Annotated in this window: 40 protein-coding genes and 1 tRNA gene (2 of these 41 cut by a window edge); 8 read left to right on the top strand and 33 right to left on the bottom strand. The window is 71.5% G+C overall.

Annotated elements, in window-relative coordinates; genetic code table 11:
- The 24 genes from AB0368_RS22145 to AB0368_RS22030 form a co-directional block, all read right to left on the bottom strand.
- Nucleotides 1-1,621, bottom strand: partial view of a family 43 glycosylhydrolase gene (locus AB0368_RS22145; RefSeq protein ID WP_366155803.1) — the 5' portion only. It extends 59 nt beyond the left edge of the window; only the first 1,621 of its 1,680 coding nucleotides appear in the window; its start codon is at nt 1,619-1,621; its stop codon lies off the left edge, out of view.
- 3 nt (nt 1,622-1,624) lie between these two features.
- The gene (locus AB0368_RS22140; protein ID WP_366155802.1) at nt 1,625-2,452 is read right to left on the bottom strand and encodes a carbohydrate ABC transporter permease; all 828 of its coding nucleotides are present in this window, start codon (nt 2,450-2,452) and stop codon (nt 1,625-1,627) included.
- 3 nt (nt 2,453-2,455) lie between these two features.
- A complete protein-coding gene (locus AB0368_RS22135) occupies nt 2,456-3,394 on the bottom strand; it encodes a sugar ABC transporter permease (protein WP_366155801.1) in 939 nt (312 codons plus the stop codon).
- A gap of 5 nt (nt 3,395-3,399) precedes the next feature.
- On the bottom strand, nt 3,400-4,731 hold the full coding sequence (locus tag AB0368_RS22130) for an ABC transporter substrate-binding protein (RefSeq protein WP_366155800.1): 1,332 nt from the start codon (nt 4,729-4,731) through the stop codon (nt 3,400-3,402).
- Nucleotides 4,728-6,236 carry an alpha-N-arabinofuranosidase gene (locus AB0368_RS22125; protein WP_366155799.1) on the bottom strand — a complete coding sequence of 503 codons (1,509 nt, stop codon included), beginning with the start codon at nt 6,234-6,236 and terminating at the stop codon, nt 4,728-4,730. The genes AB0368_RS22130 and AB0368_RS22125 overlap by 4 nt, the downstream gene beginning before the upstream one ends.
- Nucleotides 6,237-6,425: 189 nt before the next feature.
- On the bottom strand, nt 6,426-7,454 hold the full coding sequence (locus AB0368_RS22120; protein ID WP_366155798.1) for a LacI family DNA-binding transcriptional regulator: 1,029 nt from the start codon (nt 7,452-7,454) through the stop codon (nt 6,426-6,428).
- 73 nt (nt 7,455-7,527) lie between these two features.
- Nucleotides 7,528-8,826: a sulfate adenylyltransferase subunit CysN gene (gene cysN, locus AB0368_RS22115; RefSeq protein WP_366155797.1), complete on the bottom strand. Its 1,299-nt coding sequence runs from the start codon at nt 8,824-8,826 to the stop codon at nt 7,528-7,530.
- Nucleotides 8,826-9,737 (bottom strand): sulfate adenylyltransferase subunit CysD, encoded by a 912-nt coding sequence (gene cysD / locus AB0368_RS22110; protein ID WP_366155796.1) that lies wholly within the window; start codon nt 9,735-9,737, stop codon nt 8,826-8,828. Before cysD ends, cysN begins: the two co-directional genes overlap by 1 nt.
- A 38-nt stretch (nt 9,738-9,775) precedes the next feature.
- Complete coding sequence (locus tag AB0368_RS22105; protein WP_366155795.1) at nt 9,776-10,666, bottom strand: 3'(2'),5'-bisphosphate nucleotidase CysQ; 891 nt, start codon at nt 10,664-10,666, stop codon at nt 9,776-9,778.
- A 17-nt stretch (nt 10,667-10,683) separates the two neighbouring features.
- Complete coding sequence (locus tag AB0368_RS22100; RefSeq protein WP_366155794.1) at nt 10,684-12,516, bottom strand: exopolysaccharide biosynthesis polyprenyl glycosylphosphotransferase; 1,833 nt, start codon at nt 12,514-12,516, stop codon at nt 10,684-10,686.
- Nucleotides 12,517-12,653: 137 nt separating this feature from the next.
- Complete coding sequence (gene pth, locus AB0368_RS22095; protein ID WP_366155793.1) at nt 12,654-13,241, bottom strand: aminoacyl-tRNA hydrolase; 588 nt, start codon at nt 13,239-13,241, stop codon at nt 12,654-12,656.
- 66 nt (nt 13,242-13,307) lie between these two features.
- Nucleotides 13,308-13,940, bottom strand: coding sequence for a 50S ribosomal protein L25/general stress protein Ctc (locus AB0368_RS22090; RefSeq protein ID WP_366155792.1), 633 nt, complete (start codon nt 13,938-13,940; stop codon nt 13,308-13,310).
- 612 nt (nt 13,941-14,552) lie between these two features.
- Entirely contained in the window at nt 14,553-15,533 is a 981-nt protein-coding gene (locus AB0368_RS22085; protein WP_366155791.1) for a ribose-phosphate diphosphokinase, read from the bottom strand.
- Between the two features lie 168 nt (nt 15,534-15,701).
- The gene (gene glmU, locus AB0368_RS22080) at nt 15,702-17,147 is read right to left on the bottom strand and encodes a bifunctional UDP-N-acetylglucosamine diphosphorylase/glucosamine-1-phosphate N-acetyltransferase GlmU (protein WP_366155790.1); all 1,446 of its coding nucleotides are present in this window, start codon (nt 17,145-17,147) and stop codon (nt 15,702-15,704) included.
- Nucleotides 17,148-17,214: 67 nt separating this feature from the next.
- Nucleotides 17,215-17,285 (bottom strand) — tRNA-Gln (locus AB0368_RS22075).
- Between the two features lie 201 nt (nt 17,286-17,486).
- A complete protein-coding gene (locus AB0368_RS22070) occupies nt 17,487-18,500 on the bottom strand; it encodes a PHB depolymerase family esterase (RefSeq protein ID WP_366155789.1) in 1,014 nt (337 codons plus the stop codon).
- A gap of 94 nt (nt 18,501-18,594) precedes the next feature.
- Nucleotides 18,595-20,328: a hypothetical protein gene (locus tag AB0368_RS22065; RefSeq protein ID WP_366155788.1), complete on the bottom strand. Its 1,734-nt coding sequence runs from the start codon at nt 20,326-20,328 to the stop codon at nt 18,595-18,597.
- A gap of 115 nt (nt 20,329-20,443) precedes the next feature.
- Nucleotides 20,444-22,135: a hypothetical protein gene (locus AB0368_RS22060; protein WP_366155787.1), complete on the bottom strand. Its 1,692-nt coding sequence runs from the start codon at nt 22,133-22,135 to the stop codon at nt 20,444-20,446.
- 11 nt (nt 22,136-22,146) lie between these two features.
- A complete protein-coding gene (locus AB0368_RS22055) occupies nt 22,147-23,766 on the bottom strand; it encodes a hypothetical protein (protein WP_366155786.1) in 1,620 nt (539 codons plus the stop codon).
- Complete coding sequence (locus tag AB0368_RS22050; protein ID WP_366155785.1) at nt 23,763-24,704, bottom strand: hypothetical protein; 942 nt, start codon at nt 24,702-24,704, stop codon at nt 23,763-23,765. Before AB0368_RS22050 ends, AB0368_RS22055 begins: the two co-directional genes overlap by 4 nt.
- Before the next feature lie 8 nt (nt 24,705-24,712).
- Nucleotides 24,713-25,483 carry an alpha/beta hydrolase gene (locus AB0368_RS22045; protein ID WP_366155784.1) on the bottom strand — a complete coding sequence of 257 codons (771 nt, stop codon included), beginning with the start codon at nt 25,481-25,483 and terminating at the stop codon, nt 24,713-24,715.
- Complete coding sequence (locus tag AB0368_RS22040; RefSeq protein WP_366155783.1) at nt 25,480-25,776, bottom strand: acyl carrier protein; 297 nt, start codon at nt 25,774-25,776, stop codon at nt 25,480-25,482. Before AB0368_RS22040 ends, AB0368_RS22045 begins: the two co-directional genes overlap by 4 nt.
- An 11-nt stretch (nt 25,777-25,787) precedes the next feature.
- Complete coding sequence (locus AB0368_RS22035; RefSeq protein WP_366155782.1) at nt 25,788-30,359, bottom strand: beta-ketoacyl synthase N-terminal-like domain-containing protein; 4,572 nt, start codon at nt 30,357-30,359, stop codon at nt 25,788-25,790.
- Nucleotides 30,360-30,364: 5 nt separating this feature from the next.
- Nucleotides 30,365-37,513, bottom strand: a complete 7,149-nt coding sequence (locus tag AB0368_RS22030; RefSeq protein WP_366155781.1) for an SDR family NAD(P)-dependent oxidoreductase — start codon at nt 37,511-37,513, stop codon at nt 30,365-30,367.
- Between the two features lie 326 nt (nt 37,514-37,839).
- On the opposite strand from AB0368_RS22030, the gene AB0368_RS22025 reads away from it, so the two are divergent.
- On the top strand, nt 37,840-38,796 hold the full coding sequence (locus AB0368_RS22025) for an acyl-CoA desaturase (RefSeq protein WP_366155780.1): 957 nt from the start codon (nt 37,840-37,842) through the stop codon (nt 38,794-38,796).
- A gap of 166 nt (nt 38,797-38,962) precedes the next feature.
- On the top strand, nt 38,963-39,565 hold the full coding sequence (locus AB0368_RS22020; RefSeq protein WP_366155861.1) for a TetR/AcrR family transcriptional regulator: 603 nt from the start codon (nt 38,963-38,965) through the stop codon (nt 39,563-39,565).
- A gap of 8 nt (nt 39,566-39,573) precedes the next feature.
- Here AB0368_RS22020 and AB0368_RS22015 read toward each other — a convergent pair whose 3' ends face one another.
- The 5 genes from AB0368_RS22015 to rsmA all read right to left on the bottom strand — a co-directional run bounded on the left by AB0368_RS22015 (nt 39,574) and on the right by rsmA (nt 44,351).
- The gene (locus AB0368_RS22015) at nt 39,574-40,032 is read right to left on the bottom strand and encodes a DUF4383 domain-containing protein (protein WP_366155779.1); all 459 of its coding nucleotides are present in this window, start codon (nt 40,030-40,032) and stop codon (nt 39,574-39,576) included.
- Nucleotides 40,032-40,493, bottom strand: a complete 462-nt coding sequence (locus AB0368_RS22010; RefSeq protein ID WP_366155778.1) for a DUF4383 domain-containing protein — start codon at nt 40,491-40,493, stop codon at nt 40,032-40,034. The genes AB0368_RS22015 and AB0368_RS22010 overlap by 1 nt, the downstream gene beginning before the upstream one ends.
- Before the next feature lie 77 nt (nt 40,494-40,570).
- Nucleotides 40,571-42,385, bottom strand: a complete 1,815-nt coding sequence (locus AB0368_RS22005) for an ABC-F family ATP-binding cassette domain-containing protein (RefSeq protein ID WP_366155777.1) — start codon at nt 42,383-42,385, stop codon at nt 40,571-40,573.
- Between the two features lie 51 nt (nt 42,386-42,436).
- Complete coding sequence (locus AB0368_RS22000; RefSeq protein ID WP_366155776.1) at nt 42,437-43,384, bottom strand: 4-(cytidine 5'-diphospho)-2-C-methyl-D-erythritol kinase; 948 nt, start codon at nt 43,382-43,384, stop codon at nt 42,437-42,439.
- A 67-nt stretch (nt 43,385-43,451) separates the two neighbouring features.
- Nucleotides 43,452-44,351: a 16S rRNA (adenine(1518)-N(6)/adenine(1519)-N(6))-dimethyltransferase RsmA gene (gene rsmA / locus AB0368_RS21995; RefSeq protein ID WP_366155775.1), complete on the bottom strand. Its 900-nt coding sequence runs from the start codon at nt 44,349-44,351 to the stop codon at nt 43,452-43,454.
- A gap of 220 nt (nt 44,352-44,571) precedes the next feature.
- Here rsmA and AB0368_RS21990 point away from each other — a divergent pair, with 220 nt between their 5' ends.
- Nucleotides 44,572-44,994 carry a hypothetical protein gene (locus AB0368_RS21990; protein WP_366155774.1) on the top strand — a complete coding sequence of 141 codons (423 nt, stop codon included), beginning with the start codon at nt 44,572-44,574 and terminating at the stop codon, nt 44,992-44,994.
- Nucleotides 44,995-45,004: 10 nt separating this feature from the next.
- On the opposite strand, the gene AB0368_RS21985 is transcribed toward AB0368_RS21990, so the two are convergent.
- A complete protein-coding gene (locus AB0368_RS21985; RefSeq protein ID WP_366155773.1) occupies nt 45,005-45,895 on the bottom strand; it encodes a TatD family hydrolase in 891 nt (296 codons plus the stop codon).
- A gap of 76 nt (nt 45,896-45,971) precedes the next feature.
- Here AB0368_RS21985 and AB0368_RS21980 point away from each other — a divergent pair, with 76 nt between their 5' ends.
- A complete protein-coding gene (locus AB0368_RS21980) occupies nt 45,972-47,006 on the top strand; it encodes a hypothetical protein (protein ID WP_366155772.1) in 1,035 nt (344 codons plus the stop codon).
- A 57-nt stretch (nt 47,007-47,063) separates the two neighbouring features.
- Here AB0368_RS21980 and AB0368_RS21975 read toward each other — a convergent pair whose 3' ends face one another.
- Both AB0368_RS21975 and metG read right to left on the bottom strand, forming a co-directional pair.
- Complete coding sequence (locus tag AB0368_RS21975; protein ID WP_366155771.1) at nt 47,064-48,419, bottom strand: PKD domain-containing protein; 1,356 nt, start codon at nt 48,417-48,419, stop codon at nt 47,064-47,066.
- A gap of 218 nt (nt 48,420-48,637) precedes the next feature.
- Nucleotides 48,638-50,419, bottom strand: coding sequence for a methionine--tRNA ligase (gene metG / locus AB0368_RS21970; protein ID WP_366155770.1), 1,782 nt, complete (start codon nt 50,417-50,419; stop codon nt 48,638-48,640).
- A 120-nt stretch (nt 50,420-50,539) separates the two neighbouring features.
- On the opposite strand from metG, the gene AB0368_RS21965 reads away from it, so the two are divergent.
- The gene (locus AB0368_RS21965; RefSeq protein ID WP_366155769.1) at nt 50,540-51,757 is read left to right on the top strand and encodes a hypothetical protein; all 1,218 of its coding nucleotides are present in this window, start codon (nt 50,540-50,542) and stop codon (nt 51,755-51,757) included.
- Here AB0368_RS21965 and rsmI read toward each other — a convergent pair.
- Entirely contained in the window at nt 51,751-52,602 is an 852-nt protein-coding gene (gene rsmI / locus AB0368_RS21960; protein ID WP_366155768.1) for a 16S rRNA (cytidine(1402)-2'-O)-methyltransferase, read from the bottom strand. The two genes, AB0368_RS21965 and rsmI, sit on opposite strands and share 7 nt — an antisense overlap.
- A gap of 78 nt (nt 52,603-52,680) precedes the next feature.
- On the opposite strand from rsmI, the gene AB0368_RS21955 reads away from it, so the two are divergent.
- From AB0368_RS21955 to AB0368_RS21945, 3 genes are all read left to right on the top strand, one after another.
- Complete coding sequence (locus AB0368_RS21955; RefSeq protein ID WP_366155767.1) at nt 52,681-54,273, top strand: glycosyltransferase family 39 protein; 1,593 nt, start codon at nt 52,681-52,683, stop codon at nt 54,271-54,273.
- Nucleotides 54,274-55,154: 881 nt separating this feature from the next.
- On the top strand, nt 55,155-56,066 hold the full coding sequence (locus AB0368_RS21950; RefSeq protein WP_366155766.1) for a hypothetical protein: 912 nt from the start codon (nt 55,155-55,157) through the stop codon (nt 56,064-56,066).
- 62 nt (nt 56,067-56,128) lie between these two features.
- Nucleotides 56,129-57,671 carry the 5' portion of a bifunctional polysaccharide deacetylase/glycosyltransferase family 2 protein gene (locus tag AB0368_RS21945; RefSeq protein ID WP_366155860.1) on the top strand. Its footprint extends 848 nt past the window's final position, so 1,543 of the gene's 2,391 nt are visible here — the first part of the coding sequence; its start codon is at nt 56,129-56,131; its stop codon lies beyond the right edge, outside the window.

Raw genomic sequence — 57,671 nt, 5'->3', positions numbered from 1 at the left:
CGTGGGCCACGAGCCCGATCCGCGGCGTGGTGTCCGCCGGCAGCGTCCAGACGCCGCCCCAGGTCCAGGTCCGCCCGTCGCGGCTGACCCCGGCCCGGTACTCGTGCTCGCCGTTGCGCGGGTCGACGTGGTGCGCCAGCCGCAGCCAGGTGGTGGTCCGGCCCGGGGTGCCCGCGATGTTCCCGCCGTACGAGGTGGCGCCCGCGTACGGGATCTCGTGGCCGAACTCGACCTGCCGGGTGTTCCAGATGGCCACCGCCGACAGCCGGGCGAACTCGTCGTCGCCGGCGTACGCAATGAGCCCGGCCTGCTGGTAGTTGCGCACGGTGTCCTCGCCCAGGTCGAGGGTCAGCTTCGTCTCGGCGATCCAGCTGCCGGCAGGCGCGTCGCGCAGCAGCACACCCGCATTGTTCGACATGCCGGTCAGGTCCGCGTTCTGCACCGGCCATCGCAGCGCGCCTCGGGAGACGGAAGCCGCCGGATCGGGCCGGACGAAGGTCCAGGCCGCTCCCACAGCGCGCCCGCGGAACTCGTCGGAATAGGCCGGCAGCGCACGCCCGGGCCGCGGCTCAAAAACCGAGCCGGAGTCGCGCCCATCAGAGGCCCACGCCCCGGCGCGGACGGTGGGCCAGCCGCCGATCCAGTCCAGCCGGTCGATCAGCATGGGCCGCTCGTTGATGCCGAACGGCTCGTCGAGGTACGGATCCCCGCGGTCGATCGCGTGATAGACCAGCCAGTCCTGCCCACGCGCGTCCGTGACCAGGCCGTTGTGCCCGGTGCCGACCCAGCGGTTGCCGTTGGGCGCGATGACCGGGGTGCCACCGGCCCGCGAGACGTTCAGCGACTGCCCGGTCTTGTCGACGAACGGCCCGCGCGGATCCCGGGAGCGCCCGGCCGACACCGAATAGCCCGTGGTCGGCCCGGCGCAGCAGTTCGCCGACGACGCGAACAGGTAGTACCAGCCGTGGCGGCGGACCACGTACGCGCCCTCGAACTTGTTGTCGATCGCGACCCGCGTCGCCGTGCCGACGGTTCGCAGCCCGTCCCGGCTCAGCTCGCTGACCCAGATGCCGCCGAAGTAGCTGCCGTAGTAGAGGTACTTGCGCCCGTCCGGGGTGGTGAGCTGGGCGGGATCGAACGTCCACAGCCAGCCGCCGTTCCCGCTCGGGCGCGGCGCGACGACGGGCGTGTCCACGAAGGTCCACGGACCGGCCGGGGTGGGCGCGGTGGCCGCCCCGATCGCCGAGGCGCCCGGCGCGACCGTGGTCTCGGTGACCGTCACGTACATGATCCAGTGGTTTCCGGCCCGGCGGACGTCCGGCGCCCAGAAGGCCGTGTTCTCCGCGGCGAAGGCCGGACGCTGGCCGGCGGCGAACGCGTCGCCCACATACGTCCACGTCGAAAGGTCCCTCGAGCGCGCCATCGGGATCCGGTGCGGCACCTTCTCGCCCTCGCGCAGCGGATCCGTGGTGGCGTACGCGTACCAGAATCCGTCTTCGCCGTGAACGACCATCGGATCGGCGAACGTGTCCGCAAAGCTCGCCGAGACCACGTCGGCCTGCGCGGCAGCGGGGGTGAGCAGAACGAGCACCGCGGCGAGCGCGGCCGTCAACCGTCGCATGGGTCAGCCCTTCAGTCCCGACCGGGAAACGCCCTCGATGATGTAGCGCTGGCTGACCACGAAGAGGATCAGCACCGGGACGCTGGCCAGCGTGGCGCCGGCCATGATCACGGGATAGTTGATGTTGTACGCACCCTGCAGCGTGCCCAGCCCGGGCGGCAGCGTGAAGTTCTCCGGGCTGAAGAGCACGTAGACCGGCCAGATGAAGTCGTTCCAGTTGGTCAGGAAGCTGATCACGGCGAGGGTGGCCAGGGCCGGCTTGGACAGCGGCAGGATCACCTTGGTGAAGATCTGCCACGAGTTCGCGCCCTCCAGCACCGCGGCCTCCTCCAGCTCCCGGGGCAGCCCGAGGAAGAACTGCCGGAGGAAGAAGACGCCGAACGCGCTCGCGGCGCCGGGCACGATCAGCGCCCACAGGCTGTCGAGCCAGCCGAGGCGGTCGATGATGAGGAAGTTCGGGATGATCAACGTGAAGATCGGCACGAACAGCGTCGCGATGATCAGCGAGAAGACGATCCGCTTGCCCCGGAAGTCCATCCTGGCCAGCGCGTACGCGGCCATCGAGGCGACCGCGAGCACGAGCAGCGCCTGCCCGCTCGCCGCCAGCAGGCTGTTGAGGAACCAGCGCAGCACGGGCGTCTGCGAGCCGCCGGCGAACAGCGTGTCGTAGGCGCTGGTGGTGGGGTCCGCGGGCAGCAGGGTGGGCGGCACGCGGGTGGCCTCGTCCGCCGTCTTGAACGACGTGACGATCATCCAGACGACCGGCGCGATGAACAGCAGGCTCAGCCCGCCGAGCATGGTGTACCAGGCGATTCCTCTGACGCGGCCCATGGCTCAGTCCTTCGTCCGGAAGAGGCGGAACGTGATCATGCTGATCAGCAGCAGGGCGAGGGTGAGCAGGTAACTCATCGCCGCGGCGCTGCCCATCCGGTAGCTGCGCAGGCCCTCCTCGGCGATGTACATGATCGCCGTACGGGTCTCCACGCCCGGCGCGCCCTGGGTGATCAGGTACGCCTGGCCGAACATGTTGCTCGACGTCAGGATCGTGTTGATCACGACGAAGAGCAGCACCGGCCGCAGCCCCGGCAGGGTGACGTGGCGGAACTCGGCCCACCGGCCGGCGCCGTCCACCCGGGCCGCGTCGTACAGCTCGCGCGGGATGTCCTGAAGGCCCGCGAGGTAGATGACGGCGTTGAAGCCGAGCGTCCACCACACCGTCACCCCGACCAGCGAGACCCATGCCCACGGGAGGCCGGTCGTCCACGCCGTGGCGTCCGGCAGGCCGATCGCGCCGAGCAGCGCGTTGACCGCCCCGAGGTTGGGATCCAGCAGGAAGCGCCACAGCACGCCGATGACCGCGACGCCCAGCACGTACGGGGCGAAGTAGACCGCGCGGAAGAACGTCCGGCCGCGGAACGAGCGGTTGAGGATCAGCGCGATGCCGAGCGGGACGGCCACCAGCAGCGGCACGCTGCACACCGTGAAGATCGCGGTCGCCTGCATGCTCTGCCAGAAGAAGTCGAACACCGGCGAGCTGCTGCTGAACAGGGCCTGGTAGTTGTCCAGCCCCACGAACGGCTTGCCGGGCAGCAGGTAGTCCCAGTCGTGCAGGCTGATCCACAGCCCGTAGCCGGCCGGCACCAGCGTGAACGTCACGAACAGCAGCGCGTACGGCAACAGGAACAGGTACGGGGTGAGGCCCGCCCCCCGCCGCGGCGCCGCCTTCACGGGGGCCGCGGTCGAGGAGGCAGTCTCCTGCAGGACGTCGACCACGGGGATCAGCCGCCGTACTTCTTGCGGTTCTGCTCCAGAATCTGGGCCGCCTTGGCGGCCGCGTCCGCGAGGGCCTTGCCGGGCTCCTTGCGCAGCAGGATCGCCTCGTTGACCGCGGTGTCGATGGTGGCCATCGCGTCCGGGATGCCCGGCACCGAGGGCGGGAAGTGCAGGTTGTCGATCTGCGAGCCGATCGCCGCCTGCTCCTTGAGCCCCTGGAACTCCCCGCTCTCGCGGATCTCCTTGCGGGCCGGCACCTGACCGCCCTTGGCCCACTCGATGGAGTTCTTGCTGATGAAGTTGATGAAGACCTTGCCGGCCTGGAGCTTGTTCTGGTCGGCCGCCCGCTGCTTGAACTGCACGAAGTTGTGCGACCCGGCCCAGGCGGCGGGCTGGGAGCCGATCGTCGGCAGGGCGCTGACCCCCCAGTTCAGGCCCTTGACGGCCTTCAGCGTGTTGATCGTCCAGATGCCGTTCCAGTTGAAGGCGGCCTTGCCGTTCTGCAACGCGATCAGGTCGGCGTCCTGGGCCACGTTCTTCGGGCTGTAGCCGTTCTTCACCAGGTCGACGAGCCAGGTCAGTGCCTGCACGCCCGGTGCCTCGGCGTACAGCGGCTTGGTGGCCTGCTCGTCGAAGAGCTGCCCGCCGAACTGCCAGGTCAGCGACTCGAACTGGTGCGTACCGGTGAACGGGAACGGCGTCGCCCAATGCCCCTGGATGCCCTTGCTCTTCAACGCGTCCAGGGCCTTCATGTACTCGTCGTTGTTCTTCGGCGGGTTCTCCGGGTCGAGACCGGCCTTCTTCAGGACGTCCTTGTTGTAGAACATGCCCTGCGGGTGCACGTCGAGCGGGATCGCGTACCGCTTGTCGTTGTAGACCCCGGCACGCCACACCGGCGGGGAGAAGTCCTCCTCCTTGAGCTGCAGCGACGCGGCCAGGTCGTCGAGCGGCAGGACGACACCGCGCGCGGCGTTCGTGGCGACCTGCTCGACGTGCATGATGCCCAGGTCCGGGCCGTTGCCCGTGGAGACCGCGGCGGGGACCTTCTGGTAGTAGTCGGCCCACTCGTACACGTTCATCGTGACCTTGATGTTCGGGTTCTCGCTGTTGAACCGGTCCACCAGGGACTTCATCACCGGACCGTCGCCGCCGGTGAAGCCGTTCCAGAAGGTCAGCGCGACGTTCGGTCCGGTGTAGGCGGTCGAGGCGGGCTGGGCGTTCTTGCCGCCCCCGACGACTGGGTTGGGGCCGTCGTCGCCGCAGGCGCCGAGCAGCACGGCGCCGCCGGCGCCTACGCCGAGCCCGAGCAGGCCGCGGCGGGAAAGGTGTGGTTTCACGGTTTCTCCTCGGGGGTGAAGCGGAGGGCGTGCCAGGAGACGGGAGGGAGCAGGACGGTCGCTCGCCCGCCGTCGAGGGCGGGCAATTTTTCGGTACGGGTACAGACCCGATCAGGCGCAGCAGCGGAATTGACGATGGACGGGTCGGCGCCGGCGAGGACGAGGTGCTCGACGCTGCGCAGCCCGGGGAAGGCCCGCAGGTCCAGCTCCAACGGGACGTCCTCGGTGCCACGATTGACCGCGAAGATCGTCAGCTCGCCGGTACGCCCGTCACGGGTGGCGACGGCGTCGAGCACAGAAACGTCGCCGAAGGCCCCGGTGGGCATCGTGGGTGCGGTGACGGCCGCCCGCAGCACGGTCCCCCGGGCCAGGCGGGCGGTGTGGGCGAAGGGATGGAAGATCGTCTGCCGCCAGGCCGCGCCGCCGGGCTCGGTCCGGATCGGCGCGATGACGTTGACGAGCTGAGCCTGGCAGCCGACGGTCAGCCGGTCCGCGTGCCGCAGCATGCTGATCAGCAGGTTGCCGACCACCATCGCGTCGGTGACCGTGTAGTCGTCCTCGATGAGCGGCGGCAGGTCCTCGATCCCGCGGTCCTCCGGCTCGGTGAAGCGCGACTGGTACCAGACGTTCCACTCGTCGAGCGCCAGGTTGACCCGCTTGCGCCGGCGCAGCTTGGCCCGGACGTGGTCGGCGGTGGCGATCACGTCGTCCACGAACCCGTCGAGCCGTACGGCCGAAGCGCGGAAGCTCGCCTCGTCCTGGGTGCCGGGGTCGAAGTAGTGGTGCAGGGACAGGTAGTCGACCTGGTCGTACGCCTCCTCCAGCACCGTCGCCTCCCACGCCGCGAAGGTCGGCATGTCGGCGTTGGAGCTGCCGCAGGCGACCAGCTCGATCGAGGGATCGACGCGCTTCATGGCGTGCCCGGCGCGGGCGGCGAGGCGGCCGTACTCGCGGGCGGTGAGGGAGCCGATCTGCCACGGCCCGTCCATCTCGTTACCCAGGCACCAGAGCCGGATGTCGTGCGGCTGCCCCACGCCGTGCTTGCGCCGTAGGTCGGCGGCCGCGGTCCCGTCCGGCACGTTGCAGTACTCGACCAGCTCGGCGGCCTCGGCCACGCCCCGGGTGCCCAGGTTGACCGCCATCATCGGGGCGACCCCCGCCTGCTGCGCCCATCGCATGAACTCGTTGAGCCCGAACGCGTTGCTCTCCAGCGCGCGCCAGGCGAGGTCGAGCCGGCGCGGCCGGTCGCCGACCGGTCCGACGCCGTCCTCCCACCGGTAGTTGGAGACGAAGTTGCCGCCGGGATAGCGGACCAGGGTGACGCCCAGCTCCCGGACGAGCTCGAGCACGTCGGTCCGCAGGCCGTCGCCGTCGGCCCGCGGATGGCCGGGCTCGAAGATTCCGGTGTAGACGCAGCGGCCCATGTGCTCCACGAAGGAACCGAAGAGCCGTGGGTCCACGTCGCCGATGGCGAAGGCCGGGTCGAGCGTCAGTCGGGCGGTCACGTATCACTCCCGTCGCGCCGGTGGTGTGCCGTCTCACAGGTTTACAACGTTGGAACCATCGTTGTAAAGAGATCGACACAGCGCTGTCACGTGCGTCGCCTCCTGCTGGAGCGGGTTTCTCCCCGGGTGTCCGGCTTGGGCCTTCTTCGCTTCGGCTTCCGGCCTCAGCTTTCGCCTCAGCTTTTCGCCTCAGCGGCCCAGGGTGCTTTCCCGGGGGATCAGCCGGTAGTCCACCTTCAGTTCCCGCGGCGGGCCGGCCGGATCGTCGCCCGCGCCGGCCCGGGTCTCCCCCAGGCGCTCGGCCAGCAGATCCACGGCCAGGCGGGCGATACCCGCGGTGTCCGGCGCGATCGTGCTCAGGGTGGGGGTGCTGAACCGGCCGTCCTCGATGTCGTCGAAGCCGATGACCGCGACGTCCTCCGGCACCGACAGCCCCCGCTCCAGCAGCGCGCGGATGGCGCCGAGGGCGAGCACGTCGTTGAAGCAGAAGACCGCATCCGGCCGGATCGGGCCGTCGAGCAGCCGGCGCATCGCCGCGGCCCCGTCGGCCCGGTGGAAGCCGTCCACCTCGGCGATCAGCGCCGGGTCCTCCGGCAACCCGGCCTCCGCCAGGGCCGAGCGATAGCCCGCGAGCCGCTGATGGGCGGTGACGGCCGAGGCCGGGCTCTGCGCCCCGATGGCCGCGATCCACCGCCGGCCCAGCGCGGCGAGATGGGCGGTGGCGTCGGCGGCCGCAGCGGTGTTGTCGATCGCCACGTGGTCGGCGGGCCCGTGCCACACCCGCTCGCCGAGCAGCACCATCGGGGTGTCGCCGGAGCTGGCCAGCTCCTCGCCGGCCAGCGCCAGCGGGCTGAAGATGAGCCCGTCGATGGCATGCCGGCGCAGACCCGCGACGAGGTTGCGCTCGCGGTCCTCATGGCCGTCGGTCTGATCGATGAGCACCGTCCAGGAGCGGCGCTCCGCGGCCTGCACGATGAGCCCGGCGAGCTCGGCGAAGTACGGCGTCTGCAACTCGGGCACGGCCAGCGCGATCACCCCGGACCGCCCGCTGCGCAACTGCCGCGCGGCGACGTTGGGGATGTAGCCAAGGGCGTCGATCGCCTGCTGCACCCGGGCCCGGGTCTCGGGGGAGACGTGCACGTAGCCGTTGACCACGTTCGAGACCGTCTTGATGGACACGCCCGCGCGTGCGGCCACGTCCTTCAAGCCCGGTGGCACGGACCTCGCCCTCGTCCCTTCTCTTCCCGGTTGCCCGCCCGGGTTGCGCCGGGCGGGCGATGCCGGTGTGCGATCAGCCGGCCTCGATGATCATGCCGGCGCCGACCGTGCGGTTGGTCGTCTCGTCGATCAGGATGAAGCCACCGGTGGTGCGGTTGCGACGGTACTCGTCCGCGAGCAGCGGCACCGTGGTGCGCAGCTTGACCCGGCCGATCTCGTTGAGCGAGAGCCCCGGGGCGTCCTCGTCGCGGTGCAGGGTGTTCACGTCGAGCCGGTACTGCAGGCCGCGCACGACCGTACGGGCCGTCCGGGTGGTGTGCTTGATCGTGTACTTGGCGCCCACCCGCAGCGGCGCGGTCTCGTCCATCCAGCAGATCATGGCCTCGACGTCCTGGGCGACCGCCGGTGCGTTGTGCGGGCGGCAGATCATGTCGCCGCGCGAGATGTCGATCTCGTCGCGCAGCCGGACCGTCACCGACATCGGCGGGAACGCCTCGTCGACCGGGCCGTCCGCGGTGTCGATGGCCGAGATCGTGCTGGTCATGCCGGACGGGAGCACCATGACCTCGTCGCCGGGCTTGAGCACGCCCGAGGCGACCTGGCCCGCGTAGCCGCGGTAGTCGGTCACCGTGGTCGACTGCGGGCGGATCACATACTGCACCGGGAAGCGGACGTCGACCAGGTTGCGGTCGGACGCGATGTGCACGTGCTCCAGGTGGTGCAGCAGCGACGGGCCCTCGTACCAGGGGCTCTTCTCGGAGCGGGAGGCGATGTTGTCGCCCTCCAGCGCGGAGATCGGGATGATCGTGAGGTCCGTGATGTCCAGCTTCGCGGCGAACGAGGTGAACTCGTCGGCGATCCGGTCGTAGATGTCCTTGTCCCAGCCGACCAGGTCCATCTTGTTGATGCACAGGACCAGGTGCGGCACGCGCAGCAGCGAGGTGAGGAACGCGTGCCGGCGGGACTGCTCGACCAGGCCCTTGCGGGCGTCGACGAGGATCAGCGCCAGGTCGGCCGTCGAGGCGCCGGTGACCATGTTCCGGGTGTACTGGATGTGCCCCGGGGTGTCCGCGATGATGAACTTGCGCCGCGGCGTCGCGAAGTAGCGGTACGCCACGTCGATCGTGATGCCCTGCTCACGCTCGGCCCGCAGGCCGTCGGTCAGCAGCGCAAGGTTGGTGTACTCGTCGCCGCGCGCGGCGCTGACTGCCTCGACCGCCTCGAGCTGGTCCGAGAAGAGCGACTTGGTGTCGTAGAGCAGCCGACCGATGAGGGTCGACTTGCCGTCGTCGACGCTGCCCGCGGTGGCGAACCGCAGCAGGTCCATGTTGCGGGCGGCGGCCGCCTCGGTCTCCAGAACTGCCTGACTCATCAGAAGTAGCCTTCCCGCTTGCGGTCTTCCATCGCCGCCTCGCTGACCTTGTCGTCGCCCCGGGTGGCGCCGCGCTCGGTGATCCGGGTCGCGGCCACCTCGTCGATGACCTTCTCGACGGTGTCGGCGTCGGAGAGCACCGCGGCGGTCTGGGACGCATCGCCGACCGTGCGGTAGCGCACCTGGCGGGTCTCGACCGTCTCGCCGTCCCTCGGGACGATGAACTCGTTGACCGCGTAGAACATCCCGTCGCGCTCGACGACCTCACGGTCGTGGGCGTAGTAGATGCTCGGCAGCGCGATCTCTTCCTTGGCGATGTAGTGCCACACGTCCAGCTCGGTCCAGTTGGAGAGCGGGAAGACGCGGATCGACTCGCCCGGGTGGTGCCGGCCGTTGTACAGCGACCACAGCTCCGGGCGCTGGTTCTTCGGGTCCCACTGGCCGAACTCGTCCCGGAAGCTGAACATCCGCTCCTTGGCGCGCGCCTTCTCCTCGTCGCGGCGGGCGCCGCCGAAGAGGGCATCGAAGCGGTACTTCTCCACCGCGCCCAGCAGCACCGGGGTCTGGATGCGGTTGCGCGTGCCGTCAGGCAGCTCGCGGACCTGCCCGGAGTCGATCGCCTCCTGCACGCTGGCGACGACCAGGTTCAGGCCGAGCTCGGAGACGCGGTTGTCGCGATACTCGAGAACTTCGGGGAAGTTGTGGCCGGTGTCGACGTGCATGACCGGGAACGGGATGCGCGCGGGCGCGAAGGCCTTCTCGGCCAGCCGCAGCATCACGATCGAGTCCTTGCCGCCGGAGAAGAGCAGCACGGGCCGCTCGAACTCGGCCATGACCTCGCGCATGACGAAGATGCTCTCGGCTTCGAGAGCATCGAGATGCGATACGCGGTAGGGCTTCGCCTGACTCACAGGGTCCCAGCCTTTCGATTCCGTGCGTGTGCAGAGGGTCAGGTTAGCGGGAGATGACGCTGCAGCGCTGCAAGCAACCGAGGGGCGAGATCCTTGCGGCAGACGACCAGGTCGGGCAGTTTCGGATCGGCCTGGTTGTATTTCAACTCACTTCCGTCGATTCGGGAAGTGTGCAGTCCGGTGGCCGACGCCACAGCGACGGGCGCGGCGCTGTCCCACTCGTACTGACCGCCCGCATGGACGTAGGCGTCCGCCTCGCCGTTGATCACCGCGGCGATCTTCACGCCGGCCGAACCCATCGGCACCAGCTCGGCGCCGATGTCCTCGGCGAGCGCGGTGACGAAGGCCGGGGGGCGGGTGCGGCTCGCGGCGATCCGGATCGGCCCACCGGTGGTAGCGGCCAGGGGCAGCGGCGGGTACGCCGGGGGGTGGTCGGTGGCGAGCGTACGGTGCTGGGCCGGGATCGCCACGGCACCGGCGGAGAGGCAGCTGGGGCTGGAGCAGTCGGCGGTCCAGAGCGCGACGTGCACGGCCCAGTCGGTGCGCCCCTCCTCGGAGAACTCGCGGGTGCCGTCGAGCGGGTCGACGATCCAGACGCGCGAGGCGTCGAGCCGGTCCGGGCGCACGATGCCGTGCTCGCCGTCCTGCCAAGCGACGCGGGAGTGGTCGTCCTCCTCCGACAGCACCGCGTCGGCCGGGCGCCAGCGGGCGAGCTCCGTACGCAACAGATCGTGGGCGGCCTTGTCCCCCGCGGCCTTGAGGGCCTTGCCGTCGGAATAGCCCATGTCCTCGCGCACCTGGAGCAGCACCTGGCCGGCCCGGTCGGCCAGCCAGCGGGCGAAGGCCGAGTCGTTGACCGGCGGCGTGCCCGCGGACTCCGGCTCACGCTGCCCCGCTATGCGCGCCGACGTCCCTGTCTGCTCGCTCATCGCTCTCCTCATCAGGTTCAGTACGCTCCCGACGACCGCACCACCGCGGTCATGGTCCGCAAAAGGATCACCAAGTCCAAACTCAGGGACCAGTTCTCCACATAGCGCAGGTCCAGCCTGACGGCCTCCTCCCACGGCAGGTCCGAACGTCCGGAAACCTGCCACAGGCCCGTCATGCCCGGTTTGACCGCCAGCCGGCGACGCACGTCGTCAGCGTAGGCGGCCACCTCCGCGGGCAGCGGCGGCCGCGGCCCGACGAGTGACATCTGGCCCAGAAGGACGTTGAGAAGCTGAGGGAGCTCGTCCAGCGAGAGCCTGCGCAGCCACCGTCCGACCGGAGTGACGCGGGGGTCGTCGCGGATTTTGAAGAGCACACCGTCGTGCTCGTTGAGGTGCCGGAGCTCGGCCAGCCGGGCCTCGGCGTCGACGTACATGCTGCGGAACTTGAAGATCCGGAATTCGGACCCGTCGCGCCCGACCCGTACCTGACGAAAGAGTACCGGTCCCCGGGAGGTGAGCCGGACGCATAGTGCGACGGTTAACAGCAGCGGACCGAAGGCGATCAGCAGGGCCAGGGCGCCGAACCGGTCGAACAGGTCCTTGACGACCCGCGCGCCGCCGTGCAACCGGGGATGCTCGACGTGCAGCATCGGCAGGCCGTCGAAGGGCCGGATAGTGGTGCGCGCCCCCGCGACGTCGATCAGCGCGCTGGCCACGATCAGGTCCACCTCGTCGCGCTCCAGCCGCCAGGCGAGCCGGCGCAGCGCGGCACCGTCCAGCTCGGGGCAGCTGAGCACCACGACGGTGTCCGCGTCCGCGGCATCGACGGCGTTCGCCACGTCGTCGAAGGTGCCATACACCGGCAAATCCACCACACCGTCGTGGTGGGGTGGCAGGCAGGCGCCCACGACCTCCAGGCCGTGGTAGCGCTCGCGGCGCAACTGCCGGGCGATACCGATGACGGACAGCTCATGCCCGACCACCAGGACCCGGCGCAGATTCTCCCCGCGCGCCCGTTTCACGTGGAGCCGCTTGCGCAGGGCGAAGCGCAGCACCACGGCCGACACGATCGCCGTCGGCAGCGCGGCCAGGACGTACGACCGGGCCAGGTCCAGCTCCAGGGCGTACGACACGACGGCCGAGGTCGCGATCAGGCCGACGCCGCCACGGAACACCCTCAGGTACTCGTCCGTGCCGACGAACAGGAACCGGCGCTCGTACGCCCGGCTCACCACGAGCACGGCCAGCAGCGCCACGGGCAGCAGCGCCGACAGCAGCAGATACCAGCGGTTGTACATGGTCACGTCGTCGCCGAAGCGCAGCGCGAACGTCACCGCGCCGGCGGCCACCCCGGCGACGAGGTCGCAGAGGACGAGGGCGCGGACGTACTGGTGTTCCCAGCGCTGGCGGCGCGACATCGCGGCGTGCTTGCCGCGTACCCGGACGAAGGGCCGGGCGGCCGGACGGGCCGCCACCGACCGGTTCGGCCGCGGCGACCAGAGGCGGTCGGCCGCCTGGTTCTTGACCCGCTCGCCGGCGAGCAGCCCGCCGGCACTCGCCTGCGGCGGCGCGTTGTCCTCGTCACCGGCGGGCCGGGCGGGCGCCGGAATCTTGCTGTTGCGGCCCCGCTCCCGGTGCGGCGACGGGCGCGTCGGGCGCGGCCCGTGATTGTCCGGCGGGTGATTGGCGGGGCCGTGATTCTCCGGTACGTCGATCCGGCCGGCTGTGTCGATCCGAGCGGCCGTGTCGGCCCGAGCGGCCTCGGATCCTCCCCGCCGCTGGATCGTCGGCAGGACCACCGTCGGTTCATCCGTCAACGCCTTGTGGCTTCCGGACAGGTCCTGTGTCACCCGACCTCCCCCCGCGCCGTGATTCATTCGCACTATTTGGTGCGCTATGGGCACAACGCCGAAGGAGAGGGGCACGTCACGGGATCAATGGACGTACAAATGGGTCCAAAAGATTTCGGTGAAGTCGCCTCGCATGATCAACTTCCGTGGTATTTGTTCTGCGCCCATTCGACGCCCTCGAGCACCACGGCCTCGGTCACATCGGCCGCCCGGTCGACCAGGAACTCCAGCTCCTTACGCTCGACCGAGGAGAAGTCGGAGAGCACGTAGTCGGCCGGATCCTGCCGTCCCGGCGGGCGCCCGATGCCGAACCGCACCCGCGCGTACTCCTTGTCGCCCAGCGACTTCGACATCGAGCGGAGGCCGTTGTGGCCACCCTCACCGCCGCCGCGCTTCACCCGGATCTGCCCGTACGGCACGTCCAGCTCGTCATGGACGGCGATCACGTGCTCCACCGGCACCTTGAAGAACTGCGCCAGCCCGACAACGGGAGCACCGGACAGATTCATGTACGTCAGCGGCTTCACCAGCACCAGCTTCGGGCCGCCGTACCCCAGCCGCCCCTCGGCCACCTCGGCGACCGCGCGCTTGGCCCGCCCGAACCTGGCGCCCACCCGGGACGCCAGCAGGTCCGCGACCATGAAACCGACGTTGTGCCGGTTGCTCGCGTACTCCCGGCCGGGGTTGCCCAGGCCGACCACCAGCCAGGGTCCGTCCTCGGTCATGCAGGTCTCCTCGACGAAAACAGGGAAAGCGCCGACCGGCACTTTCCCTGTTCGGCGTTAGCTGGGTCAGCCGGCAGCTTCCTCGGAAGCCTCACCCTCGGCGGCCTCGGCGGAGGCACCCTCACCGGTGTCGCCCTCCATCTGCTGGGCGGTCTGCGCCTGCGACACGAGGGCGATCACGTGCTCCGGGTCCACGGCCAGCTCGGTGCCGGCCGGCAGCGTCACGTCGCCGGCGGTGACCTGCGAACCGGCCTCGAGGCCCTCGATCGAGACCTCCAGGGCGGCCGGCACGTGCAGCGCCTCGGCGGTCACCGCGAGCGTCATGCTCTCGGACACCACGAGCGTGTTCTTGGCGGCCTCGCCGACCAGCGTCACGGGGACGTCGACCTGGACCTTCTCGCCGCGCTTCACGATGATCAGGTCCACGTGCTCGTACGTGTCCTTGATCGGGTCGCGCTGGATCGCCTTCGGCAGGGCCAGGGTGGCCCCGGTGCCGCCGGTGACATCGATCGCGAAGACCTGGTTGAGCCCGCCGTGCCGGATGGCGGCGGCGAACTCACGCGCGGGCAGCGCGATGTGGACGGGGGCTTCGCCGTGGCCGTACAGCACGGCGGGCACGAGGCCGGCCCGGCGCGTGCGGCGGGCACCACCCTTGCCGAACTCGGTACGGGGCTCGGCGCTGATCTTTACCTCGGACACGGGGAAACTCCTGAAATTCTGGATCGGGCTGCGTCAAAGTCGGCGGGCTGCGGGCGGTGTTCGGCGGGGGCCGAGCTTGGGGTGGTGCTCAGTGCTCGGCTAGGGGCGCACTGGGCACAGGCCCGGAGCACCGCGTCGATCACGGTGCCTCAAGCGAACTCCGCAAACCTGCAGCAGACCGCGTGGCACCCTCGCCGTGGCAACCGCACCAGCTTACCTGCCGCGTACGGGTGCTGACCGGCGGGTCCCGTCACCTGACCCTCCTTGCCAAAAGTTCACCCGACCGATGCAACTTGCAGCACCCATGCCCCACCCCAGCCGACCCCCTTCAACCCGCCTTCGGGCAGCCCCGAGGACCGCCGCAGCCGGCGCCTCCGGCCGGCGCGGACAGCTCGGGGAGACGCCGCCGGAGCCGAGCCGGCCCGCTCGCCCGCCGAAACGTGCGGCCCGGCCGAGGTGGCCGCGTTGACCGCCAACGCCGACCACAACGGCTTCGGGGGATGGGATGGCCCACGCAGGGATCAAGCCTGACCGCCCGGAGTGGGTCATCCCATCCCCCGAAGCCCCAGCGTCAGCGCCAAGGGTCAAGGGTCAAGGGTCAAGGAAGGAGCGTCAGCTCAAGCCACCGAACAGAGTCGTGACCGAGCCGTCGTCGAAGACCTCACGGATCGCCCGGGCCAGCAACGGCGCGATGGACAGCACCGTGATCTTGTCCAGCCGCTTCTCCGGCGGCAGCGGCAGCGTGTTGGTCACCACCAGCTCGGAGATACGGCTGTTCTTCAGCCGCTCCGTCGCCGGGTCCGACAGCAGCGCATGCGTCGACGCCACGATCACGTCCGCCGCGCCGGAGTCGAAGAGGATGTCGGCAGCCTTGGCGATGGTGCCACCGGTGTCGATCATGTCGTCGACGATCAGGCAGACCCGGCCCTCGACCTCGCCAACCACCCGGTTGGCCACGACCTGGTTGGGCTTCAGCGGGTCACGCGTCTTGTGGATGAACGCCAGGGGGCAGCCACCCAGCCGGTCGGTCCAGCGCTCCGCCACCCGTACCCGGCCGGAGTCCGGCGCCACCACGGTCATCGGCCGGCCCGCGAACTTGCGCTGCACGTGCTCGGCGAGGATGTCCATCGCGAACAGGTGGTCGACCGGGCCGTCGAAGAACCCCTGGATCTGCGCGGTGTGCAGGTCGACGGTCAGGATCCGGTTGGCGCCCGCGGTCTTCAGCAGGTCGGCGACCAGGCGGGCCGAGATCGGCTCGCGGCCGCGGTGCTTCTTGTCCTGCCGGGAGTACGGGTAGAACGGCAGCACGACGGTGATCCGCTTCGCCGAGCCCCGCTTGAGGGCGTCGACCATGATCAGCGTCTCCATGACCCACCGGTTCACGCCCTCGGTCACCGACTGCACCACGAAGGCGTCGGAGCCGCGGACGGACTCCTTGAACCGGACGAAGATCTCACCGTTGGCGAACTCGTACGAGTCCGACGGCGTCGGCGCAACGCCCAGCACCTGGCCGATCTCCTGGGCCAGCTCCGGGAAGCCCTGCCCGGAGAAAAGCATCAAACTCTTACGGTTCTCCGCGACGATGCTGCCCATGGGCGCGTCCGCTCCCGAGACTCGAGGGGTTGGTCACCTGAAGTATTACCCGCGGCCGTCCTGACGCCACGTGCCGGATCCGCGTCGTGGGATGCCTCACCCCAGCTTGCGCCACGGCCGACTTGCTGTCCTCTTTCCGGGCCACGCGCCGGCGGCACCGGCAGACGGCTACTCCCCGGACCCAGCCGCTTCCCCGGCCGCCTTCGCCGCGGCCTCAGCGGACACCGTGCCCGGGCGCCTCCGCACCGTCCACTCCTCGATGTTGCGCTGCTGGGCCCGCGTCACACCGAGGTTCCCGGCCGGCACTTCCTTGCCGATCGCGCTGCCCGCCGCCACGTACGCGCCCGGACCGATCTCCACCGGCGCGATCAGCACGGTGTCGCTGCCGACGAACGCCGCCTCGCCGACCGTGGTGTGGTTCTTGTTGACGCCGTCGTAGTTGGCGAAGATCGTGCCCGCGCCGATGTTCGCCTTCGGCCCGATCGTCGCGTCGCCCACGTACGACAGGTGCGGCACCTTCGCGCCCGCCCCCAGTTCGGCGTTCTTGGTCTCGACGAAGCCGCCGACCTTGGACTTGCGGCCCAGCCGCGTGCCCGGCCGAAGGTACGAGTACGGCCCGACGGACGCGTCCGGCCCGATCTCGGCCCCGATCGAGTGCGAGCGGAGCACGGTCGCACACTCCTCGACGACCGTGTCGGCGAGCGTCGTGTCGGGGCCGATCACCGCGCCCGTCGCCACCTTGGTCGCCCCCTGGAGCTGGCAGTTCTGGTCGATCACCGCGTCCGGCTCGATGGTCACCGTCACGTCGATCCAGGTCGTCGCGGGATCGAGGATGGAGACGCCGGAGCGCATCCACGCCGTGTTGACCCGGTCGCGCAGCAGGGCCCGCAGCCGGGACAGCTCGGCCCGGTCGTTGCATCCCAGCGTCTCCTGCGCGTCCGCGGCGACGTGCACGCCGACCGGGTGCCCGACGGCCGCGAGGATGCCGAAGACGTCGGTCAGGTATTCCTCGCCCTGGTCGTTGTCGGTGGACAGCTTCCCGAGGGCCTCGCGCAGCAGCACGGCGTCGAAGACGTAGATGCCCGCGTTGATCTCCCGGAGGGCGCGGACCTCGGCGGACGCGTCCCGCTCCTCGACGATCCGCTCGAGGTTGCCGTCGGCGTCGCGCACGATCCGGCCGAGCCCGGTGGGGTCGGCCACCTCGGCCGCGAGCACGGTCGCGCCCTTGCCGGTCGCCTCGTGCGCGGCGACGAGCGCCTCGACGGTCTCCGGCCGTAGCAGGGGCACATCGGCGTTGAGCACCACGACGGTGCCGGCGGCCTCGGGGATGGCGTCGAGCGCGATGCGTACGGCGTGACCGGTGCCGTTCTGCTCGGCCTGCAGCACCGGGGTGGCGCCGGGGGCGATCTCCGCCAGATGCGCGCGTACCTGGTCGGCCCTGTGCCCGACGACCACGACGGTGCGGGACGCCCCCGCGGCCTCGGCGGCGCGCAGGACGTGGCCGAGCAGCGTCCGCCCGAGCAGCGGGTGCAGCATCTTGGGCGTGGCGGACTTCATGCGCTTGCCCTCACCGGCGGCGAGGACGACGACGGTACGGCTCGGGGCCTGGCTCACGCGGGACTCCATTGTTCGCAGTGTGGAGGTTGGAGGAGGCGGCGCCAAGTCAGCCGCGGGAAGAAAGCTCCCGGGAGAGGATTCGAACCCCTATAAATGGCACCAAAAGCCACGGTCCTACCATTAGACGACCCGGGAGGGCAAAGCGGACAAAGCGACCGAGGTCGCGTACGCGCGTCACATAGTAGCGTCTCCCCCGCCTCCGGTCGCGGACGCGATCCCCCGCAGCATGCCTTCGACCCGCCGGTACAGCCGATCAGGCAGCCCCGCTAAGGATCCCCGACGTTCCGGCGAACCGTGGACGGATTGTGCGTCTCCGAGGGGAGGCCCCCTCGAAAGTCAACGCTTCGGGTGATCGTTGAGGAACGTCCAGATGGTCGGCGTCGCGTTCAGGGCGGTCGATGGTGCGTCGAGGTGCAGGATGCGCTGCGCGACCGGGGCCGGCCGGGAGCCCGGCCACTGGTGACCCGCCCCCGCGACCGTGATCAGCTCCACCGCGCGCCCATCCGGGCAGGTGGCCACCGACGTGGTCACCGGACCCGACTTGGTCTCGGTCGGCGCGGCGCAGGAGTCCGTGCGGCGCCAGGTCTCGATCAGCGACGGTACGGACGGACCGTCGATCTTGATGGGCAGGCGGCCCTTGCCGTCGTTGCTGCGGCGGCCGGGACCTCCGGCGTACGGGATGGTCGGGTCCTTCTCGCCGTGGATATGGATGATCGAGATCGGCGCGGGGTGGTCGCACTTGTTGATCATCGTGCCGGCGACCGGGGCGATGGCGGCGAAGATGTCGGTGTCGCAGGCGAGGCGGTAGCTGAGCATGGCGCCGTTCGAGATGCCGGTGGCATAGACGCGGTGCGGGTCCACTCCCGGCACTGCCGACACGAGCTGGGTGATGAAGCCGACGTCGTCCACGTTGTCGCGGGCCGCGACGCCGCAGCAGTCGGAGCTCACGTTCCAGGTGCGGTTGACCCCGTCCGGGTACGCGACCACGAAGCCGCCCTTGTCGGCCTCGGCGTCCCAGCCGTACGACTGCTCGGCCTGCCGTCCGGTCCCCACAGCGCCGTGCAGGACCACGACGAGGGGCGCACCGGCTTTCGCCGAGGCGGGCCGGTACATCAGGTAGGTGCGCTTCAAGCCGCCGACGGTCAGCGAGGCGCTCGACTTGCCGACCGGCAGCGCTGAGGCCGGCGGCTGGGACGAGGTAGGCGGCGGCTGGGACGACGTGGGTCCGGCGGAAGCGGGCGAGGAAGTGGCCGGCTGGGAGGGAACGGGCCGGGGCGCGGGTCGGTCGCGGCCGGTGCAGCCCGCGAGCAGGAGCAGGAGCGCGGCGAGGGGAGCAAACAGGCGCTTCATAACACCACCGTCCATCAGAGATGTTCGGGGAAGGTAAGGGACAGGTCAGGAAAATGGGCGGGTCTCCCGCGAAGGAGACCCGCCCGGCGGCGAGCTATCGCCGCTTGTTCATCTCGATCAGTTCCCAGCCGCCCTCGGGCTTGCGGTCGGTCGTGTCGGTACGCAGGTTCATCGGGTTGGCCATGCCGACGTACAGCCCGCCCTTGCCGTTCGGGATCATGTTGCGGATGCCGTAGTTGAGGTAGTTCCCGAGGCCGCGGGTGTTGACGGCCTGGGCCGGCGAGTTCGAGTCCGGGAACATGTAGAGGTCACCGCCGAATTTACCGGGGCTGATCAGCGGCATGTGCCAGTTGTCCGGGTCGGCGAGGGCCTTGCGGGCCTTGGCGTTGACCGGCGCCTGCGGGGCGGCGTCGGCGAGCAGGTCCCGGACCAGGTAGCTCCAGTCCATGGTGCCCACGAAGAGCTTGTTGTCCACCACGGTCATGCGCCAGGTGTAGTTGTTGAACAGGTAGCCGAAGCCGGACTTGCCGTACAGGGGCGTGAAGTTCGTCGACTTGTCCGACCACGTGGAGGTCGCCGGGTCCCAGGCGGGCAGCGTCTTCTCGCCGTACACGAGCTCGATCTTCTGGGTCGGCAGGCCCAGGTCCTTGCCGCGCCAGATGCTGATCGCGCGCTGGGTCTTGACCGTCTGGTCCTTCGCGGCCTGGTCGGTGGCCGGCGGGTAGACGTTGGCGTGCACCATGCTGGACTTCATCGGGACGTGCATCGTGCCCCAGTAGACGTAGCCGTCGAACGCGGCGATGCCGCCGCCGCCATAGGTGGCCGAGACGACGCGGTCGGGCTCGTACTGGCGGGCGTTCCAGACCTGCTTCCAGCCGGCCTTGTCCTCGTCGTTGAGGCCGGGCTGGCCGTCGGCGAGCGGCGGGCTGATCCAGAGGCCGGCGAGCATCAGCGGGCTGGTGGGCTGCTCGGCGGGCCAGCTGGTGGCGGCGATCCGGCCGTCGTAGACGGTGAGGTCGGCGGCCTGCACGGGCAGGCTGGCGACGGTGGTGAAGTCGAAGGGCCGGGTGTCGTCGCCGGTCCAGCGCCAGACGGCGCCGCCCGCCGACCCGTTACGTCCGATGCCGACGCCGAGGTAGAGGGCATCGTCGGCGACGAGGAACGTCCGGATGTTGCCGTAGTCCGGGAAGTTGATCGAGCCGAGGTACTGCTGGGTGGTGGCGTCGAAGGCGAACATGTTGAGCGTGTTCTCGAGCGCCGGGCCGCCGAGCAGGACGACGTTGCCCATGTGACCGGCGGCGCGCAGGCCGATGGTGTGGGCCAGCCGCGTCGCGTCCTCCGGGGACTTCGCCCGGACCTCCGCGCTCTTGTTCACCGACTTCTTGGTGACGGTGTCGTACGTCCACACCTCGGGCGCGCGCATGTCGCCGATGTAGTCCGGGATGGCCTCGTCGTTCTTGGCCGCCTGGCTCTCGCCGTACTCGCAGGTCCAGTTGTCGTTCGCGGTGGGCTTGACGTAGTCGAGGGTGGCGCCGCTGACGAGGCAATGCACGTTGGCGCCGGTGCCGAACCAGACGGTCTTGTCGACCTGGGTGAGGCCCCAGACGTACGCCTGGTTGACCTTGGGCTTGCCGCTCGCGCACGGCGGGCCCACGGGGTACTCCTGGCCGACCGCGACGAAGCACTCGTCGGGCTTGGCCTTGGCGAGGAGCTGGAACTTGTACTCCGGGCGGGACGGGGCCGCCGCGGCGGCGGGCGAGACCGCGACGCCGGCGGCGACGAGGGCGACCGCCCCCACCGCGAGGAGTCTTCTTATATTGATCACCATGGATTCCTTTCGGAGATGCAGCGTGCGCCCGCCGCGGGGAATCCGCGGGGGCGCACGAGGGACGGGTGAAGCGGGCGAGCGGCGTCGTGGGATGCGCCGCCCGCCCACGCCTGGGTTACGGGCAGGGCGCGGTGAGCTTGATCAGCTCCCAGCCGCCCTCGGGTACGTCGTCGGTGGGGTCGGTCCTGAGGTTCATCGGGTTCGCCATGCCCAGGTAGAGGTCGGGACCGTCCGGGATCATGTTGCGGAAGCCGTAGTTCAGGTAGTTGCCGGCGCCGGTGGTGCTGATCGACTGCGCCCGCTCCGATGTGGAGGGAAACATCCAGAGGTCGCCACCATATACAGAGGGATCAATAGGTGGCGTGATGGCGGAGGCCCGGATGCTCGGGTTCTCCGCGGTGATGTCCTGGAAGATGTAGCTCCAGTCCATCGTGCCGACGTAGAGCCGACCACCGGCCACGGTCATCCGCCAGGTGTAGTTGTTGAACGGGTTGTCGAAGCCGGACTTGCCGTACAGCGGGGTCCAGCCGGTGGGCACGGACGACCAGGTCGCGGTCGCCGGGTCGTACGCGGGCAGCGCCGTGGCGCCGTACAGCAGCTCGATCTGCTGGGTCGGCAGGCCCAGGTCCTTACCGCGCCAGATGCTGATCGCCCGCTGGGTGTTCTTGATCTGGGCCTGCTTGGCCTCGTCCGTGCTCTGCGGGAAAGCCTGCTGGTGCACCTTGGTGGCCTTGAGCGGCACGTGCATGGTGCCCCAGTAGAGCCAGCCGCCGAAGGACGCGACGCCGCCGCCGCCGTAGGTCGCGGCGACGACCCGGTCGGTCTCGTACTGGCGGACGTGCCAGACCTGGGTCCACCCGGCGGCGTCCTCCGGGTTGAGCCCGGGCGCGCCGTCGGCCAACTTCGGGCTGATCCATACGCCGGCCAGCTGCGCCGGCGAGGTCGGCTGACTGGCCGGCCAGCTGGTCGCGGCGATCCGCCCGTCGTGGTACGTGAGGTCCGCGGCCTGCACGGGAAGGTTCGCGACGACCTCGAAGGCGAACGGGTCGCGCACGCTTCCGGTCCACCGCAGCACGCCGCCGCCCGAACTGCCGTTGGTGCCGATGCCCACGCCCAGGTACAGCTCCTTCTCGGCGACCAGGAAGGTGCGGATGTTGCCGTACTGGGGGAGGTTGATCGAGCCGAGGAACCGCTTGGTACGCGCGTCGAAAGCGAACAGGTTGAGGGAGTCGTTCAGCGCCGGACCGCCGAGCAGGACGACGCCGTCGAGGTTGCCGGCGGCGCGCAGCCCGATGGTGGTCCGCAGCCGTTCGGCGTCGTCGGGGCTCTTGGCCCTGATCTCCGCGCTCTTGTTCGTCTTCCGCTTGTTGTGCGCGTTGTAGAGCCACACTTCCGGGGCCCGCTGGTCGCCGAGGTACGCCGGCCAGTCGGGGTCGTCCCGGACGGTCTGGCTCTCGGCGTACTCGCAGACGTAGTCGTTGTTGACCACCGGGGTGTAGTTGTCCAGCGTGGCGCCGCTGACCAGGCAGTTGACGTTGGCCCCGGTGCCGAACCAGATGTCGCCGCCCACCTTGGTCAGGCCCCACACGTACGCCTGATCGACCTTCGCTTGCCCCTCGGCACACGGCGGCCCCGATGGGTAGGGCTTGCCGATGCCGTTGAAGCACTCGTCGGGCGCCGCCTTCGCGAGGAGTTTGAAGGAGTAGGAGTCACCGCTCGCCGCGGCGGCCGGGGAGGCCGGGGCGGAGGCGAGGCTGAGCAGCAGGACGGCGGCCGCCGTACCGAATCTGCGCAGGGTTGCGCTCACAGCATGTCCTCTCAAGACACGGATCTGTCGAGCCGGATGAGCTCCCAGCCGCCGTCGGGAACGGCGTCGGCCGGGTCGGTGCGGAGATTCATCGGATTGGCCATGCCGAGGTACAGGTCGTCGCCGTCGGCCACCATGTTGCGAATGCCGTAGTTGAGGTAGTTGCCGGCACCGCGGGTGTCCACGGCCTCGGCGGCCGCGCCGGCGGACGGGAACGTCCACAGGTCGGCACCCCAGCCGGCGGGATCGGTCGGCGGGGCCTCGTCGGAGACGTCGTGGACGATGTAGCTCCAGTCCATCGTCGCGACATAGAGCCGGTCCCCCGCGACGGTCATCCGCCACACGTAGTTGTTGAAGGGGTTGCCGAAGCCCGACTTGCCGTACCGCGGCGTCCAGCCGGTCGGCCGGGAGGTCCAGGTACGGGTGTCCGGCTGGTACACGGGCAGCGCCGACTCCCCGTACAGGAGCTCGATCCGCTGGTCGCGGGTGCCGAGGTCACGGCCCCGCCAGACCGTCGCCGCCCGCTGGGTGAGGCGGACCTGGGTGCGCTTGGCCTCGTCGGTGTCCTGCGGATACGTGGCCTGGTGCACCTTGGTGGCCTGCAGAGGCACGTGCATGCTGCCCCAGTAGAGCCAGCCGTCGTACGACGCGACGCCGCCGAGGCCGTACGTGGTCTTGGTGAGCGGGTCCTGCTCGTACATACCGGCGTGCCACACCTGGCTCCACGGATCGCCGTGGAGGGGCAGCGGCGGACTCCGCCACACCCCGGCGAGCTCGGCGTCGGTGTCGGGCCGTGCGGCCGACCACGTCGTCGCGTAGAGCCGCCCGTCGTGGAAGGAGAGGTCGGCGGCCTGCGCGGGCAGGGTCGCGACCCGGTCGAAGCGGAACGGCGCCAGCCGATTGCCCCGCCAGCGCAGCACGGCGCCGCCGAGCGCGCCGCTCGGTCCGACCCCTACCCCGAGGTAGAGGTCACCGTCCGCGGCGAGGAACGTCCGGGCGTTGGCGTACTGGGCGAGCGTGCGCGAGCCGAGGAACCGCCTGGTGACCGCGTCGAACGCGAAGACGTTGAGCGTGCTGTGCAATGTGGGGCCGGCGAACAGGACCACGCCGTCGAGGTTGCCGGCCGCGCGTAGTCCGAGGGTGCTGCGCAACCGGCGGGCGTCGGCGTCGGAGGCGGCCACGATGTCGGCGGACCGGTCGGTGAGACCGCCGGTGCCCGCGTCGTACACCCAGACCTGCGGCGGGCGCACGTCGCCGAGCGCGCCGGGCACCGCCGGGTGTTCCCGGGCGACCTGGCTCTCGGCGAACTCGCACACGTAGTCGGCGTTGACCACGGGGTTCGTGTCGCCGAGGTTGGCACCGCTGGTCAGGCAATGGGTGTTGGCGCCGGTGCCGAACCAGACCTGTCGGCCCACCCTGGTCAGGCCCCACACGTACGCCTGGTTCACCTTGGCCTGGCCCTGCGCGCACGGCGGCCCGGCCGGGTACGGCTGCCCGATGCCGGCGAAGCACTCGTCCGGCGCGGCCTTGCCGAGCAGGTGGAAGGTGTAGGTGTCGGCGGCCTGCACGGGCGTGACCGCCGCGCCCGCCCCCAGCACCAGCGCCGCCGCCAACCCGGCTAACGAACTCATGCCGGAACTGCCACGGGCTCGGGTCTGCGCACTCGGTCAGCGACGGATCCGGCCCAGGCCGCCGGGTCGGCGAAGCCGAGGAACGAGCCGAGGTCGGTCAGCCTGCCCACCGGATCCGCGACGATGTCCTCGTAGGCGATCCGGTGCAGCTGCGCCGGCGGGTGGTCCTCGAGAGCCTGCTCGGCCTGGCTGCTCATGAACGCGCACAGGGCCATGAACCGCTTGAGGTCCTGTCCGCGGTCGCGCAGGGCGTCCGCGGTGAGGTGCTCGGGCAGGTAGGCGTGCATGCCTTCGGGCAGGTCGTCGCCGGGCGACGCGGTGAACGGGTCGATGCCGAACCTGCCGAGCGCCTCCACGCGCAGCTGCACGAGCTGGAACGACGAGTGCTTGCTCATCGACTTCGCGGTGGCACCCCAGTCCCGGGTCAGGTAGACGATCTTCGCGCTGGGGTAGTTCGCCAGCAGCGAGGTGGTGACCTGGCTGGACCCGCCGGAGCGCTCCACCCAGCGCTTCTTCCCGGTGAGCTCGGCGAGGACGTCGAGGAAAGCCTGGTGGTGCGCGCCCACGCTCTGGGTGGGGAACGCCTGCACGCGCGGGGCGAGCCGGTCGAAGAGCGTGTCCGAATCGTCAGTCAGCTTGGCGAGCGTGATGGCCAGGATGCGCGGCAGGTTCAGGAGGTCGCCGGCGAAGCGGCCGGACTTCGGGTAGCGGATCTCCTTCGGTGGCAGCCCCAGCCGGAAGAGGATCGACAGCTCCGCCTTGGGGCCGCTGAGCACCTGCCAGTACGCCGGGCCGGTGATGACGTCGGTGCTCCGGTTCCACGGCGCGACCGACATGAAGAACTCCTGCGCCGAGCACGTCTCCGGTTCCTCGTGGATGAGGTCGGAGAGCAGGGTGGAACCACAACGGCCGTTGCTGATGATGATGGCGCGATCCATGGGATCTCCTAGTGCACGCGGGTGGCGAGCCAGGGCAGCACCTCGGCGCGGACCTGGTCGGGGGCCTTGATGAGCAGGGTGTGCTTCTGACCGGGCACGACCACGTGCCGCGACTGAGGCACGAGCCGGGCGGTCTCGACGGCGAGCTCCTGGACCGCCGACTCCGCGCCGTAGAGGCACAGGACCGGGCAGGTGATCGCGGTGAACGCCGCGGGGCAGGGCAGGTCGCTGGCGGGCAGCTGCTTGCCGATGTCGGTCTCGGTGAGCAGCGCCGACGCGTCGCGGACCCGGCGCGCGATCAGCGGACGGCTGTTCGCCACCGCCTCGGCGTCGGCGAGCGTCTCCGCCGCGCCGTCCAGCCGCCGGGCCATCCGGGCGAACCAGGCCGCGGTCGGCGGCGCGGACTCGATCGTCACGATGCCGGCGACCCGGTCCGGGTGGCGGGCCGCGTACGTGAACGCGACCGTGCCCCCGAACGAGTTGCCGAAGACGTACACCGGCTCGGCCACGGCCCAGTGCGCGAGCAGCGCGTCGAGGTCATCGACGAAGTCGTCCAGCCGGTAACCGGTGGCCGGCCGGGCGCTGCGGCCGTGGCCGCGCAGGTCGTACAGGAGAACCCGCATCCCGGCCTCGGCGAGCGGGTGGACCAGCGTGAGGAACCAGCTCGCCATGCTGTCCGATGTCATGCCGTGGACGAGCACGACGGTGCCGCGCTGCGTACCGATCGGCGCGACCTCCTCGACATGGAGGTCGACCCCGTTCGCCCTGACCATGCTCATGATCCGGCCGGCACCTTGTCCAGGGAGTCGGCGATGTAGTCGACGAGCTGGCCGACGCGCAGCTCACTCACCGACTCGACGTCGAGGCCGGAGACGAAGAGCGCGAAGTTCACCGCGTTGCCGTAGCGGGCCTGGAGACGGCCGGCGAGCGACACAACGTCGATGCTCTCCATGCCGAGGTCGTCGCGGAAGGTGGTGTCCATGGTGATCTCGGCGTCGTCGCCGAAGTCGCCCAGCACCGAGCGCAGCATCGAGGCGACGTCGGCGAGGACGGCGGTCTGGTCGGAGGGCATGGCGGTGCTCCTTAGTGTTCGGCGGGGGTGGTCCAGGCGACGACGTAGCGCCGCGGGGGAAGATCCGGTGGGTTCTCGATCTCCTCCCAGGCGACCCGGAGGACCCGGTCGCCGACGGTGACGGTGCCGTCGGCGAGGGAGACCACGAACCGGCGGGGCGCGCCGTCGAGGCCGGTGCCCAGCGCCTTGCCCGCCGCTTCCTTGGCCGCCCAGAGCCGGGCGAAGCTGCGGTCATCGGTGAGCTGGGCGCGTTCGCTGTCGGTGAGCGCGTACCGGAAGGTGGTCTCGTCGCGCGGCGCGATCTCGACCACGTCGATGCCGACCTCGGCGCCGGCCGGACCGGCGATGGCGACCCCGGCCTCGGCAGTGTGTGCGATCGACACTGCGCTTTCCACCAGGCCGCGGCCGGGGCGCAGCTCCACGTACGGCTTTCCGCTCGGCTCGTTGCGCACGGTCAGCTCGATCGGGTAGACGTCCGTGTGCCCGGCGTCCCACTGCCGGAACCGGACGGCGTCCTTCGCGGCGATCCGCCCGAGCATCCACGGGTTGCGCTTGGCGGCGGGCATCCGCTCGTACTCGGTAGCGGCCTCGCCGCCGAGGATCCCGCGCGCCGCCATGCCGCGGGTGACCAGGTCGGTCCAGGCGTCGAACGCGACCGTCCAGCCGCCGTCGCGTCGCTGCGACATCGGGTACTTCTCCGGGAACCGTTCGCAGGCCCGGGCGGCCGGGTGGCTGTCGAACCTCCGGTCGGTCGCGCCGTCGATCTGGGCCCACACCCGGCCGTTCACCGACAGCTGGGTGTCGGCGATCAGCTCGCCGTCGGTGATCGTCCGGACCCGGGCGACGCAGTCGAACGCGGTGCCGGGCGCGGGCGGCGGGCCGTAGAACTTGACGTGCCGCAGCCCCACCGGCAACGCCACGGTCCGGAACGGCTGGGTGGTGATGAGCCAGTTGCCGATCAGCTGCAGCGCGTTGTCGAGCAGGGCGCCCGGCGGTTTCGGCGCGGTGACCACGCCGCGGACATGCATGTCGCCGAGCGCGTGCACGGCGGTGACGCCCTGGAACAGCGGGCCGTGGAACATGAGGCGCTCGGCGTACATCTCCTCGGCGCTGGTCGTCGGCGGGAACTCGGTCGCCGGGTCCTGCGTCCATGGCCGTTCCGCCGGCTCGGGATAGGTCGCGGCCAGCTCGACCGTGGACCGCGCGTAGCCGCCGAAGATCACCGTGACCAGGCCCGGGCCGGCGCGCTTGACCGTGATCTCGACCTGCTGCGGCGGCGCGGCGATGAGCCAGCGGTTGAACTTCGCGTCGCGTACCGCCACGGCCTTGAGCCCCGGCGCGGCCTGCTCGGCGGCGTCCATCATGTGCTGCACCACGGTCGTCGCGGGCACCACCGGCCACCGGTCCTCGACCCGCGGCCAGTCGTCGGGCTGCACGAAGAAGCAGTGGTCCCGCAGGTAGGGCATCGTCTCCACAGAGACGTCGAGGGTCGTTCTGAGGAGTTCCCCTTCATCTTTTTTATGTACGACTACCGCCTCGCGTGACACCGTTGATCCGTGCCCAGCGGGTAGCCGCGGTGGTGTCGCTGCCGGGCGCGCCGCCGGCTCCGACGCGGGTCGCTGCCGAGGAATGACGGGCCGGGCGGCCGGTTTGGCCGCCGCCTGGAGGGCCGGCTTGGCCGCGGCGCTCATGACGGTCACCGCGTCGCTTGCGGTTTCCTGGAGCAGCGCCGCCAGCTCGGCGGCGGCCTTGGACGTGCCGGCCATCCGGCTCAGCGCCGACAACGCCGCGGTGTGCGCGTCGGCATTCGTCGCCCCCGCCGTGCCTTGCGCGGCGTGGGCCGCCGGCGCGTTCTGGGCGGGCGCCGGCGCAGGCTTTGTCGCTCCGAGCTTTGTCGTTCCGAGGCCGAGGAGCTGGTCGGCGCCCTCGCCGAGCTTGACCAGCGGGCCGCCGAGGTCCAGGCGGACCGCCGGTCCCTTGCGCTCGGACGGCTCCGCGACCGTGCGTACCTTCGGCGCGGGCGTGTGCGCCGGCGCCGGCTCCAGGACGGCCAGGTCCGGGTCGCCGCCGTCGACCCACAGGGCGGTCGCGACCCGGCGCAGCTGGGCCAGGCCGTCGCGGCGGGACACGTTCACCGGCATCGCCAGGTGCTCCCGGTCCCGCAGGTTGTCGTCGACGAGCGAGGCGAGCTGGCCCGCGCCCATCTGCAGGAAGACGCGGATGCCGTCGTCGTACATGGCGTTGACCGTCCGGCGGAACCAGACCGGCTCGATCATGTGCCGGATGAAGAGCTGGTTGACCTCGTCCGGGTCGGACGGGAACGGCGCGGAGATCGTGCCCGACCAGACGGGCACCTCCGTCGGCTGCACCTCCCAGCGGCCGAGCGCTGCGCCGATCGCCTGGAGCCCCTCGGCGAAGACCGGGGTGTGGAACGCCGAGCGGAACGGCAGCAGCTGGCACAGGATCGTCCGGGCGCGCAGGTCGTCGACGAGGCGCTGGACCTGCTCGCGCGGGCCGTTGACGACGCACTGGTTGGGGGCGTTGTCGTGGGACAGCACCACGCCCGGATAGCCGGCGAGCAGCGGGGTGACCGTCTCCATCGGAGCGCTCACGGCCGCGAACGCGTACCCGGACACCTCCACGCTGTCGGCGTCGAAGAGCCCGAGGAACGCGTCGACGCCCCGGGTGCTCATCTGGCCGGTGACCGCCGCCGCGGTCCACTCGCCGATGCTGTGGCCCGCGACCGCGTCGGGGCGTACGCCCATCCGCCGCAGCGCCGTGTCCAGCAGCCTGCCGACCTCGACCAGCCCGCTGCCGTGGTGGCCGAGGTCCTCGGCCGTCCACTCCCGGTGCGGGAGCCCGAAGTGGGCGGCGATGTCGGCGGTCCGCGGCGCGAACTCCGCCTCGACGCCGGGGAAGACGAACGCGAGCTTGCCGCCGCCGGGCCCGAGCAGGGGGCGCGGGGTGAACCAGACGTCCCGGCCGCCGCGCCACGGCTCGCCGCGGGCGACCATCTTGCGGGCGATGGCCAGCCGCTGGTCGGTGGGGTCGACGAGGCCCAGCCGCACCGGCCCGCCGTGGCGCGCGCGGGGCAGGTCGCGGACGTCGTCGCGCTCCAGCAGCCGGATCATCTCGTCGGTGGACGACGCGGCGAGCCAGACGATGCGCTCGGGTTCGGCGATCGTCACGGGTACGGCGTTCGCGTACTGCTCGACGATGACGTGGGCGTTGACACCGCCGAAGCCGAAGGCGTTGACCCCCGCCCGGCGCGGGCCGGCGCTCTCCCAGGGCTGGGCCGAGGAGATCGGCTTGAACCGCGTCTTCGCCATCTCCGCGCGTGGCTTGGTGACGTTGAGGGTGGGCGGCAGCACGCCGTGGTAGACGGCGAGCGTGGCCTTGATCAGCCCGGCGACCCCCGCGGCGGGCATCGCGTGACCGATCATCGACTTCACCGACCCGATCACCGGACGCTCCCCGCCGGCGTGCGGGCCGAAGACGTCGGCCAGCGTGGTCAGCTCGGCGGCGTCGCCGGTCGGGGTGGCCGTACCGTGCGCCTCGAGCAGGCCCAGCGCGTCCGGGGCGGTCGGGTCGAGGCCGGCCATCTCCCACGCGCGCCGGATCGCCAGGGCCTGGCCCGAGCTCGCCGGGTTGAACATGCTGGCCGAGCGGCCGTCGCTGGAGGTGCCGCTGCCGCGGAGGACCCCGTACACCCGGTCGCCGTCGCGCTCGGCGTCGGCCAGGCGCTTGAGCACCACCATGCCGGTGCCCTCGCCGATCAGCACCCCGTCGGCGTCGGCGTCGAACGGCCGGATGTCGCCCTTGCGGCTCAGCGCCTGGAGCTGGCTGAACACCGACCAGAAGCTGATGTCGTGCACGTGGTGGACCCCGCCGGCCAGCACCGCGTCGAGGCGGCCCTGCGCCAGCTCGGCCATGCCCTGGTCGACGGCGATCAGCGAGGACGCGCACGCCGCGTCGATCGTGTACGCCGGCCCGCGCAGGTTCAGCCGGTTCGCCACCCGGGAGGCGGCCAGGTTGGGCACCAGCCCGATCGTGCCCTCCGGCTGGTGCTTGCCGAGCCGCTCGTCGATGCGGTCCCGCAGCAGGTCGAGCCGATCCTCACCGAGGTCCGGCGCGAGTTCCCGCAGCAGGCTGATGACCTGGCTGGCCATCCGCACCCGGTTGGCGTAGCGGGAGGCGGCCGGGTTGAGCAGGCCGCCGCGGCCCAGGATCACGCCGATCCGGTCCGCGTCGGGCATCCGCGCCGCCCCGCCCGCGTCGGCGATCGCCGCGGCGGCGACCTCCAGCGCGATGAGCTGGTCCGGCTCGATGTCGCCCACCGAGTTCGGCATGATGCCGAACTTCAGCGGCTCGAACACCGCCTGGTCGTCGAGGAAACCGCCGCGGCGGGTGTAGAGCCGGTCGGGCCGGTGCGCGTTGTCCGGGTCGTAGAACAGCGTGTCGAAGCGGTCCTCCGGCACGTCGCTGATCATGTCCTTGCCGTTGACCAGGTTCTGCCAGTACTCGTCCAGGGTGGCGGCGCCCGGGAAGATCGCCGCCATCCCCACGATCGCGATCTGCTGCACGCCGCCTACCAGCCCGAGGCGGTGAGCACGACGGAGGTCTGCGCGGCGTCGCCCCAGGCCAGCTCGCGCAGGAGGCTCAGCGCCCCCTCCTCGGGGTCGATCAGGCCGATCCCGCGGCGGGCGTACTCGGCGGTCAGCTCGGGCGTCACCATGCCGCCGTGCGCGCCGACCGGGGCCCACGGTCCCCAGTGCACCGTCAGCCCCCGGTGCCCGGTGGCCTGCGACCAGCGGGTGGCCATCGCGTCGAGCGCGTCGTTGGCGGCCGCGTAGTCGCTCTGGCCGCGGTTGCCGTACGCAGCGGCGATGCTGCCGAACATCACCACGAACCGCGGCTCAGCCCCGCAGGCGTCCAGGGCGTCGAGCACCGACCGGGCGCCGTCGACCTTGGTGCGGAACACCCGCTCGAAGGAGGCCGGGTCCTTGTCGCCGATCAGCTTGTCCTCGATGATCCCGGCCGCGTAGACCAGGCCGTCGATGCGGCCGTGCTCGTCGTGGACCCGCTTGACGAACCGGCGGGTGGCCTCGTCGTCGCGGACGTCCAGCGAGTGGTAGCGCACCTGTGCCCCGAGCTCGGTCAGCTCCGCCACGGTGGCGTTGACCTCGCGGGCGGCGAGGAGTGCCGAGGCGGTGCGGTCGATCTCGGCCGGCGAGCGCATGCCACGCCGCGCCAGCGCCGCCCGCAGCGCCGCCTTGTCAGCGGCGGCAGCCAGCTCCGGGTCCTCGTCCGTCTGCGGCAGCGGGGTGCGGCCCACCAGCTCGATCCGGCACCGGGAGGCGGCGGCGACCGTACGCGCGAACCACGGCGTGATGCCCCGGGCCCCGCCGATCAGCACCACGACCGAGTCCTGGTCCAGCCCGATCGCCCGCGCCTCGGCCACCCCGTCGCCGGCCGGCCCGGCACCGCCGTCGGCCAGCATGCCCAGCCCGGCCTCGGTGAGCCGGCCCACCAGCCGCCCGTCCGCGCGGCGGTGCACGACCGGCGCCGTCGTCGTGTCGTGCAGCTCCTCGACCAGGCCGCGCGCGATCTCGTCGGCGGACGCCCCGGCGCTCACCTCGACGTAGCGGGCGACCGTCTCCGGGTACTCCCGGGCGATCGTGCGGAACAGGCCGGTCAGCCCGTCCGTCCGCGCGCCGCCCTGCTCCGGGCCGGCGGCGACGAGCCAGCGGGGGCCGGCGGCCAGCGCCTTCTTGAGGAATCCGAACGCGTCCGGCAGCAGCGGCCCGGCACCCTCGGCCAGTCCGTCGAGGAGCACGACGCCGTCCGCCCCGGCCGGCTCGTCGGCGGTCGACCCGGTCGTCGCCTGCGCGCCGGACTCGGCGAGCAGCTCGGCCAGGCGGTCGCCGCTCGCGCCGCCGCCGGTGACAAGGAAGCGGGTCCCGGCGAGCCCCGGTGCGGTCGCCTCCGCCGGCGCCGCCGCCTCCAGGCGTGTCACCAGCCGCTGCGGCGCGATACCGGCCCGGGGCGGCGGCTCGCTCGCCTCGACCCTGACCGGTGACTCGGCGACCGCCGGGGCGGCCGGTCCGGCCGGCTCGGCCGGTGCGTTGATCTTCGAGTCGAGCCAGCTCACCATCGCCCGTACCGTGCGGGCCTTGACCAGGTCCTCCAGCTCCGACTCGTCACCCTCGACGGCCAGACCCAGCTTGTTCGCCACCTCACCGGCCACCTCGGCCCGCTTGATCGAGTCCACGCTCAGGTCCGCCTCGAGGTCCAGGTCGAGCTCGATCAGCTCCTCCGGGTAACCCGTGCGCTCACTGATCACCGCCAGGACCGCGCTCTGCACGTCGATCGCCGGGGCGGCGGCCACCACCGGTGCGGCGGCGACCGGTGCCGTCGCGGGCGCGGACGCGTTGATGCGGGTGTCCAGCCAGCTCACCATCGCCCGTACCGTGCGGGCCTTGACCAGGTCCTCCAGCTCCGACTCGTCACCCTCGACGGCCAGACCCAGCTTGTTCGCCACCTCACCGGCCACCTCGGCCCGCTTGATCGAGTCCACGCTCAGGTCCGCCTCGAGGTCCAGGTCGAGCTCGATCAGCTCCTCCGGGTAACCCGTGCGCTCACTGATCACCGCGAGCACGGCGCTCTGCACGTCCAGGCCCGGGTGCGCGGCCGGCGCGGGCGCGAGCAGCGCCTCCGTCTCGGCGATCGTCGGATAGTGCACCGCCGCCGCGGGAGCGGCCGCGGGCGCCGGCGACACGGGAGCCGACATAGGCGCCGCGACAGGCACCAGCGCCTGCACCGGTGCGGCCTCCCCCGGCTGCCAGACCAGGCGACCGCCGCCCGAGCCCTCGCCCAGGTATGCGAGCAGCACGTCGCGCTGGGTCGCGATCAGGTCCCGGCTCGTCCGCAGGAACTCGCTGACGAGCTCGCTGCGGTTGTCACGGGCGCCCTCGGGCCCCGGCACTGCGGTCATCGTGAACTCCTCGATCTCGATGCGCCGGGCGGGTGTCATCCCGCCGGGCAGGCACTGTCCGTCGCGATCGCGCACGGCCTGGCCGTCGACGGTCCAGGTGGGACGGTGGGACGCAGGGACGGCCGGGCCGGCGGTGTCGCGCCCGGCGAAGAGCCAGCCGGTCTCCACGGGTACGCCCGCACAGGCCAGCTCGGCGGCGGCGGTGAGCAGGGCGCGCAGCCCCTGCCCCGGGCGGCCGTCGACGGTGACGACCAGGTGCGGGCGGGCGCCGAGCACGGCACCGACCAGGCCGGTGAGCACCTGTCCCGGACCCGCCTCGACGAAGACGCGGGCGCCGGCGGCGTACATGGCCTCGACCTGCTCGACGAAGCGGACCGGGGCACCGATCTGGGCGGCCAGCCCGGCGCGCACGGCGTCGGCCTCCGCCGGGTACGGCTCGGCGCTCCGGTTGGACCACACCGGCACCTCCGGCGCGCCGATGGCCCGGGTGGCGAGCACGTCGGCGAAGGCGGCGGCCCCGCCCGCCACCACCGGGCTGTGGAACGCGGCCGCGACCGGGATGCCACGGGCCCGCAGCCCGGCCTCCGTCAGCGCGTCCGTGGCCCGCCCGACGGCCTCGGTCGGACCGGAGATGACGACCTGCTTGGGCGCGTTGTGGTTCGCCAGCACCACCTCACCCGCGAGTCCTGCCGCGGCGAGCACGTCGCGCACCTGGTCGGCGGTGCCCCTGATGGCGGCCATGGTGCCCGGGTCGTCCCCGACGGCGGCGAGGATGGCGGCGGCCCGCTCCCGGCTCAGGTCGAGCAGCGTGGCGGGGTCGAAGGCGCCCGCGGTGCACAACGCCACCAGCTCGCCGTAGCTGTGCCCGCCGGCCATGTCCGGGCGTACGCCGAGGCGGCGCAGCACGTGGTCGGCGGCGAGACCGCCGATGCCGAGGACCGGCTGGGCGACGCGGGTGTCGCGTACCCGATCCTGCTGGGCCTTCTCCGTCTCCTCGTCGAACGCGGCCGGCGGGAAGAGCAGGTCGGCCCACTCCCTGCCGAGCTCCAGGTATTCCCGCAGCTCGGGGAAGGCGACGAACAGGTCGGCGAGGGCGCCCGGCTTCTGGCTGCCCTGGCCGGGGAACAGGAACGCGACCTTGCCGGTCTCGGTGGCGGCCGGCGGCTGGATCAGGCCCCTGCGCGGGTCGTGCTCGCCGCCGAGCGCGCGGCGCAGCAGGTCGGCCAGGTCGTCGACGTCGGACGCGACCACCGCGATGCGCACCGGACCGGTCCGCGGGTCCGACTCGCGGGCCGACGCGGCGGCCAGCTCCCGCACAGGCCCCGTGCCGGGCAGCTTGTCGAGCAGCTTGCTGACGCTGCGCCGGGCGGCCTCCACCGTGGTCCCGCGGAACATGAACAGCTCGGCCGGCCACTCCTGGCGGGTGTGCCGGGGGTCGGCGGTGGCCGCGTGGGCGCTGAGCACCACGTGGAAGTTGGTGCCGCCGAAGCCGAACGCGCTGACCCCGGCGATCCGCTCGGACGCGGGCGCGGCCCACGGGCGGGTCTCGGTGTGGAAGGCGAACGGGCTGGCCTCCGGGCTCCACGCCGGGTTCGGCCGGCTCAGCCCGATCGTCGGCGGCTTCACGCCGGTGTGCAGGGCGAGCGCCGCCTTGATGACGCCGGCCATGCCCGCCGCGCACTTGGTGTGGCCGATCTGCGACTTGACCGAGCCGAGCACCGTGCCGCCCGGGCGCGCCCCGGACTCGGTGAACAGCCGGGTCAGCGTCTCCAGCTCGGTACGGTCACCGACCACGGTCCCGGTGCCGTGCGCCTCGACCATCCCCACCTCACTCGGCGAGATGCCCGCGCCGCCGTACGCCCGATCCAGCGCCCGCCGCTGGCCCTCCGCGCGCGGAGCGGTCAGGCCGAGCGCCCGTCCGTCGCTGGCGCCGCCGAGGCCCTTGACTACGGCGTACACGCGGTCGCCGTCCCGCTCCGCGTCGGCGAGCCGCTTGAGGACCACCGCCGCGACGCCCTCGCCCAGCGCGATGCCGTCGCCGGTGCTGTCGAACGTGCGGCACCGGCCGGTCGGCGAGAGCGCATGCGCCGAGGTGAACATGAGGTAGTCGTTGATGCCGTTGTGCAGGTCCGCGCCGCCGCAGATCATCAGGTCGCTGTCGCCGGCGACCAGTTCCTTGCAGGCCGAGTCCATGGCGGCCAGCGAGGAGGCGCACGCGGCGTCCACCGTGTAGTTGGGGCCGCCGAGGTCGAGCCGGTTGGCGACCCGGCCGGCGATGACGTTCGCCAGCACCCCGGGGAAGGTGTCCTCGGTGACCGTCGGCAGCAGGTCCTCGAACTGCTCGGGGAGGTCGCCGAGGTAGCCGGGCAGCAGCGTCCGCAGCGTCTGGGTCTGGCTCATGTCGCTGCCCGCCTCGGCACCGAACACCACGCCGGTCCGGCCGTGGTCGTGACCCGAGTCGTACGCGTACCCCGCGTCGAGCAGGGCCCGGTGCGAGATCTCCAGGGCGAGCAGCTGGGTCGGGTCGATGCTGGCCAGCGCCGCCGGCGGGATGCCGTACTTGATGGCGTCGAACGGCACCGGGTCGATGAAGCCGCCCCACTTGGAGACGGTGATCCGGCCGGTTTGTCCGGGGCCGACCTCGGGCGCGTAGTACGTGTCGACGTCCCACCGGTCGGCGGGCACCTCGCCCACCCTGTTGGCGCCGCTGACGACGGTCTCCCAGAAGCTCGCCAGGTCGGGCGAGCCCGGGAAGACGCAGGCCATGCCGACGATCGCGATGTCCAGCGGGTCGACGACCTCCGGCTCGAGCACCGGGTCGAGCCCCAGGTCGGCCCGCAGGCCGGTGACGCGGTCGGCGTGGGTGGCCGCGGCCGCGGCGGTGACCTGCTCGTGCAGGCCGGCGATCGTGGTCGCGGAGTCGCGCAGGACCGCGACCTGGCCGGCCATGAACAGCCCCTCGGCCGCCTGAGTGGTTTCGTCGACGCCGACCAGCTGGTCGCCGTCGCGGGTCACGCCCTTGCTGGCGATCCGCAGCCGGCCCACGTTCAGCATCTCGAGCTGCTCCCAGACGACCCGGTTCTCCACGCCGGCGGCCTCGAGCTGGTCGCGCAGGCCGTGGAAGTCGTCGACGAACGCCGACTCCAGGCAGCGGGTCGCGTGGCCGGGGGCGGTCTCGAGCAGCGCGGTAGCCGTCGCCTCGATCGCCTGCTGCTGGAACAGTGGCTGGATCGCTCCGTGCGTGACGGCTTCCTCGGTGAACAGGTACGCCGTACCCATCAGCACGCCGACCTGGGCACCGCGGCGGGTGAGCGGACCCGCCATCGCGGCCACCATCGCCGCGGACCGCTCGTCGTGGATGCCGCCGGCGAAGAAGACCTGCAGCTCGGCGGCCGTGCCCTCCGGCCGCCCGGCGAGGAACTCCGCGAGCACGCCGAGCTGCGCCTCCCACAGCGGGAAGCTGGCGCGCGGGCCGACGTGGCCGCCGCACTCGGCGCCTTCGAAGATGAACTTGCGCGAGCCGGCCTGCAGGAACTGCCGCAGCAGCCCGGGCGACGGCACGTGCAGGAACGAGCTGATCCCGTCGGCCTCCAGCCCCTTGGCCTGCGCGGGGCGGCCGCCGGCGATGATCGCCACGGCGGGCCGGATCTCGCGGATGACCTCGATCTGCGCGGCCCGCATCTGCTCCGGCGCGAAGCCGAGGACGCCCACGCCCCACGGCCGGTCGCCGAGCGCGGCGGCGGCCTCGGTGAGCATCCGCCGGCTCTGCTCGGCGTTCGCGAGGGCGAGGGCGATGAACGGCAGGCCGCCGCCGTCCGCGACGGACTTCGCGAAGCCGGCGACGTCGCTCACCCGGGTCATCGGGCCCTGCGCGACGGGCATATCGACGCCGAGGGTACGGGCCAGCGGCGCTCCCGGGCTCAGCGCCTCGCCGGCCTCCGCGTGGCCGAGCGCGTCCAGAATGGCGTCGCGCACGCTGCGTACGGCGGTGGCGGTGTCGGCGTACCGCTTGGCGAAGTCGGCGGCGAGCCAGCCGTCCTGACCGATCGGGAGCAGGACGCCGCCGACATCGAGTCCGCGTACGCCGTCCCGCAGCACCGTCTCGGTGCCGTCCATGCGACGGATCGCCGATTGCGCGTGATCGGACACAGTGGACTCTTGGAGCAAAATGATCTGACTGTCGAGCACCACACCCGCCGCCCCGCCGACGACGCAGGCCGCCGCCGTGTACGGCCCGATGCCACCGGCGGCCCAGACCGGCAGGTGCAGCCCGGTCCGGTCGCCGGCGAGCTGCTGGAGGAGCACGAAGGAGCTGAGGTCGCCGACCCGGCCACCGGACTCCATCCCGCGGGCGACCAGCCCGTTCGCGCCGGCGGCGGCGGCCGCCCGAGCCTCGGCGAGGCTGGTCACCTCCACCAGGACCCGGTAGCGCTCGGCCAGCTCGGCGACGTCCCATCCGGCGTCCGCGGTGACGATCACGAGCTCGACCGCGGCGCCGGCGACCCGCTCCAGGTCGGCGGGGGTGGCGGCGCAGGCGGCAGTGACGCGGACCCCGAGTCCCGCACCCGTGCGGCGCGCCGCCTGGGCCAGCACGCGCAGGCTCCACGCGTCGCCGGAGCGGAGGTCGAGGACGCCCACGCCGCCGGCCCGCGCGGCCGCTGCGACCTGGTGCGGGCTCGATTCCAGCCCGGGGCCGCCGCTGACGGCCAGCACCAGGGAGCTCGTCTGTCGCGCTGTCTTCATCGGACTCCCGCTTCGTGATTCGGACACGGTCGAACAGGGGGCGCAGGGGGATGAGGGGAACGAGAGATCTCGATACATGAATGTAGTTCGCAGCGGAGATTATCGATCTCTGATTACAAAACTGTTACACCTTCTCGATGGAAAAAGTGCAGAATTTTTCGTAGGGCGTGCATCTTCCCGGAGATATATCAGCCCAGCTCAGTAGGACTTCTGGGGATCGTCGGAGTGGTCGGCGACGGTCGCCGGAACGGCACTTCCCGTGGCCTCCCTACGGTTACGTAGGTTACGGTGACGTAGCCGTAGCTTCTTGAACTCTGAGAGGTGCCATGACCTCCGTCCGCGCCGAAGCGGCCACCCCCGCCGGCCCCAAACCGCTCACCGAGGGACCCCAGCCGCGCGGCATCCTCGTCGCGCTTTACGGCTTCGTGGTCATCCCGTTCCTCGCCGTCTTCGCGGCCGTGCCGGTCGCCTGGGGCGGATGGCTGACATGGACAGACGTCGTCATCGGCGTGGTCTTCTACCTCGTCGGCGGCCTCGGCATCACCGTCGGCTTCCACCGCTACTTCACCCACGGCTCCTTCAAGGCCAAGCGCTGGCTGCGCATCACGCTCGCGGTGGCCGGCTCGCTGGCCATCGAGGGCGGCATCATCCAGTGGGTCGCCGACCACCGGCGCCACCACGCCTTCAGCGACCAGGAGGGCGACCCGCACTCCCCCTGGCGCTACGGCACCGGCTTCTGGGCGCTGACCAAGGGCCTGTGGCACGCCCACATGGGCTGGCTCTTCAGCCGCGAGCTGTCCAACCGTGCCCGCTTCGCGCCGGACCTGCTCGCCGACCGGGACATCCGGATCGTCGACCGGCTCTTCCCCACCATCGTGATCTTCACGGTCCTCGCCCCGGCCGCCGTCGGCGGCCTCGTCACCTGGTCCTGGCGGGGAGCGCTGACCGCGCTCTTCTGGGCGGGCTTCGTGCGCATCGGCCTGCTGCACCACGTCACCTGGTCGATCAACTCGGTCTGCCACGTGTACGGCGAGCGCCCGTTCGAGGTACGCGAAGGAGACAAGGCGTCCAACTTCTGGCCTCTGGCAATCATCAGCTTCGGGGAGAGCTGGCACAACCTGCACCACGCTGACCCGACCTGCGCCCGGCACGGTGTCCTCCGTGGCCAGATCGACAGCTCGGCGCGGCTGATCTGGCTGCTCGAGAAGGCGGGCGCGGCCTCGCACGTACGCTGGCCGAAGCCGGACCGCATCGCCGCCAAGATGGTCAAGTCCGAAGCGTGACCGGCCGCGGCGGCACGCACGCGGGACCGTGGGACGGCGGCCCTGCTGGCAGGATGGCCGGGTGACCGAGCAGAGCGAGACCAGCAACCAGCCTCGAGGCCGCCGCGCACGCACCGTCGCGGCGTCGAGCCGGGCCGCGGCGACCCCTGCCACGTCCCGCGTCCGCATGTCCGCCGCGCAACGGCGCGAGCAGCTCATCGTCATCGGCCGTCAGCTCTTCGCCGAACGCGGCTTCGACGCCACGTCCGTGGAGGAGGTCGCGTCCCGCGCCAAGGTCTCCAAACCCGTCGTGTACGAGCACTTCGGCGGCAAGGAGGGCCTCTACGCAGTCGTCGTCGACCGGGAGGTGCGCGCCATGCTCGACCGGATCGCGGCGGCCCTCACCGCCGGCCACCCCCGCGAACTCCTCGAACAGGCGGCGCTCGCCCTGCTGGACTACATCGAGGACGAACCGCACGGCTTCCGGGTGCTGGTCCGCGAGTCCCCGGCCCTCCAGCCGGCGGGCAACTTCTCCAGCGTGATGAACGACGTGGCGCACCAGGTCGAACACATCCTCGGCGCCGAGTTCAAGTCGCGCGGCCTGGACCCCAAGTTCGCCGAGCTCTACTCGCAGGCGCTGGTGGGCATGGTGGCGCTGGTCGGCCAGTGGTGGCCCGAGGCCCGCAAGCCGAAGAAGGAGATGGTGGCCGCCCACCTGGTGAACCTGGCCTGGAACGGCCTGTCCCACCTCGAGGCGAAGCCGTCCCTGCTCACCCGCAAGACCCGCTGACCCTCGGCTCAGACCGGGTTGTGGGCCTGGGCGCTCTCCGTGCGGCCGGCCTCCGCGCTGCCGACCTTGCCGTACAGCCCGGCGGTCAGCACCACGAGACCGATCAGGGTCAGCACGATGACGTTCACCATCGAGGCGTTGAGGATGTTCGCGCCGGTCTGCATGAGTGCGAGCAGCACCATGGCGACTCCGAGCAGTCCCCAGCCGAGCACCACGGTGAGGTGGTGGTGGACGTTGCCGCCGAGCAGGACGGCGGCCAGGATCCCCAGCCCGACCAGGGTCGCCAGCCAGGCGCCGGCCGGGTTGGCGCGCAGCCCGAGCACCCAGTCGTGGCCGCGGTGGAAGAACGGGTCACCCCAGGTCGCGGCGATGGCCAGGACGCCGAAGAGGATCAGGAACGCCCCGGCGGCACCGGCGAGCGCACGGTAGGCCGGCCGGAGATGGTGGTTGAGGGGGTAGTGAGCCATCAGGCGTTCTGCGCCTCGCGGACCTGCCGCGGCGCACCGGCCTGCGACGAAGGCGCGATCTTGCTGTACTGACCGGCCATGATGAGCACCAGGCCGACCAGGTACGTCACGACGACGGTGGCGATGCTGAAGTCCAGGAAGTTGGCGTCCGTCCGCAGCGCGGCGAGCTCATAGCTGCCGACGACCAGCAGGCCCCAGCCGAAGTACTTGTCGACCAGGACGTCGGAGTTGCGCCCGAGGACTGTGGCGATCAGCACGATCACGCCGATCAGCAGCGAGACGATCGACCAGAACAGATTGGCGTGCTGGCCGAGCACCCGGTCGCCGCCGTTGCCGAACATGCCGTCGCCCGCGGTGACGATGATCCCCACGATGCCGAAGAGGATCAGGTAGACGCCGGTCAGCGCGCCCAGGGCGCGGTAGATCGGCCGCAGCGGGTGATTGACCGGAGTGTGCGCCATGGTGTCCGTCTCCAACGTCGGTGTGTGTCACGAAGATTCTCGCGCATCGCGGTGACGCCCGCAGGAGCACCCCCGGATCAAGCGTCGGACACCCGCTCGGCCAGCTCCAGCCAGGCCTCCTCGACCTGCGCACGCTCCCCCTGGACCGCCTTCAGCTGGGCGTCCAGCTCCATGACCTTGTCGTAGTCGCTGCCGTGCTCGGCGAGGCCCTCGTTGATCTTCGCGATCCGGTCCTCGAGCTTGGCGAGCTGCCGCTCGAGCTTGCCGAGATCCTTCTTGGCCGTCCGCACCTCGGCCGCCGACATGCCCGCCGGCTCCTCCGGCGCAGCGATGCCGCTGCCGGCCCCGCCGGTCGCCGTCGGGCCGATGGAGACGGCGGAACTTCCCAGACGCGCCAGGTATTCGTCGACACCGCCCGGCAGGTGCACCAACCGGCCGTCGCCGAACATCCCGTACGCCGTGTCGGTCACGCGCTCGACCAGGTAGCGGTCGTGGCTCGCCACCACCATCGTCCCGGGCCAGGAGTCGAGCAGGTCCTCCAGTGAGGCCAGGGTGTCGGTGTCGAGGTCGTTGGTCGGCTCGTCGAGCAGCAGCACGTTCGGCTCCGCGGCGAGCAGGCGGAGCAGCTGCAACCGGCGCCGCTCACCGCCCGAGAGGTCGCTGACCGGGGTCCAGATGCGCTTGTCGGTGAAGCCGAAGACCTCGGCCAGCTGGCCCGCCGACAGCTCCCGGTCGCCGAGCTTGACCCGCTTGGCCACCTCCTCGACCGCTTCGAGCAGGCGCAGCTGCCCCGGCAGCTCCCGGAGCTCCTGGGAGAGGAACGCCGGCCGCACCGTCGAGCCGGTGACCAGGCGCCCGCCGTCCGGCTTCGTGATGCCCGCGAGCAGGCGTAGCAGCGTGGTCTTGCCCGCGCCGTTGGCACCCAGGATCGCGATGCGGTCGCCGGGCCCCACCTGCCAGGTCAGATCCGAGAAGATTGTCTTCGGGCCGGCCTGGAGGCGGACGTCCGCCAGGTCGTACACCTGTTTGCCCAGCCGGGTGGTGGCCAGCCGCTGGAGGCTGACCTTGTCGCGCACCGGCGGCACGTCCGCGATCAGCGCGTTGGCCGCGTCGATCCGGAACTGCGGCTTCGAGGTACGCGCCGGCGGGCCGCGTCGCAGCCACGCGATCTCCTTGCGGAGCAGGTTCTGCCGGCGGGCCTCGATGGAGGCGGCCACCCGCTGGCGTTCGGCGCGGGCCAGGGTCCAGGCCGCGTAGCCGCCCTCGTACGTGAGCACCTGCTCGTCCACGACCTCCCACGTCGCGGTGCACACAGCGTCGAGGAACCAGCGGTCGTGGGTGACGACCACCAGCGCGCCGCGGCGGCCGAGCAGGTAATGGGCGAGCCAGTCGACGCCGGCGACGTCGAGGTGGTTGGTCGGCTCGTCGAGGATCAGCAGGTCGGACTCGCGCACCAGCAGAGCGGCGAGGGCCACCCGGCGGCGCTCGCCACCGGACATGGGGCCGACCGGGGTGTCGAGCCCCAGGTAGCCCATGCCGAGCCCGTCGAGGATCGCGCGGACCCCGGCGTCGCCGGCCCACTCGTGCTCGGCGCCCATGTCCTCGGCGAGCCAGGCGGTACCGAGCACGACGTCGCGTACGGTCGCGTCGGCGGCGAGGGTGAGATTCTGCGGGAGTGCGGCGACACGCACGTCGCGCCGGTGGGTGACCCGGCCGGAGTCGGGGTCCTCCACCTTGGCGAGCATCCGCAGCAGGGTGGACTTCCCGGCGCCGTTCAAGCCGACGATGCCGACCCGGGCGTCGTCGTCGAGCCCGAGAGAGACGTCGGTGAGCAGCTGACCGGCGGCGCCGTAACCCTTGTTGACCCGGTCCAGATTGACGATGTTGGCCACGATGCCGTCAAGCCTACCTTGTCTCGCGACAAGTCCCGGACGCCGGGTTGCTCACACCGCCCGGGCGCCCGGCATCGGTCCGCGGGCCGCCACCGCCGTACGGCAGACACCCGCCTCCGACAGCCGCGACGCGACCTCCTCGGCGTGCGGGCCGTCGGTGGCCAGGAACACGCACGTCGGACCGGACCCGGAGACGATCCCCGCCACCGCGCCCGCCTCGTACCCCGCCTTGAGCACGTCCGCGAGCGCCGGACGCAGCGACAGCGCCGCCGGCTGGAGATCGTTGGCGAGCGCGGCCCCCAGCACCTCCGCCTTGCGCTGGCGCAGCGCGGTCATCAGTTCGTCGGGGCTCTCCAGCGGGGTGGGCGGCCACGGGCTGTCGCGCAGCCGATCGAGCTCGCCGTAGACCGCCGGGGTGGACAGGCCGCCGTCGGCGATCGCCACCACCCAGTGCCAGGTCGTCGGTCGCGCGAGGATCGGGCTGACCGTCTCGCCGTGGCCGGTGCCCAGTGCCGTGCCGCCGTGCAGCAGGAACGGCACGTCCGAGCCGAGCTCGGCGCCGATCTCGGCCAGCTCGTCCTTGCTGAAGCCGGTGCCCCAGAGCAGGTCGCAGGCGAGCAGGGTGGCCGCCGCGTCGGCGCTGCCTCCGGCGAGGCCGCCGGCCAGCGGGATGGTCTTGCGCAGGTGCAGGCGGGCATGGGCGGGCACGCGGGCCTTGTGCGCCAGGGCCCGGGCCGCCCGGATGATCAGGTTGCTCTCGTCCAGCTCGAGCTCGCCGGCGCCCTCGCCCTCCATGGTCAGTGCGAGGGTGTCGCCGCGGCGCGCGGTCAGCTCGTCGAACAGGCTGATCGCGTGGTAGACGGTGCTGAGCTCGTGGAAGCCGTCGGCACGCAACGGGCCCACGCCGAGGTGCAGATTGATCTTGGCCGGCACCCGTACCCGGACCGGCCCGGCGAACCGGCGCGGCTTGTCGTCGTCCGGCCCCCACGCCTCCGTCACGGAGCGATGCCCGGGGTCGCCGGCTCGGGTGTCCGCGGGCGCACGACACATCGCGAACTCGCCGTGGTCATGAGTCCACCTCCTCGTGCCGCCTGCTGGACGCGCTGAGCTTACCGCCGTACCCGAGGGAGATCGCGGCAGCCGCGACCGCGGCGAACTCGGCCACCGGGAGCGCCTCACCCCGGGCCTGGGGGTTGACCCCGGCCGCCACCAGGACCTGTTCGGCGCGGTCGGCGCCACCGGCCCACCCGGCCAGCGCCGCGCGCAACGTCTTGCGCCGCTGCGCGAACGCCGCGTCGACCACCTGGAAGACCGCCGCGCGCGGCACGTCGAAACCCCGTTCCCGGCGGGTGAAGGCGACGAGACCGGAGTCGACGTTGGGGACGGGCCAGAAGACCGCCGGGGGTACGCGACCAGCAGCGCGAGCGTCCGCATACCAGGCGAGCTTGACCGACGGCACGCCGTACACCTTCGATCCGGGGCCGGCGATCAGGCGGTCCGCCACCTCCTTCTGGACCATGACGAGCCCGCCCCGCAGCGTCGGCAGGACGGCGAGCAGGTGCAGCACGACGGGGACCGCGACGTTGTACGGGAGATTGGCGACGAGCATGGTCGGCGCGGGCGAGAAGGCGCCCGCGGTGACCTTGAGCGCGTCGGCGGGGTGCACCGTCAGCTTCGCGGCACCGCCCCGCTCGGCGACGGTCGAGGGCAGCGCGGCGGCGAGCACCGGGTCGATCTCCACCGCGTGGACGTGGGCCGCCGCGCCGAGCAGGCCCAGCGTGAGCGAACCGAGCCCGGGGCCGACCTCGAGGACGACGTCGTCGCCGGTCAGCCCGGCCGCCGCAACGATGCGCCGTACGGTGTTGGGATCGTGCACGAAGTTCTGGCCGAGCTTCTTCGTCGGCGCGACCCCGAGCCGCGCGGCGAGCTCCCGGATCTCTGCCGGGCCGAGCAGTGCATCAGCCATGACGCCACAGCCTACGGCGCGGCCCACCTGCCGCAGCGCCGCCACCGGTGACAACGCCCCGCCCTCCGCGCGCCGGCCCGAAATCCCCGGGCCGTGGGCAACCGACAGCCGGCGCGGACCGGCACCGCGGCCCCGCGACATGCGGGCGGGAGGGCGCCGTTCGCATGACCCTGGCTCACGGGGCAGCGGCGACGTGCGCGGAAGGGGTACAACGAGGGGCATGACGGAGCTGCTCGAGCTACGCGGCGTGGTGGAGGCGACACCGGACGAGGTCGCGGCGGTGCTGCTCGACGCCCGGCCCGGCGGGCGGTCGCCGATCGCGGCCACCGGCTCCGCCAAGCCGGCCAAGGGCGACGAGTTCACCGTCACCAAGGACGGCAGCATGATCACCGTGACGATCGACCGGGCCGCCCGCTCGGTCGTCCAGCAGGGTGAGTGGTGGTATCGCGGGGTCACCAGCGTCGAGCCGGACGAGCGGGGCTCGCTGGTCGTCTACCGCATCTTCAACGTCGCCCCGGGGCACCGCTGGGCGGTCCGCTTCGTCTCCCGCGGCCCGCTGCACGCCGCACCGACGGCCTTCGCCAAGCTCCTCGGCGGGCTCGGCGAACGCCTCGACTGCGCCGCCTACCCCTTGCCCGCCTGAGGCCGGTCGGTCAGCTCCAGGAGCCGAAGACCCGCTCACCGTTGGCGGAGATGGCCGCGCAGAGGTCGTCCAGGTCACGACCGGTCACCTCGGCCAGCGCCCGTACGGTCAGCGGAATCAGGTACGAGGCGTTGGGGCGCCCCCGGTACGGCACCGGCGTCAGGTACGGCGCATCCGTCTCGACCAGCATCTGCTCCGGCGGCGTCACGAGGGCGGCGGCGCGCAGATCAGCGGCGTTCGCGAAGGTCACCGTTCCCGCGAAGCTCAGCAGGTAGCCCCGGCGTACGCACTCGGCGGCGAAGTCCGCGTCGCCCGAGAAGCAGTGCAGGACCACGGTGTCCGGCGCGCCCTCCTCGTCGAGGACGCGCAGCACGTCCCCGTGGGCGTCGCGGTCGTGGATGACCAGCGCCTTGCCGTACCGCTTGGCGATCGCGATGTGGGCGCGGAAGCTGCGCTCCTGGGCGGGACGGCCGGCTTCGCCCGTACGGAAGGAGTCGAGGCCCGTCTCACCCAGCCCGCGCACCCGCGGCTCGGCCGCGAGGGTCTCGATCTCGCGCAACGCCTCGTCGAGGTCGGCCACGACCGGCGCCTCGTTGGGGTGCAATGCCACGGTCGCGAGCACCGAAGGGTGGCGTGCGGCCAGCTCCGCGCCCCACCGCGACGAGGCGACGTCGACGCCGACCTGCACGAGGCGGTCCACTCCGGACTTCGCGGCGGCGGTGATCAGTGCCTCGACCGGGTCGGCGGCGCCGCCGCCGGGCATCCCCGCCTCGTGGACCGTGATGTCCAGGTGGGTGTGGCTGTCGAAGACCGGTACGGCCAGCGGCTCGGGCGGGGGCGGGAACTCCCCGGCACGACGGGCGGAACGCTTCTTGCGGGACTCGGACGGTTGCGTGTTCATCGCGGTCCAGCATCACACAGGTCCGGGTAACCCCGCGTTCACCCAGCAGCAACGACCTTCCTCTATGTTGCGACGGGTGACCCTGACCGGTGAGGACTCCACCGTCGGCGCCGACCCTCTCGAGCCGCCGCTGATGGCGCCGCTGCGCCGTGACCTCACCTGGGCACAGGTGCAGTTCATGAGCCAGTCCGTGGGGCACCGGCAGGACCCGGTGCTGCAACGCATCCGGGCCACGGCCGCGGTCCGCCGCGGCACCCGAATGATCAAGGTGCTCTCGGCCGCCCAGCTGGCCGGGCATCTGGCCGGCTGGCTGCCGTACGGCTTCTGCTACCGCGCCTGCGACATCGCCCACCTGCGCACCCCGGCCGAGCTCTCGCTGCTGCGCACCGACGGCGCGGGCGAGGACTCGGTCGCGTACGCCCTGCGCTGGCGAGCCACCGACCCGATCGACTTCGAGATCCCGATGGGCGCGGCCCAGTCCGGGCTGCCCGCCCTGCCAGCACACTCCCGGGTCGGCGCGATGGTGCTCGGCACCGGCTTCACGCCCAGCACCGACGACCTGATCCCGGAGTTCGTCACCGCGGGCTTCGCCGACCTGCCGATGCCGGCCAACGCCCAGCTGCTGGCCTATCCGGGCACCGGCGACGAGGTCGTGCTCTACACCTACCAGCCGGAGCAGCACGGCTGGCTGCGGCTGGCCGGACCGCGATGGCGGCACCTGCTCGAGGGGGTGCCCGGGATCAGCCCGGACCGCGAGTACGTGCCCTGCACCGACGCGGGCTCGGCCACCCTGGTCGGCCGGATCAACGACAACGAGTACCAGGCCATCGCCGACCCGCCGGACGACTTCCGGGTACGCGCCCTGACCCGCGCGGCCCGCTACTCCGTGCAGACGCTGGCCCGCCGCGCCGAGCAGGCGCTGTGGCGCAACGTCCCGGTCTGGGTGCTGCAGCGCGACGAGAGCTGGGCACGCCTGCGCCTCGTCCGCCCGGACGCCGACTCGGTCGCGTCGGTCGGTGCGCGTTGCTACGAGCGAGGGGTGTACGAGGTGTGGGCACCCGTGCGCGAGCTCACCGACCACCACATCGCCGAGCTGCCGTACCAGCTCTGACACGGCGACGCGGGGCCCGGCGATGCGCCGGACCCCGCGTTACTCGTCAGTCTTGCTTCAGCTGCGGGTGATCTTCGCGTTGACGGAGGACCACTTGCTGGTGTTGTCGGCCCAGTCCCACGCCCTGGCGTCGACGTACAGCTTGCCCTTCTTGAGGCCGCTCAGCTTCAGCGACCACTTGCCCCCGGCGGCCTTCAGCGCGATCGGGACGCAGTCGTTGAACTCCTCGACGGAGTAGACGCGCTTCCACTTGCGCTGCGGGGTGAAGCAGTACGCCTTGGTGCCGCTGATGCGCGACGCCCAGACGTAGACGTACGGCACGCCGGCGCCCTTGTCGGTGACGGTGCCGCGGGCGTACTTCCAGGACTTGAGCCGGTTGGCGCTGCCCGGCTTCTTGACCTTGACGACCGGCTTCCAGCTGTCCTTCTTGAGGTTCACCTTGCCGACGGTGAGCGCGGACGACGCGCCGTTGCCGTTGGTGAAGGTGGCCCGCAGGGTGACCTCGCCGCGGACCAGGCCGCCGCTCTTGCGGTGGTAGTAGAAGCCGGTGAACGACTGGTTCCGGCCGCTCAGGTCGCTCGTGTAGCCGTCACCCCAGTCGAACCGGATCTTGGTGGTGCCGGCCGGGACGGCGCTGATCGTGACCTTGACCCTCTGCCCGGACCAGAGGTCGTGCTTGTCCAGCTTGAACTTGCCGGGCGTGGTCACCTTCACCGTGCTGGCGGACGCCGTCGCCGTGCTGGTGTTGCCGGCGGCGTCCGTCAGGGTGAGCGTGATCGTGAAGGCGCCGTTCTTCGTGTACTGCTTCTTGATCGGCGCCTGGCCCGCGACGAGCGTGCTCGAGGTGCCGTCGCCCCAGCTCACCACGCGGCTGATCGCTTCCGGGGCGCTGGTGTCATCGTGGATCGGGCCCTGGGTCAGGGTGACCCGCTGGCCCACCCACAGCGACGTGGTGCTGAGCGCGAACACGCCGACCGGCGCGGTGACGTCCGAGGCCGGGTCGGTCGGGCCGGACGGGTCCGGCGTCGGCTCGGACGGGTCCGGCGTGGCGCCGGACGGCTCCGGCGCCGGGTTCGTGGGCGGGTCGGACGGTTCCGGCGTCGGCTCGGACGGGCCCGGCGTGGCGTCGGACGGGTCCGGCGTGGGGTTCGACGGGTCCGGCGTCGGGTCGGACGGCGGCGGCACCGAGGAGGGCAGTGACGACGGCGTGGGCGGCGGAGTCACCGGCGGCGGAGTCGGCGTCGGGAGACTCGGCGTCGGGAGGGTGGGCTCGTCGCCGAGCGCCGCGCGGGCGGCGATGGACGATGCTCGGTCGTCGGAGGCGAAAGCGGGCGAGGCACCGATGGCGCCGGCTGCCAGCAGCGCCCCGCCGACGACAGCGGCGAGCAGCGGGCGCGAAACACGTACGTACAAGGGAACTCCTTCGAGGGGTGACCTTGACGAAGGAGACATGACGACACGGCACGGCCCGCGTCCGCGATGGAACGCAGTCGTACCGACGAAACGCAGCCGTTCCCCCGTGGTCGGGGCTGAACGTACCCGATGATCACAACGTCGATCAATCCGTTGTTCGCCCGGCATGACGAAGCCCACCGATGCCTGGGGCGTCGGTGGGCCTCGTGGCCGTACGGTCAGGAGCCGAGTCGCTCCAGCTCTTCCTCCACGACGGAGGGTTCCAGCTTGCGGAACACGGGCTTGGGCGCGGCCAGCGGCGTACCCGCCACCAGCGGCACCGACTCCCACCGCGCGCCGCTCGTGTAATCACCCGTCAGCACCGGATACCCCGGTCCGCCGTCCAAGTCCTCGACCTCCACGATGGACGGCATCGGCGCGTGCACACCCGTGCCGCCGAGCAGCTCGTGGACCTTCTGCGCGGAGTGCGGCAGGAACGGGGTGAGCAGCGTGTTCGCGTCGCTGACCACCTGGAGGGCCACGTGCAGGATCGTGCCCATCCGCGGCTTGGACGCCTCGTCCTTGAGCTTCCAGGGCGCCTGGTCGGAGAGGTATTTGTTCGCCTCGGCGACCACCCGCATGGCCTCGCCGATGGCCGCCTTCTGGCGGTGCCTGCCGATCAGGTCGCCGACGGTGGCGAAGCCCGTGCGGGCCACCTCGAGCAGCGCCCGGTCGTCGTCGGTCAGCTCGTCCGCCTCGGGGATCGCACCGAAGTTCTTCGCCGCCATCGAGATCGACCGGTTGACCAGGTTGCCCCAGCCCGCGACGAGCTCGTCGTTGTTGCGCCGGACGAACTCGGCCCAGGTGAAGTCGGTGTCGTTCGACTCGGGCCCGGCCGCGGCGATGAAGTAGCGCAGGGCGTCGGCGTCGTAGCGTTCGAGGAAGTCGCGGACGTAGATGACGACCTTGCGCGACGACGAGAACTTGCGGCCCTCCATCGTCAGGTACTCGCTCGAGACCACCTCGGTGGGCAGGTTCAGCGCGCCCAGGGAGCCGGGGTTGCCGCCCTTGTCGCCCTCGCCGGAGTACCCGAGCAGCAGCGACGGCCAGATCACCGAGTGGAAGACGATGTTGTCCTTGCCCATGAAGTAGTAGCCGAGCGACTCCTCCTGCCACCACCGCCGCCAGGCGTCCGGGTCACCGGAGCGCCGCGCCCACTCGATGGAGGCCGACAGGTAGCCGATGACCGCGTCGAACCAGACGTAGATGCGCTTGTCGCTGCGGTCGCTCCAGCCGTCCAGCGGAATCGGTACGCCCCATTCCAGGTCGCGGGTGATGGCCCGGGGCTGGAGATCGTCGAGCAGGTTCCGGGAGAACTTGAGCACGTTGGGGCGCCAGCCCTCGCGGGTGTCGAGCCACTTGCCCAGCGCCTCGGCGAACGCCGGCAGGTCGAGGAAGAAGTGCTCGGTCTCGACGAACTCCGGCGTCTCCCCGTTGATCCGCGAGCGCGGGTTGACCAGCTGCTCGGGGTCGAGCTGGTTGCCGCAGTTGTCGCACTGGTCGCCACGGGCGCTCTCGTAGCCGCAGATCGGGCACGTGCCCTCGATGTAGCGGTCGGGCAGGGTGCGCCCGGTCGAAGGCGAGATCGCGCCCAGCGTGGTCTTGGCGACGATGTAGCCGTTCTCGTGCAGGCCGGTGAACAACTCCTGCACGATGGCGTAGTGGTTGCGCGTCGTCGTACGGGTGAAGAGGTCGTACGACAGGCCGAGCCCGTGCAGGTCCTCGACGATCACCCGGTTGTAGCGGTCGGCGAGCTCACGCGGCGTGACCCCGTCGGCGTCGGCCTGCACCTGGATCGGCGTGCCGTGCTCGTCGGTGCCGGAGACCATGAGCACGTCGTGGCCGGACATCCGCATGTACCGGCTGAACACGTCGGAGGGCACTCCGAAGCCGGAGACATGACCGATGTGGCGCGGGCCGTTGGCGTAGGGCCAGGCGACCGCGGCGAGAACGTGGCTCATGCCGTCCAAGCGTAGTGACTCCCGGGGTCGCCCCGCGAACGGATAGCCATCAGCCCTTTTTGCCCCGACACGCCCGTCATGTTCCGGAATCGCGGCGAACCCCGTAGTCCAATGGGAACCATGACCGGAGACGCGCCGCAGCCTGGGAAAACGCCGCGCACCGAGGGCGACCCGTGGAGTTGGTCCGACCCGGGCACCGGCGCCTGGTGGCGCGGGGAGGGCGCACCGCCGTCCGCGGGCCCCCGGCGTGCCGAGCCGGCCACGCCCACGATGGCACCGCCCGCGATCACCCAGCACTCCGGCGAGGCGGCCGACGCTCACCAGGCCGGCACCGAAGACGCGACAGCGGCCCTGGCCCCGGAGGAGGCGGCCGACGCACCCGTCAAGCCCGTCGAGAGCAGGCACGACGAGGTGGATGCCGAGCGTTTCAACGCCGAGGGCACGGCCAAGGCCTACGCGCCCAAGGACGCCACGATCGTGGACCTGCTGGCCGCCCTGCCCCAGGAGGAGTCCGCGCCGGCCGCCGGCACCGGCTCCGCCGACGAGGTCCAAGCGGCGGCTGCGGCCGTACCGGATGTGATGGTCCTTCCGGAACCGGACGGCAACCGGCCGACGGTGGTCCTGGACCGCGGAGCCGTGCCGGGTCAGGGCACTGCGGGCCGGCCGCGGCTCAATCCCGCGCGCACCGACCGGGCCATCCAGGATCGGGTACGGGCAGAGCGAACGTCCGCGCTCCTGGAGACCTCACCGTTCTGGCTCGACGAGGACCAGCGACCGGCGCCGGAGGAGGTTCCGGAGCCGCCGCCCTCGCGCCCCGCCCGCCCGCCGAGGCGAAGAAGCCGTGACCCGCGCCGCCCGGTCAGCGGCCTGCTGGCGCTGCTCGTTCTCGCCCTGGTGGCCATGTTCTTCTCCTGGGTGAGCGCCGAACCGTTCTGGCTGGCGGTCGGGCACGGCCGGCCGGGCACCGCGACCGTGGCCGGATGCACCGGCTCCGGGGTGACGCAGCGCTGCACCGGCGAGTTCACCACGGCCGACGGCGCCTACACCGTGCGCCCGATCGCCCTCTTCGGGGTCGAGCCGGGCCTGCGAGCCGGTTCCGTCGTCCCGGCCCGGATGGTCAGCACGGACAGCCGCCAGGCGTACGTGGGCGCGACCGGCGTACTCGTGCACCTGCGCTGGTCCCTGGGCTTCGTGCTGGTGGCGCTCTGCGGCCTGGGCATCGCCGGCCTCACCGGGGTGCGGCGGCTGGAGTCCGCCCGGGCCCGCCGCGCCGCGCTGCTGGTCAGCCTCGCCGGGCCGCTCACCCTCCTGGCCGGCTTCCTCGTCACCGCCTACTGAGCGGCATGCACCAACGCGTAGACCTCGCGCTTGCGCAGTCCGTGCACGTCGGCGACCGCCTGGATGGCGTCCCGTCGCGACGCGCCTGCGGCCTCCCGCTCGGCGACCGCCGCGCGTAGCTCCTCGTCGGCCGGCCGCTCGGCCGGGCCGGCGGGCGCGCCGGCCACCACGACGGTGATCTCCCCGCGCGGCCCGGCCTCGGCGGCCCAGGTGGCCAGCTCGCCGAGCGCCCCGCGGCGGATCTCCTCGTACGTCTTCGTCAGCTCCCTGCAGACCGCGCCGGCCCGCTCGGCGCCGAAGACTCCGGCCAGGTCCTCGAGCATCCCGGTGATCCGGTGCGGCGCCTCGAAGAACACCAGCGTGCGCGGCTCGGCGGCGAGCTCGCGCAGGCGGGACCGGCGGCCCGAGCCCGAACGGGGCAGGAAGCCCTCGAAGCAGAACCGGTCGCTGGGCAGCCCGGACAGCGCCAGCGCGGTCGTGACGGCACTCGGGCCGGGCGCGGCGGTGACCGGGAAACCGGCGTCCAGGGCGGCCCGCACCAGGCGGTACCCCGGATCGGAGACGCTGGGCATGCCACCGTCGGTGACCACCGCGACGACAGCGCCGCCGCGCAGGGCCTCGACCAGGTCCGGCGTACGGCGTTCCTCGTTGCCCTCGAAGTACGACACGATTCGCCCGCCGACCGTGACGCCGAGGTCCCGGGCCAGGCGGGTGAGCCGGCGGGTGTCCTCCGCGGCGACGATGTCCGCGCTCGCCAGCACGTCACGCAGCCGGGCGGAGGCGTCACCGATGTTGCCGAGCGGCGCACCGACCAGCACGACCCGACCGGAACCGTTCTCGTCCACGACCCGAGTCCATCACACTTGCGGCCCGCCGCCGCCTCCAGGCACCGGGGTACTGGACGGGCGGCCTACGATCGCGGGGTGACTTCGGCGACAGCGGAGACAGACACCCCGAGCCCGCCGCCTGCGGACGACGTCCCGGCGGAGGGGGCCGCCACGGGCGTGCGTGGCGTTCCCGACGCCGTGCGGCGGCGGCTGGCCACGCTCGACAACTGGCTCAACCCGTACTCGTGGCTGGTCACGGCGCTGGTCGTGGGCATCGCGGCGGTCCTGCGGCTGGTCGGCCTCGATCGCCCGAAGGGGTACATCTTCGACGAGGTCTACTACCCGACCGACGCCTGGGACATGCTCCAGCACGGCGTGGAGTGGGACGAGAAGACCAACGGCCCCGCGTACGTGGTGCACCCGCCGCTGGGCAAATGGCTGATCGCGCTCGGCGAGAAGGCGTTCGGCAACACCGAGCTGGGCTGGCGTTTCCCGGCGGCGATCGCCGGCACGCTGATGGTCCTCGTCCTGATCCGGGTCGCGTACCGGCTGTTCCACTCGGTCGTGCTGGCCGGCACCGCCGGCATGCTGATGAGCCTCGACGGTTTCCAGCTCGTCCTCTCCCGCACCTCGCTGCTGGACATCTTCCTCGGCCTGTTCACCCTGATGACGTTCGCGACGCTGGTGCTCGACCGCGACCACTACCGCCGCCGCTGGCTGCGGGCGCTGGAGAACGGCTACGACCCCGCCGCCCGGGACGGCAGGCGGCCGCGCATCGTCCCGTGGTGGCTCCTGGCCGGCGGCGTCACCTTCGGCCTCGCCTGCGGCGTCAAATGGAGCGCGCTGTTCTTCGCGCCGTTCTTCGCCCTGCTGGTGCTCGTCTGGCGGGTGCAGGCCCGGCGCTCCGTCGGCGTCCGCAGCCCGATCATCTCGGGCTTCCCCGGCGACCTCGGCTACCTGGTCCTCAGCTTCGTCCTCACGGTGATCTTCTACCTGGCGACCTGGACCGGCTGGTTCGTCACCAACACCGGATACTTCCGCCACTACCGCGAGGCCAACGGGCTAGGCGAACCCCCGATCCTGGGCGCGCTGCTCAACCTCATGCACTACCACTACGAGGCGTACACGTTCCACAGCGGCCTGACGGACCGGCACGTCTACCAGTCATGGCCCTGGCAATGGCTGCTCCTCGGCCGCCCAGTCGCCTTCTACTGGAACGGCAACGGCAACTGCGGCGCGCCGAGCTGCGCCGCGGAGATCCTCCTCCTCGGTACGCCGATCCTGTGGTGGTCCTTCCTGCCAGCACTGGGAGCGCTGGTCTGGTTCGGCATCGCCCGCCGTGACTGGCGAGCATTCGCGATCGGTACGGGCGTGGTCGCCGGCCTGCTGCCGTGGTTCTACTTCGCGCTGGCGGACGGCCGCACGATGTTCTCGTTCTACGTGCTGCCGGCACTGCCGTTCCTGATCCTGGCGGTGGTCTACGCCCTCGGCGCCATCATGACCCCGCCGTCCGGAGTGGCCACGGGCGCCGGGCGAACCGACCGGCAACTGATCGGCACCATCGTGGCCGGGGTGTACGTGCTCCTGGTGGCGCTGTGCTTCGCCTACTTCCATCCGATCTTCGTCGGGCAACTGATCCCGTACGACGACTGGTCGGCGCGCATGTGGCTCGGCGGGCGCTGGATCTGAGTCCCTTGCGCCGATAGGTGTCGGTTCCGGTGGATTTGCCGCTCCGGCGGCTTCCGCGCCGGAGTGCTTCTCGCACCGGGCAGCGACAGGGTGGGGACATGGCAACGCCCCGATCGCCTGCCACGGGGGAAGCGGGCGATAGGGGCGTGCAAGAAGAAGCTTAACGAGGGTCGCTGACCGGCACAACGGGTGGAGTCCGCCGGTTGTGCGAAAACTTCCTGAAGAAAACAACGCACCGCTTCCGGTGCCCACGACGCCCGGCACCGACAACCCGCGGCCGCTGGACAGCACGCTTGATGTGGCGCGCCCGGGAAGACTCGGCGGCACGCCCCAACGCCGCCCGACACCACCCGGCGGCGCACCCTCCGGGCCGCCCCGACACCACCGGCCGCTCACCCCTCCCGCACGATGGCACGCCCTCGCCGCCAGCCGGCGGCACACCTCCGGGGCCGCACGGTCGCGTGCCCTGACTCCGCCCGGTGACGCGCCCGGAGGGCGCCCGAGGACGTGCCCTGTGGCCGGTCGGTGGTGGGCACCGAGGACGGTCGATGGCGCGACGCCCGCCGTCCCCTGGTTGCGACAAAAAGGGCATAAGGCTATATTGGTTTTTAAGCCGCTTATCTATTGGTGAATGCCATTCGGATAAAGGCGTGGCGATCAGTCGGAAATGCGACAACAAATCCGTCGCGATAATCGCGTAACCTTCTGCTTCCGCCTCTTTCGCGCAGGTCAGCACCGGGTCGCAATACGTCGATGCACATGCCGCTCACCAGGTCAAATGCGAACCCCCACCGTTTCGGATGATTTCCCTACCGCATTCGGTCGTCATGCGTTGGGGTGAAGCGGATCATGATCTTCGTAGATGTTCCTAAGCTCGCCGCGTGACAGTGCAGGAGCCGAAGAATCAGCTTTCCGGCGACATCGAGGTCCTCGACACCGAGGTGATCGTCGTCGCGCACCCCTCGCCGGTGTTCGTGGACTCGACCGGCCGTCGCCGTCGGCTGCTGCGCCGGGTCGCGTACGGATTCGGCGCCCTTTGCATGGTCTACGGCGGACTCATCAGCGTCAGCCTCGCCGGCGGTCCCGTCAGCAGCAGTGCGGTTCTGCCCCTGCCGGACCTCGCGGACGGCGATGAAGACGTCGAGGCCGCCCGGCCCAGCCCGACTCCGGAGCCGGCCGCCACGGCCCCGAGCACCCGCCCGGTGATGGAGGTCCTGCCCCGCCGCAACGCCCCGGTCAACCGGAACAACACGGTGGAGTCGGAGCAGCTGCCTCGATCGTCCACGCCGGCGGCCAGCCCGGCGCGTACCCCGACGCCCCGGTCCACGACCAAGGGGCCGACCACCCCACCGGCCACGACCAAGCCGGCCGAGTCGGTCACGACGAAGCCGGTCACCCCGGTGTCGACGCCGCCGACCACCGACACGCCGACCACGCCCACCGAGCCGGCGCCACCGGCTCCGCCCGGCACCGGCGGCACGGGCGGCGGATCCGGCGACGGCTTGTCGACCGGCGGCTCGACCGGCGGCGGCACCTCCGGCGGCTCCACCGGCGGCGGCACGCCGGCCGGCGGCAGCGGCGGCTCCCTGTCCGGCGGCACTGGTGGCAGCTCTCCAACCGGCGGCACAGGCGGCAGCAGCGGAGGTAGCGGCTCGACCAGCGGCGGTGGCGGCTCGACGGGCGGCGCGTCGAGCGACCACGGTGCCCCGTCCGCCCCCGACGCCCCCGCCAACGACCCCGCGGACGCGGACACCCCCTCCGAACCCGAACCCAAATCCGAGGTCTCCGCGTGACGACCCGCCGCAGCCGAAACCGCAGCCGCTCCCGGCGCCGGATCCTGCCGCGTCCCCGGGTCATGCTCGGCGTCCTGCTGATCAGCCTCTTCGTCGGCGTTCTGGTCGTGCAGGCGTACATCAACTCCGAGTTCACCGGCGACCACGTGGAGACCGAGGTCGGCGATCAGGCCGGGGTGCCGGTCGCGATCCGTGGCGGCGGGCCCGTCATCAACACCACCGGCGGGCAGGAGAGCTCGAGCCGGATGCCGGCCCGGACGATCGCCCTCACCTTCGACGACGGCCCCGATCCCACCTGGACGCCGAAGATCCTTGACGTGCTCGAGCAGAACGATGCGCACGGCACGTTCTTCGTCGTCGGGTCCGAGGTTGCGCGGCACCCGGATCTGACCAAGCGGATCACCGACCGGGGCAACGAGCTGGGCCTGCACACGTTCACCCACCCGAACCTGCAGCGGCTCGCACCCTGGCGGCGCAGCCTTGAGCTGTCGCAGACTCAGGTCGCCATCGCCCGGGCCGCGAACGTTCGTACGAATCTGGCGCGGTTCCCGTACTCGTCGAAGCCGCAGGCCATCGACGACGTCAACTGGAAGATCGTCAAGGAGGCCGGCGCCGAGGGGTATCTCGTCGTGGTCAACGACATGGACAGTGAGGACTGGCAGCGGCCCGGGGTCGGGCAGATCGTTCGCAACGCCACCCCGCCCGAGGACACCGGCGCGGTCATCCTCTTCCACGACGCCGGCGGGGATCGCGCGCAGACCGTTGCGGCGCTCAAGGTGTTCATCCCGATGATGAGGGCGCGCGGTTACTCCTTCACCACGGTCACCGAGGGCATGAACCGCTCCATCGCACAGCAGGGCAAGGAGTCGGTCCAGGCGTTGCCGCTGCTTCCGGTCAATCCGGCGGCGGACAGCACCGACCGGTGGCGCGGCACGGCGCTGCTGTGGACCGTACGGTTGGCCGACGGCCTGGTCTGGTTGATCGCCGGCCTCTTCCTGATCGTCGGCCTGCTCACGGTCGGGCGTACGGTCCTGCTCCTTCTGCTCGCGACCCGGCATGCCCGGCAGCGACGCAAGAAGACCTTCACCTGGGGTCCGCCGGTGACCGATCCGGTCTCGGTGATCGTGCCCGCCTACAACGAGAAGGAGGGCATCGAGGCGGCGGTCCGTTCGCTGGCCGGCGGCGACTACCCCCACATCGAGGTGGTGGTGGTCGACGACGGCTCGACCGACGGTACGGCCGTCCTCGTGGAACGCCTGGGCCTGCCGAACGTACGGGTGATCCGGGTACCGAACGGCGGCAAGGCGAACGCCCTCAACACCGGCATCGCGCTGGCCCGGCACGACCTCATCGTCACGGTCGACGGCGACACCATCTTCGAACCGGACTCGATCCGGATGCTGGTGCAGCCCTTCGCCAGCCCTGCGGTGGGCGCGGTTGCGGGCAACGTCAAGGTCGGCAACCGCGAGAAGCTGGTCTCGGCCTGGCAGCACATCGAGTACGTCATCGGCTTCAACCTCGATCGGCGCCTCTACGAGGTGCTGAACTGCATGCCGACCGTGCCGGGGGCGATCGGGGCGTTCCGGCGTACGGCCCTCGCGGAGG

The sequence above is a fragment of the Actinoplanes sp. NPDC051475 genome (genome assembly GCF_040689425.1).
Classification (GTDB): Bacteria; Actinomycetota; Actinomycetes; order Mycobacteriales; family Micromonosporaceae; genus Actinoplanes.
The sequence above is the reverse complement of the archived record's forward strand: the minus strand, read 5'-3'. Positions and strand labels throughout refer to the sequence as shown.

Coding starts and splice junctions, on each gene's coding strand:
- AB0368_RS22140 (WP_366155802.1), bottom strand. CDS start 2,452: ATGGGCCGCGTCAGAGGAATCGCCTGGTACACCATGCTCGGCGGGCTG.
- cysN (WP_366155797.1), bottom strand. CDS start 8,826: ATGAGTCAGGCAGTTCTGGAGACCGAGGCGGCCGCCGCCCGCAACATG.
- AB0368_RS22105 (WP_366155795.1), bottom strand. CDS start 10,666: ATGAGCGAGCAGACAGGGACGTCGGCGCGCATAGCGGGGCAGCGTGAG.
- pth (WP_366155793.1), bottom strand. CDS start 13,241: ATGACCGAGGACGGACCCTGGCTGGTGGTCGGCCTGGGCAACCCCGGC.
- AB0368_RS22085 (WP_366155791.1), bottom strand. CDS start 15,533: ATGGGCAGCATCGTCGCGGAGAACCGTAAGAGTTTGATGCTTTTCTCC.
- AB0368_RS22070 (WP_366155789.1), bottom strand. CDS start 18,500: ATGAAGCGCCTGTTTGCTCCCCTCGCCGCGCTCCTGCTCCTGCTCGCG.
- AB0368_RS22065 (WP_366155788.1), bottom strand. CDS start 20,328: ATGGTGATCAATATAAGAAGACTCCTCGCGGTGGGGGCGGTCGCCCTC.
- AB0368_RS22055 (WP_366155786.1), bottom strand. CDS start 23,766: ATGAGTTCGTTAGCCGGGTTGGCGGCGGCGCTGGTGCTGGGGGCGGGC.
- AB0368_RS22050 (WP_366155785.1), bottom strand. CDS start 24,704: ATGGATCGCGCCATCATCATCAGCAACGGCCGTTGTGGTTCCACCCTG.
- AB0368_RS22045 (WP_366155784.1), bottom strand. CDS start 25,483: ATGAGCATGGTCAGGGCGAACGGGGTCGACCTCCATGTCGAGGAGGTC.
- AB0368_RS22040 (WP_366155783.1), bottom strand. CDS start 25,776: ATGCCCTCCGACCAGACCGCCGTCCTCGCCGACGTCGCCTCGATGCTG.
- AB0368_RS22030 (WP_366155781.1), bottom strand. CDS start 37,513: ATGAAGACAGCGCGACAGACGAGCTCCCTGGTGCTGGCCGTCAGCGGC.
- AB0368_RS22025 (WP_366155780.1), top strand. CDS start 37,840: ATGACCTCCGTCCGCGCCGAAGCGGCCACCCCCGCCGGCCCCAAACCG.
- AB0368_RS22020 (WP_366155861.1), top strand. CDS start 38,963: ATGTCCGCCGCGCAACGGCGCGAGCAGCTCATCGTCATCGGCCGTCAG.
- AB0368_RS22015 (WP_366155779.1), bottom strand. CDS start 40,032: ATGGCTCACTACCCCCTCAACCACCATCTCCGGCCGGCCTACCGTGCG.
- AB0368_RS22010 (WP_366155778.1), bottom strand. CDS start 40,493: ATGGCGCACACTCCGGTCAATCACCCGCTGCGGCCGATCTACCGCGCC.
- rsmA (WP_366155775.1), bottom strand. CDS start 44,351: ATGGCTGATGCACTGCTCGGCCCGGCAGAGATCCGGGAGCTCGCCGCG.
- AB0368_RS21990 (WP_366155774.1), top strand. CDS start 44,572: ATGACGGAGCTGCTCGAGCTACGCGGCGTGGTGGAGGCGACACCGGAC.
- AB0368_RS21985 (WP_366155773.1), bottom strand. CDS start 45,895: ATGAACACGCAACCGTCCGAGTCCCGCAAGAAGCGTTCCGCCCGTCGT.
- metG (WP_366155770.1), bottom strand. CDS start 50,419: ATGAGCCACGTTCTCGCCGCGGTCGCCTGGCCCTACGCCAACGGCCCG.
- AB0368_RS21965 (WP_366155769.1), top strand. CDS start 50,540: ATGACCGGAGACGCGCCGCAGCCTGGGAAAACGCCGCGCACCGAGGGC.